Source organism: Parasphingorhabdus pacifica (assembly GCF_054779195.1).
In genome coordinates this window covers 287,340-345,010 of sequence record NZ_BAAGYS010000002.1, presented here as the reverse complement: position 1 = coordinate 345,010, position 57,671 = coordinate 287,340, and the positions used below count along the sequence as shown (strand labels likewise).

Here is a 57,671-nt window from a genome sequence, read left to right as displayed (position 1 = left end):
GGGGTCAACGTGCCGAACGCGACCGTGATGGCGATCATGGACGCGGATCGGTTCGGCGTCAGCCAGTTGCACCAGCTGCGCGGACGCGTGGGCCGCGGCAGCGCGCCCGGATTGTGCCTGCTCGTCAGCGAGGCGATGGGCGGCACGTCGACTCGGGAGCGGCTCGACGCGGTGGCTTCGACGACGGATGGTTTCGAGCTCGCCCGCCTCGACCTCGAACTGCGCCGGGAGGGCGACATCCTCGGCGCGAACCAGTCCGGGCGGAAGTCCGGCCTGAAGATGCTCTCGCTGCTGCGCGACGAGGATGTCATCTCGCTGGCCCGCGAGCGGGCGGAGGCGTTCGTCGCCGAGGACCCGAACCTGCGCGGCTATCCGGGACTGGCGCGGATGGTGGCCGAGGTCGTCGACGCCGAGAGCGCGGAGTTCCTGGAGAAGAGCTAGCTTTCTCGCCGTCCGGTGGTCCACACTGCGGGATCCGCGGATGGGGTCGAGCCTGTTGCACGGGAATGCGGAGCGCGTTGTAACTGAATCGAGAAGGATAAATTTCGCATAACCGGAAAATTTGCGAAGTTTCTTCGTGGTGTGATCTTGCGCTGCCTCTGGTTTGTCCAGGTCATGAATCTGAATGAGTTGGGTCACACTAGGGAGACTCTCGGTTCGTGGAATTTTCAAGGTAGTGTTCCCCGCATCGTCCGCCACCTGCCTGGAGGTAGTCGGCATGTTCCGCAAGGTCCTCGTCGCCAACCGTGGCGAGATCGCGATTCGCGCCTTCCGAGCCGGATACGAGCTCGGTGCGGGCACCGTCGCGGTGTTCCCGTACGAAGACCGAAACTCGCTGCATCGGCTGAAGGCCGATGAGTCCTACGAGATCGGCGAGGCCGGACACCCCGTCCGCGCGTACCTGTCCGTGGAGGAGGTCGTCCGCGCCGCCCAGCAGGCGGGTGCGGACGCGATCTACCCGGGCTACGGATTCCTTTCCGAGAACCCGGACCTGGCCGAGGCGTGCCACCGCGAGGGCATCACGTTCGTCGGCCCCGCGCACGAGATCCTGCAGATGACCGGCAACAAGGCCACCGCCGTCGCGGCCGCGCGCGAAGCGGGCGTGCCGGTGCTGGACTCGTCCGAACCATCAGCCGACATCGACGAGCTGATGGCCACGGCCGAGAACATCCAGTTCCCGGTGTTCGTCAAGGCCGTCGCGGGCGGCGGTGGGCGCGGGATGCGCCGGGTCGACGAGATCTCAGCCCTGCGCGAGGCCCTCGAAGCGGCCATGCGCGAAGCCGAGTCCGCGTTCGGCGATCCGACGATGATCATCGAGCAGGCGGTCGTCAACCCCCGGCACATCGAGGTCCAGATCCTCGCCGACAACGCGGGCAACGTGGTCCACCTCTTCGAGCGGGACTGCTCGGTGCAGCGGCGGCACCAGAAGGTCGTCGAGATGGCACCGGCGCCGAACCTGGATCCCGAACTGCGGCAGCGGATCTGCGACGACGCGGTGGCGTTCGCGCGCAAGATCGGCTACGTCAACGCGGGAACCGTCGAGTTCCTGGTCGACGAGCGGGGCAGGCACGTGTTCATCGAGATGAACCCCCGCATCCAGGTGGAGCACACCGTCACCGAAGAGGTCACCGACGCCGACCTGGTCCAGTCCCAGCTGCGGATCGCGGCAGGCGAGACCCTCGAAGATCTCGGCATGACCCAGGACGAGATCCGGCTGCGCGGTGCGGCTCTGCAGTGCCGCATCACCACGGAGGACCCCACCAACGGGTTCCGCCCGGACACCGGAATGATCAGCGCCTACCGCTCGCCGGGCGGCGCGGGTATCCGGCTGGACGGCGGCACCGCCTTCGCGGGAACCAGCATCAGCGCGCACTTCGATTCGATGCTGGTGAAGCTCTCCTGCCGCGGGAGGGACTTCAGCACGGCGGTGGCGAGGGCCCGGCGCGCGGTCGCCGAGTTCCGGATCCGCGGCGTCGCCACGAACATTCCGTTCCTGCAGGCGGTGCTCGACGATCCGGACTTCGCGGCGGGCAAGGTCACCACCTCGTTCATCGAGGAGCGCCCGCACCTGCTGACCGCGCGGCACTCGGCCGACCGCGGCACCAGGCTGCTCAACTACCTCGCGGACGTGACGGTCAACCACCCCAACGGGGAACGGCCGAGCGCTCCGGACCCGTCGAACAAGCTGCCGGAGACCGACCTTCGGGTCGAGCCGCCCGCCGGTTCGAAGCAGCGGCTGACCGAGCTGGGCCCGGAGGGCTTCGCCCAGTGGCTGCGCGGCTCCGACGCGGTCGGGCTCACCGACACGACCTTCCGGGACGCCCACCAGTCGCTGCTGGCGACTCGAGTGCGGTCCCGCGATCTGCTCGCGGTGGCGCCGCACGTGGCGCGGATGACCCCGGAGATGCTTTCCCTGGAGGGGTGGGGCGGGGCCACCTATGACGTGGCACTGCGTTTCCTGGCCGAAGACCCGTGGGAGCGGCTGGCGAAGCTGCGGGAGTCCGTGCCGAACATCTGCCTGCAGATGTTGCTGCGCGGTCGGAACACCGTCGGCTACACGCCCTATCCGACGAAGGTGACCGAGCATTTCGTGCAGGAGGCCACCGACACCGGAATCGACATCTTCCGCATCTTCGACGCCCTCAACGATGTCGAGCAGATGCGCCCGGCCATCCAGGCGGTACGCGACACCGGACGTTCGGTCGCCGAGGTGGCGCTGTGTTACACCGGCGACCTGTCCGATCCGACGGAGCAGGTCTACACCCTCGACTACTACCTGCGGTTGGCCGAGCAGATGGTGAACGCCGGCGCCCACGTGCTGGCGATCAAGGACATGGCGGGTCTGTTGCGCCCGCCGGCAGCCGCCCGGCTCGTCACCGCCCTGCGCAGCGAGTTCGACCTTCCGGTGCACCTGCACACGCACGACACTCCTGGCGGACAGCTGGCGACCTACCTCGCGGCGATCCAGTCGGGCGTGGACGCGGTCGACGGCGCATCGGCCCCGCTCGCGGGGACCACGTCGCAGCCCGCGCTGTCGTCGGTGGTGGCCGCGACCGACCACACCGAACGCGCGACCGGCATCGACCTGAACGCGGTGTGCGACCTGGAGCCCTACTGGGAAGCGGTCCGCAAGGTCTACCAGCCGTTCGAAGCGGGACTGGCCGCGCCGACCGGACGCGTCTACCGGCACGAGATTCCCGGCGGCCAGCTGTCGAACCTGCGCACCCAGGCCATCGCGCTCGGCCTCGGGAACAAGTTCGAGGAAATCGAGTCGATGTACGCGGCCGCCGACCGGATCCTCGGCAGGCTGGTGAAGGTGACGCCTTCCTCGAAGGTGGTCGGCGACCTCGCGCTGCACCTGGTCGGTGCGGGCGTGGACCCGGCGGAATTCGAAGCCGAGCCGCGCAAGTTCGACATCCCGGACTCGGTGATCGGCTTCCTGCAGGGTGAGCTGGGTGAGCCACCCGCCGGTTGGCCGGAGCCGTTCCGGACTCGCGCCCTGGAGGGACGCGCGCACGGTGTCGGAATCGCCGAACTGTCCGACGAAGACCACAAGGGACTCGCCGACGACCGCCGGACGACGCTGAACCGGTTGATGTTCGCCAAGCCCACCAAGGAGTTCCAGGAGCACCGCGAGGCGTACGGGAACACCTCGCTGCTGCGGAGCAAGGACTTCTTCTACGGGTTGCGGCCCGGGGAGGAGTACTCGGTCGACCTGGAACCCGGTGTCCGGCTGCTCATCGGCCTGGAGGCGATCAGCGAACCCGACGAGCGGGGACTCCGCACCGTGATGGCCACGCTGAACGGGCAGTTGCGCCCCATCCAGGTGCGGGACCGCTCGGTGGCCTCGGACCTGCCGGTGGCCGAGAAAGCGGACCGGAACAACACCGACCACGTACCGGCACCGTTCGCCGGTGTCGTGACGCTGGCGGTCTCCGAGGGCGACGAGGTGGAAGCCGGCCACACCGTTGCCACGATCGAGGCGATGAAGATGGAAGCCGCGGTCACCGCAACCCGCACGGGCACGGTCAAGCGCCTCGCGATCGGCAAGGTGCAGCAGGTCGAGGGTGGCGACCTGCTCCTCGAACTCGGCTGACCGGGTAGCCCCCGAACCGAACGGGCCGTTCGTCCTGACTCCTGCCGGGGCGGGCGGCCCGTTCTCCTCCCCGCCGCTCAACCCTTCGGTTCGCTGGGTCGTGTCGAGATAGGCAACCGTATGGTGTGCATCTGCGTATTCTCGGTTGCGGAGGTGATGGGCCTTCCGCGCGAGCGGAGTTGGGGGCGTGATGAGAAAGTCGATCTGGTGCCGAGCCGTTCTTGCCGCGGTTACGGTGTTGAGCGTGGTGGGTGCGGGAAGCGCTTCGGCCCAATCGGTCGGTGCTCCCGGGCAGGGCGTGCGCGACGTCGACTGGCACGGGGCGTCGTTCACCGTGCCCGCGATGAGCGGTTGTCCCAGGAATCACGTCGAATTCAGCGAGGGTGCGGGCACGGCGGGCGATTCCGTCTACCGCTTCACCCCGAATCGGGAGATCACCTACGCCGACGTCACCGGCGACGGTGTCGAAGACGCGCTGATCCTGATGGATTGCGGCCCGCGCAACTCCGAGTACTCGACCGCGTTGATCGCGATGACCACGGACCAGGACGGCGATTCGGTGCGGCCGTTGGGCACGGTCGCCAGCCCCGCCGTGTGGACGCAGGTGCCCAGCGACCACATGGTTTGGTACGGGGACATCGCGGTGGCCATCACCGATTGGGAGAGCGAGCGGACCTGGACCGAGTACTATCGCTGGGCGCCTTCAGCGCAGGCGTTCGTCCGGGTCGACGGTCCCTGAGCGGCGAAGCGCGTCGACGGCCCTGAGGCGGAGCGCACTGCTCCGTCCCTTGCGGGCTCAATCATCGGCCAGCGACAGCAACCTGGTGACGGTGTTCCAGTTGCGCGCGGTCCCGGCGACCCCCAGTTGCTTCTCCCAGAACGCGTTGCCCAACTTGGTGTTGCGCACGCCCCCGGCGCACCACAGGTAGATCTCGCGGCCGTCGACGCGGAACACGTCGGGGGCGTGCGCGCTCGGGTCGATCCGGTGCAGCAGGGCCGGGTCCGGCACTTCCGCGAAGAAGGTGACGAGGTACCGGGCCGGGTCCGTGACGATCTCGCCGAGTGGATCGAGTTCGACGATCGCCGCGATCTCGTCGCGGGTCCGCACCATGACCCGGATCTCGAGCCCCAGGTGTCGGGTGATCTGTTCTTCGATCTTGCGCGCGGTTCCTTCGGGTGAGTCGGCCCCGGTGAGAATCAGGTTGCCGCTCTGGAGGTGCGTGCGCACATCGGTGTAGCCGAGTTCGTCCACCATCCCGCGCAGTTCGGCCATTCCGATCCGGTTGTGCTTGCCCAGGTTGATGCCGCGCAACAGCGCTATTCGGCGGCTCATTTCGCGATGATGCCAGCCTGAACGGGAGTGTGGCGGGATCGCGGGCCGTCGCCGTCCCGTGTCGGTCGCCACACCGCGGCGTGCCTGACGGTCGGTCCGGGCACTGCGGAAGCGTTAGTGTCGTCGAATACACCGGAGATACGGGAGGGAAAGCAGCGACGTGGGTGAGGACGGCGGCAAGCAGGAGTACCGGCTCGGTCTGATCGCGGACCCGGACTTCCCGGAGCAGCTGGCCGAGCATTTGACCGAGGAGTTGCCCAAGCATCTCCACGAGGGCCAGGAATGGGACGTGGCGTTCGAGGTCGACCCGGTGACGGCGGGAAGGCACGGGACCCTGGACATCTTGCGGGCTGCTGCTGACCGCCTCGGGGAGCAGAGTTGGGACTACGCGATCTGCCTGACCGACCTCCCGGTGCGGCGGGGCGGCCGTCCGGTACTCGCCGAACTCGATCTCGACGCGTGTGTCGCGGTGGTGTCGCTGCCAGCACTGGGCGGAGCCCAGCCCTACCGGCGAGCGCGGCAGATCATCGTCCAGTTGCTCGACGAGTTCACCGCGTACAGAGGTGAATCGGCAAGCGGCGAGTCCGATGGTCAACGGCACGGGCTGCAGAGCGCGCTCACCGGTCTGCTCGCTCCGATCGAACGCGAGACCGCGAACGAGAACGGTGATGTGGACGTCCGCTACGTCGCGACGCGGCGGCGTGGACGACTGCGGCTGCTGACCGGGATGGTCCGCACGAACCGTCCGTGGCGGCTGGTCTTCGGGCTCTCCAGCGCGCTGGCCGCTGCGCTGGCCACCAGCGCTTTCGGTCTTTCCTCCAGCACCATTTGGCAGATCGGCGACCAACTCAACGCCGCACGCCAGGTGACCGCGGCCCTCATCTCGGTGGCTGCGCTGGTGTTCTGGCTGATCGTCGCGCACGACCTGTGGGAGCGGCGGGGGCGGCAGAGCACGCCGGACCGCGAACAGGTCGTGCTCTACAACCTCTCGACGGTGCTGAGCTTGGTCATCGGCGTGGGGTGCATGTACCTGCTGTTGTTCGCGATCAACTTCGGGATCGCCTGGCTCGTCGTGCCGAGTTCGTTGCTGGCGAGCAGTCTCGGCCACCCGGCCGCGTTGACCACCTACCTGACGATGGCGTGGGGATTCACCACGATGGGCATCGTCGCCGGCGCATTGGGGACCAGTTTCGAATCGGACCAGGCCGTCCGCCAGGCCGCCTACGGTTATCGCGAGGAGCAGCGCCGCCGCGAGATCCAGCGGGAGCGGGACAGGAGCGGTGGCCAGTAGCGGCCGGTCCCGGCGGCTACCCCGCCAGTGACGTCGAGCACAGTTGCCTCCCGTCGTCTTCGCTGGTCACCCCGGCTCTGCATGTTCGTGCGGCACCGTGCGCCCGATCGTCCACCCAGGTCGGCCGTCGAGCGATGATCGCCGCGCGGGCGGAGTCGGGACGTGCCCGTGGCATCGTGGAAGAAAGGCCCGCTCGAGTGAAGGAGAACTCCTTGCGGATCAAGAAATCCACGGCATTGACCACCGCTGTGCTGGTGTGCGGTGGCTTGTTCACCGGAGGCGCCGCGCAGGCGACCGGTGGCAGCCCCAGTCCGTGCGAACCGACCGCCAAGGCGTGCGTCAGCCTCTCCTCGAACCAGGCGTGGCTGCAGCAGGAGGGGAACACCAGCTACGGACCGGTGCCGATCACCTCCGGCAGGCCCGGATCCGAGACGCCCACGGGTGTCTTCCAGGTGCAGTGGAAGGACGCCGATCACCGCAGCGGTGAGTTCGGTGGTGCCCCGATGCCGAACGCGGTGTTTTTCACCAACACCGGAGTCGCGTTCCACGAGGGGAGCCTCGAAGAGCAGTCGAACGGCTGCGTGCACTTGTCGACCACGGCCGCGAAGAAGTTCTTCGACTCCCTCCAACCCAACGACGAGGTCCAGGTGGTGCCCTGACCCCCCGGATGTCGCTCGTGGTCGACTCAGCGGATCGGCGGCCGACTCAGCCGAACAGCCCGAGTTGCTCCGGCGGTGACGCCCGGGGTTCGTCCGCCGATTCCCGGTCCACGGTGCGAACGACTGTCAACCGCTGGGTTGCTCGGCTCAGCGCCACGTAGAGCGCACGGCGGCCGGTGGCCGATTCGGCGGCCAGTTCGTCCGGTCGCAGGACGAGGACGCCGTCGTACTCCATGCCCTTGGCCTCCAGGCTGCCCGCGACCCGCAGTCGCTCGGCGTCCACCTCGTCCAGCCATTCGCGCACCTCGTCCCGGCGGGCCGACGGCGTGATCACTCCGACGGTGCCCTCCGTCGCGTCCAGCAGCTCGCGGGCGGCTTCTCCGGCCACCTCGGGCAGGTCCGCGGCGAGCGCCTCCCGCGTCGACGGCTCGATGCCGGTGAATCGCACGGCCGAAGGCAGCTGGTCGGCGGGAACCAGATCGCGCACCGCGTCGGCGGCGACGTCGAAGATTTCGGCCGAGTTGCGGAAGTTGGTGCGCAGCGTGAAGCGGCGGTGCGTCCGTGCCGAACCCAGCGCCTCGTCGCGAGCCTCGGCCGCTTCGTCCGGGAACGGCCAGGACGACTGCACCGGATCTCCCACGATCGTCCAGCTCGCGTAACCACCGCGCCTGCCGACCATGCGCCACTGCATCGGGGACAGGTCCTGGGACTCGTCGACCACCACGTGCGAGTACTCGTCGTAGTGGTCCGGGCGGCGGTGCGGCTGCTCGGTGGGGCGATCGGCGAACGCGGCGAGGTCGGCGGTGCTCTGCTGCGCGTCCCTTCGCCGTTTCGGCGGGGGACCGGTGGCGACCCGGATTTCGTCGAGCAGCGCGATGTCGGCCGGGGTCCAGCCCGATCCGGTTTCCGCCCACGACTTCGCCAGCAGCTCGACCTCGTGTGGAGAGAGCCGGCGGCGGGCCGCGCGAGACAGCCGCTGCGAATCCGACAGGCCGCGCAACACCTGCGCCGGGTACAGCGGAGGCCACCAGGAAACCAGGAAACGGTGGAACTCGATGCGCTCACCGATTTCGGTGATCAGTCGCTCGCGGTCCGGCTGGAATTCCCCACCGGCCTGTTGGGAGGCATTCCGCCACAACGCCTCCAACAACGCGTCGGCCGCCCGCATCCGGCCCCGGTTGGGTGGCCCGCTCTTGGCGTGCAGGGAACGGCGAATCCGGTCGAGCTCGCGGGCCTCCAGTTTCAGGACCGCCCCCCGGTAGAAGATCCGGAGCTCGTCCGGTGCCTCCGGTGGCGCGAGGCGCAGTGCCCGCCGCAGTACCTTCAGCATCCGCGTCGACCCCTTGATCTCGGCGGTCGCCGGGTCGTCCACGGCAGTGGCCGCGATGCCGTCGAGCACCTCTCCGAGCGCTCGCAGGTCCACGTCGTGCTCACCCATCGAAGGAAGCACCCGCGAGATGTAGGACATGAAGACCGGAGACGGGCCGATGACGAGAACGCCTGCTCCGAGCCGCTTTCGGTCGCGGTAGAGGAGGTAGGCCGCCCGGTGCAGCGCGACGGCCGTCTTACCGGTGCCCGGGCCGCCGGTGATCTCGGTGACGCCGCCCGACGGGGCACGGATGGCGTCGTCCTGTTCCTTCTGGATCGTGGCCACGATGTTGCGCATCGCGTCGGAGCGAGCCCGGCTCAACGACGCCATGAGCGCGCCGTCGCCGACCACCGGCATGTCCTCCGGGGCGCGTGCCGGGTCGAGCAGATCGTCGGAGACGTCCACCACGGTCCGGCGGGACGATCGGATGACCCTTCGCCGCACGACGTCGAGCGGCTGCTCCGGGGTGGCCTGGTAAAACGCGGCGGCCACGGGTGCACGCCAGTCGACGAGCAGATTGTCGAACCGCTGGTCTCGAATACCCAGCCGGCCGACGTGCATCACGTCCCCGTCGGCCAGATCCAGGCGCCCGAAGACGAGTCCCTCGGATTCGGCGTCGAGGGCCTGCAACGTGCGATTCGCGTGGTGCACCATCACGTCGCGCTCGTAGAGCGCTTCGGGAGTCGCTTCCCGGCCGTGCTCGTAGCTCTTGTCCCGCATCTCCGCGGCTTCGCTGCGCAGTTCGCCGAGTCGGACGTACACCCGATCGACGTGGGTCTGTTCCGCCTCGATCTCGGCCTGCCTGGTGGACGCTTCGGACACTCACCGCTCCCGGTCTCGCTGTGATCGGCCACAGAGGGTACGACTTCCGGGCGAACGCAGTCGGGTGCTCCCAGCAACCGGACGCATCGGGGCGGCCGAGTAGAATGCCGGGTGTCGATGGGGTCCCGAGCGGGGTGCGCGACGATGTCCGGGTGACACGCATCGTGGCCGGTACGGCCGGGGGACGACGGATCGAGGTGCCTCCTCGCGGCACGAGACCCACTTCCGAACGCGTTCGCGAGGCGCTGTTCAGCGCGCTGGAGTCGGCGACCGAACTGGCCGGAGCGCGCGTGCTGGATCTCTACGGCGGTTCCGGCGCGCTGGGGCTCGAAGCGCTGTCGCGGGGCGCCGCGCACGCCACCTTCGTCGAATCCGACCGGCGTGCGGCCCGCATCCTGAAAGAGAACGCGAAGGGGCTCGGGTTCCGGGCCGTGCGGGTGGAACAGGCGAAGGTCGAAACCGCGCTCGCGGCCGAACCGGCCGAGCCCTACGAGGTCGTGCTGGCCGATCCACCCTATGACCTGGACTCGGCACGGCTGCGGGACGTGCTGCGCTCGCTGACCGAGTACGGCTGGACCGCACCGGGAAGCGTCGTCGTGGTCGAACGCGCGGTACGGGACGGGGACCCGGACTGGCCGGACCCGCTGGAGGCATCGCGCACCCGGCGCTACGGGGACACGGCGGTGCATTGGGCCGTGCACGCGGACTGATCCGCACGGCGCCCTTATTCACACCGCGCCCTGATCCGCACCGCGCCCCATCCGTCCATCGGGTTCCACCCGTGACTCCCGCCACGCGAACATGGGTGGCCCAACCGCGTGGTGCTACCGTCCCGGCCCATGAGGCGTGCCGTTTGTCCAGGTTCCTACGACCCGGTTACCAATGGTCATCTGGACATCATCGAACGAGCCTCGGGGCTGTTCGACGAGGTCGTCGTGGCTGTGCTGGTCAACAAGAGCAAGAAGAGCCTGTTCAGCGTCGACGAGCGAATGGAGATGCTGCGCGAGATCACCTCGAAGTGGCCGAACGTGCGGATCGACTTCTGGCACGGCCTGCTCGTGGACTACTGCCGGGAGCACGGCATCGGAGCGATTGTGAAGGGCCTGCGCGCGGTCAGCGACTTCGACTACGAGCTGCAGATGGCGCAGATGAACCAGCAGCTTTCCGGGGTGGAGACGCTGTTCATGTCGACGAATCCGCTCTACAGCTTTCTGGCCAGCTCGTTGGTGAAGGAAGTCGCGACCTACGGCGGTGACGTCTCGACGCTGGTGCCGCCGGTGATCGAGCAGCGCATTCTGGAGCGCCTGGCCGAGATCGACGCCGGGAGCTGATACCGGTGCTGCCCGCGGGCTGACGTGCCGGTCGGTTCCGGTGGTGCTTCCGGGCGGTCCTTCTCCCCCGTGAGCGGGAGATGTCACGGCGCGTTCACGACACATCCGGCGGTTGATCATGCCGGCGGGCTAGCTTCGCGGGCATGACGCAGATCTCGTCGAAGACACTGAAGACATTCCTGGCCGGTCTGTTCGCGGTCGTCGGCCTGCTCGGATTCCAAGCGGGTGCCGCCATCGCGGCCTCGCCCGTCGCACCGGTGGAGGCGCCCGCGCCGGTGCAGGTGCTCGCACAGCCGGAATGCGGCGATGTTTCCGGGTTCGAACGGGTCGATCTCTCGGCGCTGCCACCGGAGGCAACGGACACCGTCGAGTTGATCCGGCAGGGCGGCCCGTACCCGTATCCGCAGGACGGCACGACCTTCCAGAACCGCGAGGGCATCCTGCCGGACTGCGCGGACGGCTACTACAAGGAGTACACGGTCGATACACCCGGCAGCGACGATCGCGGCGCCCGCCGGTTCGTCGTCGGCGATGGCGGCGAGTACTTCTACACGGACGATCACTACGAGAGCTTCCGGCTGACCGATACCAACGCCTGAGACGTGGGAAACCCGTCAGGCGATCCTCGGCGGCATCCGTTCGGAGCGGGTGCCGCTGTTTCGTTTCCGGACACGCGGGAATTCGGTGAGATCCCGCCCAGTGGCGAGTGTGGGAGTCACACTGTCGTGGGGACAACCCGTGATCGCCGGCTCCGGGCAGGGGTGCGATGCTTGCTTGACCGGACGGCTACGACGGCAGGGAGATCGAGGTGTACCGGGTGTTCGAGGCGCTCGACGAGCTCGTCACGACAGTCGAGGAGGCGCGAAGCGTACCGATGACCTCGGGGTGCGTCGTACCCCGAGGCGACGTGCTGGAACTGCTCGACGACGTGCGCGACGCGATCCCATCGGAACTGGACGACGCGCAGGACGTGCTGGACCACCGCGACGATGTCGTGTCCAAAGCACAGGCCCAGGCCGACCAGACGCTCACGGAGGCGAAGTCCGAGGCCGAGAAGACGGTCTCCTCGGCCCGGTCCGAGGCCGACCGGCTCCTGTCCGAGGCGCGTGAGCAGGCCGATGCGCTGGTCGCCGAAGCGCAGGCGCAGTCCGAGCAGACCGTCAACAACGGTCGTCGCGAGTACGAGGACTACGTGAGCCGGGCCCAGTCCGAGGCCGATCGCATGGTGCAGGCCGGGCGGGCGGCTTACGAGCAGTCGATTCACGAGGGCAAGTCCGAGCAGGCGAGGCTCGTCTCGGACACCGAGGTCACCCAGGCCGCCAACCGGGAGGCCAAGCAGATCGTCGAAGAGGCGAACCAGGACGCCGAGCGGCTGCGCGGCGAATGCGACGCCTACGTCGACTCGCGCCTCGAGGAGTTCGAGGACTTGCTCGGGCGAACCCTGCGAACCATCGGGAAGGGGCGCCAGCAGTTGCGCAGTCCGATGGGTGCGCCGTTCGACTACGAGGAGTGGAAGCCCTCCGCGCAACAGGCGGTCGGTCGCGAACAGTGAACGCCACCGGGGGCTGCGGCGTCAGGCCGGATTCGCTTCGCTGACGTGCAGCGGCTCGCCCTGCATGCACGTGGTCACCAGGTCCGGGTCGGGCCGGCCCCGCACGAGCAGGTGCGCGCCGGGCCGGACCACGGCCGGATCGCCCCCCAACAGCAGGTGCGGCTTGTCGCCGCCGACGAGTACCAGACAGCCGGACTCGACGCCGGTCTCGACGGTGCCGACGATGGTGATCTCGCCCGGGCGCCCGTTCGGCTCCGGGGCAACGCTTTGCGACGGCTCTTGCGCACCGGTGCACGCGGCGACCGTCGCCACGACCGCGGCCAAGATCGGCAAGCGTGTTCCGAGCGGTTGTCGGCATCTCCGTCCCATGGCCGGTGACTACCCGCACGGCCACGGTCGTACGCGTGATCATGTGCGGTCAGTGGCGGCCCGACATCGTCACTCCGGTACGGCTTCGAGTACGCGCAGAGCCGCGCCGTGCGCACAGATCGACGCCTCAGGGGCGAGTCGCCCGTGAACGACGAGGTCGGCTCCGGGGCGTACGACCGAGGGGTCGCCGCCGAGAAGCACGTACGGCCTTCCCTCGTCGGCGAGCAGGAGGCAATCGCCGCTGTCGGCGCGTTCGACGGTGCCGGTGACGGTGATCGCGTGGTTGTCCGTGGAGCCGGCCGGCGGTTCGCCGGTGGGAGTCGGCGCGGTCGATGCGGGAGCGGGCGGTTGGCCGGTGCAGGGGGACGGTGGTGGCTGGTCGCCGTCTCGGGTCGCCTCGACCTTGGCGTCGAGGGTCACCTCGCCCGCCCGTTCGAAGGTGAACGTGATCGGGAAGGTCGTGCCCGGTCGCGTGAGCTGCGTGAGTTCCCGGACCTCCAGGTAATAGGGTGACGCCGAATCGGGCTCCTCCGGAGCGGCGGGAACGGTACCCGCCGCCGTCACGGGGATCCGGGGGACGGCTTCGGCGTGCCCGTCGCAGCCCCGGTCCCACCGCAGGACGATGTTCCGGGCCTGCGGACTTCGCACGTCGACGAGTGCGTCCTGCTCGTGGGCCTGGTTGAACAGGTGCAGCACGGCGTCGGCGTTCCCGCCGGGCCGGTAGGGCTCTTCGGTCGCGCGGAGGTGGACGTTGCGCAGCTTGACCTGGCCGACCTGTCCGTTGGTGCCCACCGTCGAGCTCTCGCGCACTTCCTGAGGGTGGCAGGCGGTGGCGACCAGCGGTGCGAGCGTCAAAGCGACGATCGCACCGCGAACGAATGAGCGTTGCCGGTTCGGTTCCACGGTCGGTGGCTACCCAGCTGGGCTGTGGGAGATGCGTTCCCGCCGTTCGCGAGCGGTCTCGCGCACGGTCTCCGATCGGGGCGATTTCCGTCGGTCAGCTCCGATCGCGTACCCTGAACCGGCTGGCCGTGGACGATCCTGTTCTTCGTTGGATCGTGGCACTGCCGCGCTCCTTTCCGGGGGTGCGGAGCACCGGTCGGCTGGAATTACGCCCGAGCGAGAACCGTTCCGAAACTTGTGATGTCTCAGAACAACGATGACGCGCGCGCCGTTCAAGCCGGCCCCTGGGTTTTTGACGCCAGGGAGGTCGGTCACCGAGCGGGATCCAGTCGCGCTTATACGCGCCGCGCACCGGCTCCGGCCGGCTTCGGGCTGGACATGATCAAGGTTCCGGAAGGCGAGCCCGTTGAGCTCGACCTCCTGGCGGAATCGGTGGTGGAAGGCGTTCTGGTGTCGGGCACCGCCGGTGCGAAGCTCGTGGGTGAGTGCGCGCGTTGCCTGGATCCGATCCACGACGAGGTTGAGATCGAGCTCCGCGAGTTGTTCGCCTACCCGGAGAGCGCCACGGATGCCAGCACCGACGAGGACGAGGTGAGTCGGGTTGTCGACGACCACATCGACCTCGAACCGGTGGTGCGGGACACGATGTTGCTGTCGTTGTCCACGGCGCCGGTGTGTTCGCCGGACTGCCAGGGGCTGTGCTCCGGGTGCGGCGCCAAGTGGGCCGAACTCGCCCCCGACCACACGCATGAGACGATTGATCCTCGCTGGGCCGCGCTGAAAGAGCGGTTCGGCGGGACCGAGGAGGAGAACTAGTCGTGGCAGTCCCGAAGCGCAAGATGTCCCGCTCCAACACCCGTCACCGGCGCTCGCAGTGGAAGGCGTCCGCGCCGACCCTCGTGCAGTGCTCCAACCGCGCTTGCCGGGAACAGAAGCTTCCGCACGTGGCTTGCCCCGCCTGCGGCCAGTACGACGGCCGCCAGGTCGTCTCACCTGCCTGATAGGCGGTAGAGCTGTGGGGGGAAAGCAATCACGCACCCGGGTCGTTGACCGGGCCCCGCTGATCGAAGCGCTCGGCGTCGAACTCGACGCCGAGCTGCTCACTCTTGCCCTGACGCATCGCTCGTACGCGTACGAGAACGGGGGACTCCCGCCGAACGAACGGCTGGAGTTCCTCGGCGATGCCGTGTTGGGTCTGGTCGTGACCGACCGCCTCTACCTGGAACACCCGGAGATGGCGGAAGGACAACTGGCGAAGCTGCGCGCCAGCGTGGTCAACATGCACGCGCTGGCCGGTGTCGCCCGTGAACTGGGCGACGGTGGCCTCGGGGAGTACCTGCTGCTCGGCCGTGGTGAGGAGCTCACCGGTGGCCGGGACAAGGCGAGCATCCTGGCGGACGGTTTGGAAGCCGTGCTGGGTGCGATCTATCTGCAGGACGGGATCGGCGTCGCCCGCGAGGTCATCAACCGGTTGTTCGAACCGCTTCTCACGGAAGCGCCGAACCGGGGTGCCGGTCTGGACTGGAAGACCAGTCTCCAGGAGCTGACCGCCGCCGCCGGATTGGGCGTGCCCGAATACCGGGTGGAGGAGCAGGGGCCCGATCACCGCAAGGAATTCAGCGCGTTCGTGTCCGTAGCCGGGGACACCCTCGGTCAGGGCGACGGGCGCACCAAGAAGGAAGCGGAGCAGAAGGCCGCCGAGACCGCGTGGCGCGAGCTGTCGCAACGGGTCGATCAGGGGTCCAACAACTCCTCCGCCGATCATGACGGTGCCCACGTTTCGGGGGAATCCGGCGAATAGAACCGGACACCGACCTGCCCGGCCGGTGAATACATACCGGGGTATCCCCGGTGCGTATTCACCGGCCGCGTCAGTTTGGTGCGGTGAGGATGGCTGCGTGCCCGAGTTACCAGAAGTCGAGGTCGTTCGCCGTGGTGTGGCCGAACACGCGGTCGGTCGAACGGTGTCGGCTGTCGAGGTGTTGCACCCGCGTGCGGTGCGCAAACACGTTCCCGGCCCCGGAGATTTCGCGGCCCGGCTGACCGGGCGTTCCCTGAGCGCGGCCCGGCGGCGCGGAAAGTACCTGTGGTTGGAGCTGGCCGACGGGCCCCGTGCGGTCACCAGCACCGAGTTCGCCGGCGCGGCAGGAGCCGGCGATGCGTTGCTGACACACCTCGGCATGAGCGGGCAACTGCTGGTTCAGCCGGAGGACACCGCGGACGAGAAGCACCTGCGGGTGCGATTCCGGTTCGACGACGGCGGTCCCGAACTGCGGTTCGTGGATCAGCGGACGTTCGGTGGCTTGAGCCTCTCGGACCTGGTCGAGGTCGACGCGGTGACGTTGCCCGCTTCGGTCGCGCACATCGCCCCCGATCCGCTCGAGCCGGTGTTCGATCCCGATGCCGTCGCCGACCGGATGCGCGCGCGGCGCACCGGCGTCAAGCGCGCGCTGCTCGACCAGTCCCTGGTGTCCGGGGTCGGAAACATCTATGCCGACGAGGCGTTGTGGCGGACCAAGCTGCACTTCGCGCGGCCGACGGCGACGTTGACCCGCCCGGTGATCCGCGAGCTGCTCGAGGCGGTCACCGACGTGATGACCGGCGCGTTGGACGCCGGGGGAACGTCGTTCGACGCGCTGTACGTCAACGTCAACGGTGAGTCGGGCTATTTCGATCGTTCGCTCGCCGTCTACGGGCAGTCCGGCGCCCCGTGTCCGCGGTGTGGCGCGTCGGTGCGGCGGGACCCGTTCATGAACCGGTCCTCCTACACCTGTCCGGTGTGTCAGCCGACTCCCCGCAACGCGCACTGGTGATCGCTCCGCTCCTGACCGGAGCTGGGAATTCGCTGGGAAGTTCCTGGACGGTCTCCGGCCGGTAGTTCGCCCACCCGCTGGTGACGGGGTCGTCGATGGGTCCACATCCCGTTTTTCCCAGCGTTTTCCCACCTCTTGTGCACCGGGTGCACAAATCGGTCCGGCTGGATGGTGTTCGGGCCGCCGTCCGGGGGTCCCGAGCCGGAAGAGGTGGTGTCGGAGATGAACGCGATGCCGGACGTGGAGGTCGGTCGGACGCGGCGGGGCGATTCGCGGACCGCGACCGTCGATCTGGTGATCCCGGTGCACAACGAGGAACGAGCGCTGCGGGGGTGTCTGGAGGTCCTGCGCGCGCACCTGGGGGAGGGGTTCCCGTTCAGGTGGTCGATCACCGTAGTGGACAACGCCAGCACCGACGGCACGGTGACGGTCGCTCACGAACTCGCCGAGTCGTTCGACGACGTGCGGGTGCTGCACCTCGACCGCAAGGGGCGCGGCCTGGCGTTGCGGACGGCTTGGGAGTACAGCGACGCCGACGTGGTGGTCTACATGGACGTCGACCTCTCGACCGGCCTCGACGCGTTGCTTCCGCTGGTGGCGCCGCTGGTCAACGGGCATTCGGACTTGGCGATCGGGTCTCGATTGGCGCGCGGTTCCCGGACGGTGCGGGGTGGTGGGCGAGAACTGGTCTCGCGCGGTTACAACCAGGTCGTCCGCTGGACGCACGGCGCGCGCTTCTCGGACGCGCAGTGCGGGTTCAAGGCCGCTCGGACCGCTGTGGTGCGGCCGTTGCTGAAACAGGTGCGGGACGACGCGTGGTTCTTCGACACCGAGCTGCTGCTGTTGGCCGAACACAATGGTCTTCGGGTGCACGAGGTGCCGGTCGACTGGGTCGAGGACGTCGATACTCGGGTAAACGTGGTGCGGACAGCCGTCGATGATGTGGCGGGCCTGATCCGCGTCGCACGCGCCAAGGTCACCGGAGCCGCACGCGTGCCGGGATTGCCGCAGCGACCGGATCCGAGCCCCGCACACCCGCAGGCGGTGCTGGCGAAGCGGGAGAACGGTCTGCTCTGGCAGCTCCTGTCCTTCGGCGTGATCGGTATCGCGTCCACTTTGGTCACCGCGGTCCTCTACGCGTTGTTGCGCACGTGGTGGCCGCCGCTGGTGGCCAATCTGATCGCGCTCGTGGCCACCACGCTCTGGAACACCGAAGCCAACCGCCGGTTCACGTTCGTGCGGAAGCCCGGTTCCGGACTCGTCCACCTGCAGGGCCTGCTGGTGTTCGCGCTGTACTACGCGGTCACATCCGGTGCTCTGCTCACCCTGCAGGAGCTGTGGCCCGATGCGTCGCGCCTGCTGGAGGTCATCGTGCTCGTGGTTTCCTCGGTGCTCGGCACGGCCCTCCGGTTCGTCCTGCTCCGCTCCTGGGTTTTCCGACCTGCCAACGAAAAGGAATCCGCATGATCTCGGCCGCACCGGATACCGGGCGCGATCCGGCACGATCCGCGGCCCGCGAGTCGGGATCGCGTGCCCCCGCATGGGCGTTGGCGGCGATCTGTCTGCTTTCCGCCGTGTTGTACCTGCGGGGCATCGGTGACTCGTGGGGCAACGGCTACTACTCGGCGGCGGTCAAATCGATGTCGCAGAGCTTCGAGAACTTCTTCTTCGGCGCGTTCGACCCGGCCGGGGTGGTGACCGTCGACAAGCCACCGATGGCCCTGTGGATCCAGGTGCTGTCGGTGCTCGGTTTCGGGTACAACGAGTTCGCCGTCCTCTTTCCGCAGGCGCTGGCGGGGGTTGCCGCCGTCTTCGTGCTGCACCGCACCGTTCGCCGGTGGGCGGGCGAGCCCGCCGCGTTGCTCGCCGCTTTGATCCTGGCGTTGACGCCGATCACGGTCGCGATCAACCAGGACAACAACCCGGACACCCTGCTGGTGCTGCTGGTGGTCGCTGCCGCGTACGCGATGACGAGGTCCGTCGAAGCGGGGACGGCGTCGGCGAGGGCGACAGGCTGGCTGGTGCTCGCCGCGTTCCTGGTGGGGTGCGGCTTCATGACCAAGATGCTGCAGGCTTGGATGGTCCTTCCGGCGTTCGTTGCGGCGTACCTCGTCGGGCGTGAAGCTGCCTGGGGACGCAAGCTGGCCGATCTCGGGGTCGCGGCCGTGGCGGTGTTCCTCAGTTCGTTCTGGTGGGTGGCGGCGACCGCGTTGTGGCCGTCTCCGAAGCCCTACATCGGTGGCAGCGAGGACGGTTCCGCCTGGGATCTCATCTTCGGCTACAACGGTTTCGGCCGGGTGTTCGGTGGAGACGGCAACATGGGCGGTGGTCGGCCGCCTGCCGCCCCGGGCCTGGGCGACCAGGCGGCGAACTCCGGCGGGGGGCCCGGCCCCGGCGGAGGGGGCGGATTCTCCGGTGAGCCGGGCATCCTGCGCTTCGCCAACGAGGAGCTCGCCGGACAGATCAGTTGGTTGCTGCCGCTGTGCACGCTGATCCTGGGTTCGATGCTCCTCGTGGTCCTGCGGCGCCGTAGCGGTGGGGTCGAGGTCGACCGTCGGCAGGTGTCCGGCTGGTTGTTGTGGGGCGGTTGGCTCGTGGTGGTCGGCCTGGTGTTCAGCTTCGCGCAGGGCACGATGCACCCGTATTACACGACGATGCTGGCACCGGCCATCGCCGCTGTGGTGGGTGCTGGGCTGGTTCGGTGGTGGGGCTGGTACCGCGAACCGCACGGCGGCACGTGGCTGCTGCTCCCGTTCGGCGTCCTCGTCACGGTGTCGTGGGCCGTGGTGGTCGTCCTGCGCGATCCGGATTGGAACGGATGGGTCGGGTACGTCGCAGCGGCGTTGGCGGTCCTCGCGGTGGCCGCGCTCGCGGCGGGACGGCGATGGGCGGTGTTGAGGCGGATCGGTCCGGTACTGGGAATCGCGGCCGTGCTCGCGGTTCCGGCGGTGTGGTCGGCTTCCACGTCCCTCGCCGGAGGAATGGGCGGGGCGAACCCGATGGCGGGGCCGAGCACCGGGATGGGGAGCCCCGGCGGTCCGAACGGCGGAGCCCCCGACGGCCGGCCTCCCGGGCCCGGCGGTGCTGGCGCCGCGGATCCGCCGAATTCTCCGGACGGTGCCCAAAGCATGGGCCCTCCTGGGGGAATGGGCGGTCCGGACGGGATGGACTCGCTGGGCGATGAACAGCGCGCTCTCCTGGACTTCGTCGTCGACAACGCGGGCGAAGCCGAGATCCCGCTGGCGGTGGAGGGCGGAGCGAACCGCGCGAGCGCGTACGTCATCGACTCCGACGTCACCGTGGTCGGCATGGGCGGGTTCACCGGTGGTGATGACGCCCCCTCGGTGGACCTGCTCACCGAGTGGCAGTGGTCCGGCCGCCTCGGGTACGTGCTGCTCGGTGGTTCCATGGGCAGCGGTGGACCATCCATCGGCAACGACCGGCCGGGGCCGGGTGGTACGGGAGAAGCGAGCGGTGATCGTTCCGAGTGGGTGCGCCGGTTCTGCGCGCCGGTGGCTCCGGAGACGTACGGTGGCTCTTCCGGGAGTGGTGCGGACGAGGGTGCAGAGCAGAGCGCAGATCAGGGCGGATCCTCCCAGCTCTACGACTGCCGCGAGGAATGAGTCCGGTGGCCCGGGATTCGGCGGGTGCTGAATCCCGGGCCGCTCCAATCGATCCGTCCGCGCGAGCCAACCAGGACCGCGCGGTGTGTGCTCCGCAGATTGCGAGATTGTGAACCGGTGGCCGAATCGAACCCCGCTCCCGCACGAATCCTCGTCGTCGACGATGAACCGAACATCCTCGAACTGCTCACGTCGGCCCTCCGGCTGAGCGGATTCGAGGTGTGCGGGGCTGCCAGCGGCAACGAGGCTCTGAGGATCGCTGGTGCGTTCCAACCGGACATCATCGTGCTGGACGTCATGCTCCCGGACCAGGACGGCTTCACCGTCGCCAGGCGACTGCGCGACAGGGGAAATTCGGTGCCCGTGCTGTTCCTGACCGCCCGCGACGCGGTGGAGGACCGCATCGCAGGTCTGACGGCGGGCGGAGACGACTACGTGACCAAACCGTTCAGCCTGGACGAGGTGGTGCTACGCCTGCGGGCGATCCTGCGGCGGGTGCGCCGGGCGACGGCGGACGAGCCGGACCCCCGTCTGCGGTATCACGATCTCGAACTGGACGAGGAGACCTACGAGGTGCGTCGAGGCGGCCGGATGACGAGCTTGTCCCCGACCGAGTTCAAACTGCTGCGCTACTTGCTGATCAACTCGGAGAAGGTGGTGAGCAAGGCGCAGATCCTCGACCGCGTGTGGAACTACGAGTTCGGCGGCGACAGCAGGATCGTCGAGTCCTACATCAGCTACCTGCGCCGGAAGATCGACTCGGCGCGGCCGCCGCTGATCCACACCGTCCGCGGTGTCGGATACGTGCTGCGTCTGCCGCCGGATGAGCAGGTGGACTGATGGGCTACCTCGTGCGCACGCTGCGCGGCCGATTGTTGCTGGTACTGCTCGGCGCTACCGTGATCGGCCTGTTCGCGATGGGGTTCACCAGCGCCGCGTTGCTGGATCGGTCGTTGACCGCGCGGGTCGACGAGAAGCTCGCGGACATGGCGCGACCGTGGGAGGAGGGGCGGCACCCCCCGCCGGGTCCTCCGATGTCGGGAGGGGACGGCGATGGTCGTGACCTGCCCACCGACTTTCGGGTGCTGTTCTTCGACCGGGCCGGTGATCCCACCGGCGCGGTGCTCGGCAGCTCGGAGACCGACCCGGGGCGACCGGTGATCCGGCAGGGCGACGTGTCCCGCGGGATGAGCACCGTGCCGGACAGTTCGGGCGGCTCGGATTGGCGGGTCCGCATGGTCACGTTGCCGGACGGGGGTGCGATCGCGCTGGCGGTGTCGCTGGGCAGCGTCGATTCGACGCTGCGCGAACTGATCGTGATCGAACTGGTGGTCGGCGCTTTCGTGGTCATCGTGCTGGCGGCGGTGGCGAATTCGACGGTGCGGCTGGGGTTGCGGCCGTTGACGCGCATAGAACACACCGCCAACGCCATCGCCTCGGGCGAATTGGACCGCCGGGTCACCGATCAGGACCCCGGTACCGAAACCGGCAGGCTCGGTGCGGCGCTGAACACGATGTTGGGCAGGCTCGTCGATGCTCTGCAGCAGAGCGAGCGGTCCGAGAACAGGCTCCGCAGGTTCGTGGCGGATGCCTCGCACGAACTTCGGACACCGTTGACCTCGATCCGGGGGTTCGCGGAGCTCTACCGGCGCAGCGAGAACGCCCGTCCGGACGACGTGCGGATGATGATGTCGCGGATCGAGAGCGAATCCGTGCGCATGGGCACGCTGGTGGAGGACTTGCTCCTGCTGGCTCGGCTGGACCGGGAACGGACGATCGATCTGGTGGAGCTGGATCTGATCCCTCCCGCGCGCGACGTCGTGCACGACGCGCGGATTCGCGATCCCGACCGCGAGATCTCTCTGGTGGTTCCGGGCGGTGCCGTTCGCGTGCTCGGGGATGCGGCGCGGTTGTGCCAGGTGCTGACGAACCTGGTGACGAACGCGCTGGTGCACACCGCACCGGGGGCTCCGGTGCAGGTCGTGGTCGACTTCGGGACGGCGAGTCCCGATTGCCTGGCCGCGACGGGTGCCGAGCCGAGTGCTGTCGGGCGGATGGGCGTCCTGGAGGTCGCCGACAGCGGCCCCGGCATCGACCCCGAACACGCGCCGAGGGTGTTCGACCGCTTCTACCGCGTCGCAGATGGCCGGGAGCGTTCGGCCGGGGGGACGGGGCTGGGGTTGGCGATCACCGCGGCCATCACCGAAGCGCACAACGGTCGGGCCGAACTCGTCCGGAACTTCGTGGGGGGAAGCACTTTCCGGGTGCTCGTCCCGCTGAGCTGACCGAGTTGCTCCAAGCGGGTGTCGTCAGCTGCCGCACGCATTGCGGAAACAGGTCCGATTGGTCTTTCCGTGGACGGTCCGATCCCATTCGGCCCATCTTTTAAAATCATGTTTACCCGACCCCGGGTTCGGGTGCTAATGTTCTGATCGTTCATGAACGGAACGATCGATCGGCGCTGATCCATCAGGAAAGCATCCGATTAGATGAACTGGGGAGTTCTGGGTGAATAACAAAATCAAACTGTCCTTGGTGGCCGCGCTCGGCATGATGCTGAGCATGGGGGTTCCGGCTGCTCAAGCCAGTGCGCCGGAAAGTGATTTCCTCGCGGACGCGCCGTCCGCGACGGTGTCGGTGGCATCTGATTCCGGCGATGTGAGCACCTCGGCGGAGTGCTATTATCCCATTGTTTCCGGTGACGGTGGATCCTTGGTCTGCTTCAACCCGTATGGTGAGCACCTCTACATCTGCGACAACGAGGCGGATGGCCACCACCCGGTCGGACGGTACTACCGCAGTGACAAGTCCGGGCTGAAGACAAAGCACGCCACTCCTCAGAACGGTGCGTGCTACGATCACAACCTGGCCATTCCGGAGTCCGGCTGGATCAATTACCAGGCCTGCAACTACGAAAAGAGCACGCTGTTGAGTTGCAGTTCCTTCAGGGGGCGTATCGGCGCCTGAGCCTTCGAGTGTTCGAGGGTTCGTGCCGTGCGCGCGGGCCCTCGTCTCGACACGTGGCTCATCCGCTCGAATTCAAGGATGCTTTGCTTCAAGTGTTTCCGTTTCTTCGGGTGTTCCGGCATCCGCTCGAAAGTGGCGCGCCGTGCGGTGGGCGAACGGCGCCGAAACGTCCGCTTTGCGTCGAATGGTTCGTCGAATCCTCCTCGTCGCTTTCCGGGAGTGCCGGGGCATGCGTGTCCGCGCATGTGGACGTGTGATCCGCGTGAACTTTCGTGAAGTGCCTGACCGCCGTGATCGCCGCTGCTACGGTAGCCGTGACAGGCAGGTGATCAGCCACCGCGAGCTGGGGGTTTCCGCGATGACAGCACCGATGCCCCCGCCGATTCCGGGCGGAGACCGGCAATCCTTCGTGGTCGACGAGGAAAACGTGCTGGCCGCCCGAAACGTCATCCTGCGCGCGACCGAGGACGCACGTCGCCGGATGAAGGAATTGCAGCCCGGACTGATGATCGACTCGCCGGCCGAGGACGAGATCAGCGTCGCCGCGGCGCGTGTCTGGAATGGAAACCTGCAAGCGAACGCCGATTCCCATTACGCGCGCCTGATGCAGTACATCCTCCGAGTCGAGGAATTGGGCGAGCAGCTCGAAGAAGCCGCGAAGCAGTACGGCTACACCGAAGAAGAGATCGCGGCCTCGTTCCGAGTGCACGCCGACCGGTTCTAGGGGAGAGCGTGTTCTGGCGCAGCAGTCGACACACGTTGGTCGCGGTGGCGATGGTGGCGTTGGTGAGCGGGTGCACGGTGAACGGACCGGACCGACCCGCGGCCGTTCCCGATACGCCGACATCGGAATCGACCGCGCAGCGACCGAGCGACCTGGCACTGGTCGGAAAATCGGAACGACAGCTCTGCTCGCTGCTCACGCCCGAGCAACAGACCGAATTGGACGTGTCGCGACCGCAGCCGGTCGGCGACGGCGGCGAATCGGACCACCCGGGCTGCACGTGGCTCGGCCCACCGGGCGTCGAGACCGGCCTGGATGTCTCGCTGTCGGCCGTCCCGAGTGGCCTCGACGAGTTCAAGGAAGATCAACTCGGTGAAGGGTTCCCGGAGACGGCCGCGTCGTACCCGTTGGCCGGGGGATTTCCCGCGGAACAGGCGCAGAACAACGCCGGGATGGAAACCTTCGGCTGCAGTGTGGCCGTCGACGTGGCGGACGAGCAGACGATGTTGCTGCACTCCGGTCCGCTGGTGCCCGGCGCGGTGTCGAACGCCCGGATGTGCGAACACGCCAAGCGGGCGGCGGGATTCGCCGTCGGCAACCTGCGCGCCCGGACTGACCGGTGAGCAGCAGGGGTGAACCGGTGAGCCGCAAGGGTGGCCCGGCCGACGGCAGGCCTGGAACGGTCGACGACGCCGAGGGGAAATCGTGAACGAGACCGAACCGATCCGGGACATCCGGTTCGAAGGAATGGACACCGCCCAGCTCCTCGACTGGATCGGCAAGATCAAGGAGGGCCACGGGCCGGAGTCGATGCACGATTCCGTCGACGCCCTCGAACGAGCGGTCCAGGTCGTCGTTGATCTGGACGAGACACTGCGGGTCGAGCTCGGCAAGTTGAGCATCGCGTGGGAGGGCAACGCGGGCACCATCGCGCAGGAGGCGACCAAGGAGCAGGTGGCGGCCATGCGCGAAGCCCAGCAACCGCTGGCGGCCTCGGTGAACAGCGTGCGCTCCCAGGGCGAGGGGTACTCCTCGGCGAGGCACTCGTTGCCGGACCCCGGCGAGATGCGCAACCAGGAGTCGGAGAACGTCGCGGAGTGGGCGGGCGGCGCCTTCGGCTACGAAAGCGACTACGACGCGGCGGCAAAGCAGGCCGATCAGCAGAAGCACGCGGCGAGGGCCGTACTGGGTTCCTACCGGGACACGACGGTGGATCAGGCCGACCGGTTTCGGCCCATGCCGGAGCTGGCACCCGCGCCGGTGACCGCGCAGGCGGCGAGTTCGAATGGTGCCGGGTACGAATCGGCAGGCGGTGCGGTCGGCGCTTCGGTCGGCGGCAGCGGTGGGTTCGCCACTGCCGGCTCCGGAGAACCGCGGTCCGACGCGCAGGGCGGTGCTCCCCACGGGCAACCCGCCACACCTCCGGATGACGACGATGGTGCTGCACCGCATGGAGGCGAGAACACCGGCGAGCGCGAAGCCGGGATCCACGACGGCGGGACGGATCCCGGTCGTGGCGCCGACGGGGACGGTGGCGGCCCCGCCCCCAATTCGCACGACGATCCCGAAGCGGCCGGAACGAGCGTGGGCACGGTGCTGGGAATCGGTGCGGGCGGAGCGGCCGTCGCCGGGATCGGTGCGGTCGCGGCGGGCAAGCTGCTCGGTGGTCCGGCCGCGGGGACCACACCGCCCGGTGGTGGCAACGCGGGCAACTCCGTCCGTGGCGGATCGTCCGGCATCGGCGGTGGACCCGGTGACACGACCGCCGGTCGCACCACGAGCGCCGCACCCACCGGCAAGCCGAGTGGCGGCGCACTGATGGGGCCTGCTGCCACGCGAGGTGCCAGGCAGAACACGGACGACGAGCACGAGAACCGGTACGGCGCCGACGAAACTCCGTTCGACGACAACCGGCACGCCGCGCCGCCGGTCCTCGGTTCCAGCGCCGACGAGGACAACCTCGCAGGCGAAGAACAGAAAGCCGCAGACGAGGTGCAGCAGCCAGGCGAGGAACGCCCTCCCGGCGGGGGATCCTGTGTGGGAGCCGGCGAAGCGGGTGTCGGGATCGATGACGGGCAGAAGCGGGCTGTGACCGAAGAGAACCGGGTCTGACATGCGTCCCGGATCCGAAGGTGAACCGACCGTTCTGTCCACACTCGAATTCGACGTGGTGTGCTCTGCGGAGAAACTGACCGCGCATCGCCACGTGGTGCTCGACGTGCCCAGTCCGGGCGCGACCCATTCCGAACGGGCCGAGCTGGAAGCCGATGTGTGGTCCCGGCTGCGGACCCGTCAACTGGCCGAAGCGCACCGGGACCGGGTCGACGTCGATCTCGGCGACCTGCTGGCGCTGCTCGACCGCCCGCAGCGCACCATCGACGCGCGGATCTGGGCCGACCGCCCCATCCGGGCACTGGCCTCGGCCAACGGTGGCGACGGCCTGCTGACGATCGTCGACGGCGACATTGTGGAACTGACGCCGATCCGGGCGAGTTCGCTGGCCGAAGCGGCGGTGTCGGTGGCCGGTCACGGTCCTGCCGGTGACGGCAGGCAGGTGAGTGTGCCCAACGATGTGCTGCGCGAGGCCGGTGACCGCGCGGGCCCGCACGATCGGCAACTGTTCGTCGACGAGCTGCGCGCACTGGGCGTCACCCTCGACGACGCGGCCGTGTTGGCGCGGATGGCGGACGGAATGGGCATGCGAGGCCAGTTCGGCGCGCAGAGTGCCCGTGCGCGCGGTGGCACACCGGAGCGGGCCGGACGCGTCGTCGCCTTCCACGACAACCCGTCCGGCCGCTACCTGCACGCGGTGCGCCCGAGCGGGGACGGACGCCGCTGGAGCACGATCGCCCCTGCCGACAACCCGCGGATCGCCGACTACGTTCGAGAACTCCTCACGGAGGTCACCGAGCAGTAGCCACGGGAAACTCGGCGATGGGTGGGGCGGGTCAGGTCCCGACGGGTTCGGCTCGTCGGATCGCTTCCCACACCTTCATCGGTGAGGCGGGCATGTCCACGTGCGTGACCCCGAGTGGTTCGAGCGCATCGATCACCGCGTTGATCACTGCCGGCGACGCCGCGATCGAACCGGACTCGCCGGTTCCCTTGGCGCCGAGCACGTTCGTCGGAGACGGGGTAACCGTCTTGTCCAGGGTGAAGTCGGGCAGCTCCGGTGCGCCAGGAGCCAGGTAGTCGGCCATCGTCGCGCTGGTCAGGTTGCCGGAGTCGTCGTAGGTAGCTTCTTCGAAGAGAGCCTGCCCGACTCCCTGCGCGATACCACCGTGGAGCTGGCCGTCCACGATTCGCGGGTTGATCACCGTCCCGCAGTCGTCGACCGCGTAGTACGACGGGATCGTGACCGCTCCCGTTTGGGTGTCGACCTCCACGACGCAAACGTGCGTTCCGAACGGATACGTGAAGTTGGGCGGATCGTAGAAGTGCTCCTCGGCGAGTCCGGGTTCGACGCCTTCCGGCAGGTCCGCGGCGAGGTAGGCGGCTCCGGCGACTTCCTTGATGGTGACCGCCCGGCTCGACGTCCCCGCGACCGCGAAGCTGCCGCCGGTGAACTCCAGGTCTTCTTCGGAGGCCTCCAGCATGTGCGCCGCGATCTTTTTCGCCTTTGCCTTGACCTTGTCGCAGGCGAGGTGCACGGCCACGCCACCGACCGACGCGCTACGCGACCCGTACGTGTCGAGTCCGTAGGGTGCGGCGTTGGTGTCGCTGTGGACGACCTCGACGTCGTCGAAGTCGATTCCGAGCGCGTCCGAGACGATCTGGGACCAAGCGGTTTCGTGGCCTTGACCGTGCGGCGAGGTTCCGGTGACGACCTGGACGGTTCCACTGGAGAGCATCCGCACCGAGGCCATCTCCCAGCCCGGTGCCCCGAGCCGGAGCGCGGCGGTCATCTTGGACGGTGACAGGCCGCCGTTCTCCGTGTAGCTGGCGAGACCGATGCCGAGCTGCACGGTGCCGTCCGTTTCGCGTCGCCGCCGTTGCTCCTCCCGAAGCTGCCGGTAACCGGCCAGTTCGAGGGCCTTGTCCAGAGCGAGTCGGTAGTTGCCCGAGTCGATCTCGAGTCCGGCCGGGCTCGTCGTCGGCTCGTCGAACGGCTCATGGTAGTTGCGGCGCCGAACTTCGGCCGGGTCGATACCGACCCGTCGCGCGAGAGCATCCATCGCACGTTCGACGCCGTAGATGCCTTCGGTGCGTCCGGCCCCGCGGTAGGAGTCCGTCGGGGTCTTGTTGGTGAACACGCCCTTGCACTCCACCGAATAGGCCCCGAAGCTGTACGCGCCGGGGAAGATGAAGGCGCTGAGCAGTGGGATTCCCGGTGTGAGCAACTGCAGGTACGCGCCCATGTCCGCGTGGATGCGGACCCGCATCCCGAGCAGTCGTCCCGCGGCCGTCGAGGCCAGCTCGACGTGCTGCACCTGGCCACGGCCGTGGGTGGTGGCGTGGCAGTCCTCGGTCCGGCTCGCGACCCACTTGACGGGTGCGCGTAGCCGACGCGCGACGGCCACGGAGATGCACTCCTCCGGGTAGACGTTGAGCTTGCCGCCGAAGCCGCCACCGACCTCCGGCGCGATGACCCGCATGCGTTGTTCCGGCACACCGCAGGTGGCGGCGAGCAAGCTGCGCAGGATGTGCGGAACCTGGGTGGACGAGTGGACCGTGAACCCGCCGCCCGCGGGCTCCGGGGTGACGACGACGGCACGCGGTTCCATCGCGGTCGGCTGCACGCGTTGCTCCACGTACCGCTCCGACACCGTGACCTCGGCCCGCGCGAAGACGTCGTCGACGTCGCCGGTCGCGAGGTTCCACGTGTAGCACTCGTTGGTGCCGAACGAGGAGTGCACGTGCGGCCCGCCGGAGAGCGCTTCGTCCACGTCGAGCACCGCGTCCAGCGGTTCGTAGTCCACGTCGACGAGCTGGGCGGCGTCCTGAGCCGCGGCGGGATCGCGGGCCACGACCACGGCGACGGCTTCACCGGCGAAGCGCACTTCGCGTCGGGCGACCGGCCAGTGGTCGGGAATCTTGATGTCCTCGGTGACCGGCCAGGCGCAGAAGCTCCGCGGCCCGCCCGGCGGGGACGCGTCGGGGTCCGCGCTGCCGCCCCATTCGGATGCGAGGTCCTCGCCGGTGAACACGGCGGCCACACCCGGGCGGGCGACCGCCTGGGACGTGTCGATGCGCGTGATCCTGGCGTGCGCGTGCGGACTGCGGACGAGGGTGACGTGGAGCGTTCCGGCGGGGGTGATGTCGCCCGTCCAGGTGGCTCTGCCCGTCAACAGCGCCGCGTCCTCCTTACGTGCGACGTCGCTACCCACGCTGTTTCCCATGCTGCCTCCGATCGCCTCGGGCCCACCGGCCCCGCTCGTCGCACCCCCGAGGAAACCGGAGGTGTGACGTGCACAACAGCGGATGGTCCACGGGGACGCTACTGAGGGCGGTGGGCATGGTCAAAACCCCGACCGGGCGATTCGTCCGGAACACCCCGACGGGTGCGGATGGCACGCGGTGAGCGAATGTCGAGCAGTTCTCGGTGCGCCGGTGCGTCCCCTGGCCACTCGGAGAAGATCGAGTAGCCTCGATCGCCGGGATCTCGCGGACGGGGAGGACGGGCATGCGGCTGGAAGACCTCGTCGACCGGGCTCGGGAGCTCGCGGACGGCGGCGAACGGCGCCTGCTGGGCATCACCGGCCCGCCCGCAGCGGGCAAGAGCAAGATCGCTCGGACGGTGCTCGGCTCGTTGGGTGCTTCGGCGGCAGCGGTGCCGATGGACGGTTTCCACCTGGCGGGCGCGGAACTCCGCAGGCTCGGCCGCGCCGACCGCAAGGGCGCACCGGACACCTTCGATGCGGCGGGCTACGTGGCGCTGCTGCGTCGACTGCGCGATCCGGGTGATGAAGTGGTGTACGCCCCCGCATTCCACCGCGAGGTCGAGGAGTCCTTCGCGGGATCCATCCCGGTCGCACCGGACGTCCCACTGGTGATCACCGAAGGCAACTACCTGCTGCTGGACGACCACCCCTGGTCGCAGGTGCGGGGCCTGCTGGACGAGGTGTGGTACTTGGGGCTCGACGGGGACCGCCGGATCGAACGGCTCATCGCCCGCCACGTCCGCTACGGCAAATCACCGGAGCAGGCGCGGGAATGGGTCCATCGCAGCGACGAGGCCAACACCGCGCTGATCGCCCCCACCCGGGTGCGGGCGGACCTCGTCGTGGAGGACCTCAACGGTTTCTGAGCTCTGCACGGACGTCGTCGGGAATCCGCCCGGTGTGGTCGATCGGTGTCCAGGGTTCGCTACGGACCCACTGCGACCCGCAGCCGCGGCAGGCCAGCACCGGTAGTCCATCGAGATCCGCCGGGGTGCGGTTCCAGGAGCACAGCGACCGGCAGGCATGGGCGGCGAGCGCGGTCACCGGCCCGCCTTGCTGGTTTCGGTTTCCTGGGAGCCGGAGCCCTCGGGGGATTGCGACTGGGTGGTTTCCGAAGAACTCGTGGTGGTTTCGGTCGGCTCGTCCGAACCATCCGGCGGTGGGACCTCCGACGAGTCGTCCGGCGGGACGGGGTCCGGCACGTCCGGTGGTTCCGGCGACGGAGGCACCGGGGGTAGCGGGCCGTCGGTGGGGGTGGGCCGGCCTTCCTTCGGCGGTGGCGGCGGCGCACCGTCCGACGACGGTGCCGCGGAACTCGCGCCCGTGCGGGACCGGGTGGTCAGGGAGCTCGTGGCGTTCGCACGGTCAGCGGTGTGCGACACCGTTCCGGGGCGCCCGTAGGCGTCGGTGGTCGTGTAGGTGTGGCTTGCCGACATCGTGGGTGTCACGGTCAGATCGGGCACAGCCTCGTCGTGTTGCTGCGGGGGCAGGACCATGGCGGCGATGGTCGCGAAGCCGGTGGCCACGACCACGCCCGCGCCGGCCAGTACGACCAGCCGCTTCGGCTTGGCGTCCGGGTCTTCGTGCTGATTCGGGTCCATCGCCTGTCCTACTCGTTCGGCCGCTGCCGCGACAGCTCCGGCAGCGGTCACCGCGTGCTCGCCGCGCCTGCTTCCGTGGTGCTCTCGAAAGGGCGTACTCGGGGCGCATTCGGTGTGGAATGGGTGTGGCTCGGGTTCTGACCACCGGACACCGTAGCCGCACGCGCCACCGTGCCGATCTCGGGGCGGCGAGATACCTACTGGTGGGTATTCGCGCCGAATCTGCCGAGCCGGGCAAAACACGCCCGGATGATCACCCACCGGTCGCACGGTCGGCACCTGGCCTGCGGCATCATGCGGACGTGACTGATGAGCAGCAGGTCAGACTGACCGCATGGGTGCACGGCAGGGTGCAGGGCGTGGGATTCCGGTGGTGGACCAGGTCCAGGGCCCTCGAACTCGGCTTGGTCGGCAGTGCCTCGAACCTGCCCGCGAACCGGGTCGAGGTCGTCGCCGAGGGGCCCCGGCAGGCTTGCGAACGGCTGCTCGCGGCCTTGCGGTCGGGTGATACACCGGGCGAAATCGACCACGTGGCCGAACAGTGGGCCGACCCCAAGGGTGGCCTGTCCGGTTTCGTGGAGCGGTGAGGCGACGCGTCCACGCCGCCATCATCGGTTCTCGCGAGGTGGAAGCCCATGTCACAGGTAGTCTCTGACGAACGCCGTCCAGCCGGACGCGGCGCCGACTCGCGGGAAGGTCCATCGAAGCCGTGCACCTGAAGAGCCTGACCCTCAAGGGTTTCAAGTCCTTCGCTTCGGCAACCACGCTGCGATTCGAACCCGGCATCACCTGCGTGGTCGGGCCCAACGGGTCGGGTAAGTCCAACGTGCTCGATGCGCTGACCTGGGTGATGGGTGAGCAAGGTGCCAAGGCGCTGCGCGGCGGCAAGATGGAAGACGTCATCTTCGCCGGGACCGCGGGCCGCGCGCCGCTCGGCCGTGCCGAGGTGACCCTGACCGTCGACAACGCCGATGGTGCGCTGCCGATCGAGTACACCGAGGTGTCGATCACCCGCCGGATGTTCCGGGACGGCGCCAGCGAATACGAGATCAACGGCAACACCTGCCGACTGATGGACGTGCAGGAACTCCTGTCGGACTCCGGCATCGGCCGCGAGATGCACGTGATCGTCGGGCAGGGCCAGCTCGCCACCATCCTGCAAGCCAAACCCGACGAACACCGCAGGCTCATCGAAGAGGCCGCCGGTGTGCTCAAGCACCGCAAGCGCAAAGAAAAGGCGCTGCGCAAACTCGATGCGATGCAGGCCAACCTGACCCGGTTGACCGACCTGACCAGCGAGCTGCGCCGACAACTGAAGCCGCTGGGCAAGCAGGCCGAGATCGCGCGCAAGGCGCAGACCGTGCAGGCCGACCTGCGAGACGCCCGCCTCCGGCTCATCGCCGACGAGCTCGTGACGGCTCGGTCCGAGCTGGCCCGCGATCAGGCGGATCAGGAAGAGGCCCGGGCCAAGCGCACCGAGGTGGAACGCTCGCTGCAGTTCGCGCAGTCGGAGGAGAAGGAACTCGAGGAAAAGGTCGCGGCCGACGCCCCGAAGCTGGCCCGCGCGCAGGACACCTGGTACCGCCTGTCGGCGTTGGAAGAACGGCTGCGCGGCACGTTGCGATTGGCTGCCGAGCGCTACAAGCACCTGACCGCTGAACCCGAAGAGCAGCGCACCGGCCGCGACCCCGAGCAGTTGGAGGAGGAGGCCGAAGAAGCAGCCGAGCGAGAGGTCGAACTCCGCGAGGAAGTGGAGGAAGCTCGGGACGCGCTCTCGGAAGTGGTTCAGCGCCGCTCCGACCTCGAAGCCGAGCTCCAGCGCGCAGAACAGGCGCACATGGCCGCGGTGCGGGCCATCGCCGACCGCAGGGAAGGCGTGGCTCGACTGTCCGGTGAGGTCGAGTCGATGCGCAGCAAGTCCGGTGCGACCGCCGACGAGATCGAGCGGTTGTCGGCCTCGCTGGAGGAGGCGAACCAGCGGGCCGCGGACGCCGCTGACGCACTCGCCGAAGCCGAATCCGAAACCGGCGGACACGAGTCCGACGACGCGGGGTTGGACGAACGCCATCGGAACGCCGCGGAGGCCAGGGACGCGGCGCGCGCACGAGTCGAGGAGTTGGTCAAGTCCGAACGCACCGCCGAACGGGAGATCGCGTCCTGGCAGGCGCGTGTCGAAGCACTGTCGATGGGCCTGCGGCGCAAGGACGGAGCCGGCGCGCTGCTCGCCTCCGGTGAGCGGATGCCCGGACTGCTCGGATCGGTCGCCGCGCTGCTGACCGTCGAGACCGGTTCGGAGGTCGCGTTGGCAGCCGCGCTGGGTGCGGTTGCCGATGCGGTCGCGGTGAGCGGAGTCGGCGACGCCGTCAGCGCCCTGGAACTGCTCAAGTCCGAGGACTCGGGCCGGTCCGGCCTGCTGGTCGGCGAATCCACGACCAATGTGGACCGTTCGCGTTGGCCGGAACTGACCGGCACGGCCCGCTGGGCGATCGATCTGGTGGAGGTGCCGGACGAGTTGCGCGGCGCGGTGACCGCGGCGCTGGATCGGATGGCCGTTGTCGATGATCTCGCCGCCGCCGAGGACTTGGTGCGGCGCTGCCCGGAGGTTCGCGCGGTCACCGCCGATGGTGATGTGCTCGGGGAGTACTGGGCCACCGGCGGCTCCGACGACCAGCAGAGCGTCATCGAGGTGCAGGCGGCCGTCGACGAAGCCGAACGCGAGCAGGCCGCGGCCCAGCGACGCCTTGAACAGCACTCGGCCGCGCTGGAGGGCGCACGGGCCGAAGAACAGGCGCGCCGGGACGAAGTTCAGGTCGTGCAGGAGCAGATCAACGAGGCCAAGGTCAACCGGGCGCGGGGAGCCGAACGGCTCTCCAGCCTGCAGAAGGCCGCGAACGCGGCGTCGGCCGAGGTGGAGCGGGTCCGCGAGCAGCGCGGCAAGGTTGAGCGTTCCCGCGAGGAAGCACTGGTCAAGCTCGCCGAACTCGAAGAGCGGCTGGCCGCCGTGAAGAGCGAGCAGCAGGAGCAGGACGAACCCGATACGGCTGAACGCGATCGGCTCGGCAGCGAACTCACCGAGGTTCGGCAGCGGGAGATGGATGCCCAGCTGGGTTTGCGCACCGCCGAGGAGCGGGCGCGGGCCGTGCAGGGACGGGCCGACCAACTGCGCCGGTCCGCCCGTCAGGAACGTGAAGCGCGGGCACGGGCGGAAGCCGCGCGGGAGGCCCGCGAGCGCGGCGCCCGAGTGACCAAGGCCGTGGTCGAGGGCTGCGAGACGGCGCTGGCGACCATCGCGGAATCGCTGCGCGCGGCAACCGGGGAACGCGACACGATCCAGGCGCAGCAGAGCGAGCACGAGCAGGCGCTGGGTTCCGTGCGGGCCCGGGTCCGGGAGATGAGCGGCGAGCTGGAGAAGCTCACCGACGCGGTGCACCGCGACGAGGTGGTGCGAGCGGAGAAGCGTCTGCGGATCGAGCAGCTCGAAGCCAAGATCATCGAAGATTTCGGGATCGGACTCGACGACCTGCTCGACGAGTACGGCCCCACCGTGCCGGTGCCGCCGAGCCCCGCCGAGATCGCCGAGTACGAGACGGCGAAGGAACGCGGCGAAGACGTCACCGAGCCGCCGCCCGTGCCGTTCGATCGCTCCGCGCAGGAGCGCCGGGCCAAACGCGCGGAGAAGGACCTTTCGCTGCTGGGCAAGGTGAACCCGCTCGCGTTGGAGGAGTACGCGGCGCTCGAGGAGCGCTACCGCTTCCTGTCCACCCAGCTCGAAGATCTCAAGGCGACCCGCCGTGACCTGATGGATGTGGTCAAGGAGGTCGACGAGAAGATCCTCGAGGTCTTCTCCTCGGCCTTCGATGACGTGGCGACCGAGTTCCAACAGGTGTTCTCGGTGCTGTTCCCCGGCGGCGAGGGCCGGTTGGTGCTCACCGACCCGGACGACATGCTCACCACCGGCATCGAGGTGGAAGCCCGCCCGCCGGGCAAGAAGGTCAAGCGTCTCTCGTTGCTCTCCGGCGGGGAGAAGTCGCTGACCGCGGTGGCGATGCTGGTGGCCATCTTCCGGGCTCGGCCGTCGCCGTTCTACGTGCTCGACGAGGTCGAAGCCGCGCTTGACGACACCAACCTGCGCAGGCTGATCACGCTGCTCGATCAGTTGCGCGGCACTTCGCAGTTGATCATCATCACCCACCAGAAGCCGACGATGGAGATCGCCGACGCGCTCTACGGAGTGTCGATGCAGGGCGACGGCATCACGACCGTCATCTCGCAGCGACTGGGCGGGGACAAGCGGGCGGAGGCGGCGAGGATGGCCGACGCGGTGGCGCTGCCGGGCGCGGCCGCAGGTGGCACCGCTGACGACTCGCCGACCGTCCCGGGCGCGGAAGCCGTGGATCCCGGGCCAGTGGACGAGGCGGCTACGGACGCGGGCCAGGAGGACGCGGCAGCAGCCGACGCGGGTGCGAGCTGACGCGGATCGCGGCTAGAGACCGGATTGCAGCGCGTATCCGACGCTGAACGCCACCAGTGCGGCGACGAACGAGGTGCCGACCACGACGGGCCAACCGGGTGGCCCGTCGTGGTGGCGAGCAGTGGGTGGAATGCGTCGGGGCAGGGCCTTGCCCACCGGCAGCCTGCCCAGCTCGTCCTGGCACGACTCACAGTCGGTGAGGTGGGTGCGCACCGTCAGCCAGTCCACGCCATCCAGCACGCCTGCCGCGTAGAGGTCGAGCTTGTCCTCGACGTGCGGACGTTCCCCCCGGTCCACTCCCACTCCGATCCTGGTGATCAAATCCGACGTTCTGTTCATCGGTCCGGATCGTCCCGTGCTGAAGTCCCGAGCCGCAGGTGTTCAGGAGTAGGTGACCGCCGTGTCGGTGGACTCGTCCGAGGGTTCGTTGCGGTGCCGCAGCGACAGCAGTCCGCCGACGAGCAGGGTCACCGCTACGCCGATCGGTGTGTACCAGGGGAAGGCCAGCGAGGACTCGCCACCCTCGCCATCGGGGAAGGTCAGCCCGAACGCGAGGTACAGCACCACGACGAGCGTGGCCACGAACGCGATCAACGCGTCGCTCTGCCGCGCGCGCCGCACCAGCAGGCCGAGCAGGAACGCACCCAGCAGCGCACCGTACGTGTAGCTCGCGATGCTCAACCCCACCTCGACGACCGGGTTGTCGGTGCTCGTGAACAGCGATCCGAAGCCCACGAACACCGCCGCCCACACCAGCGTCCAGAGCCTGCCGTGGCGCAGGATCGCGGCATCGTCCTGCCGGTGCTTGGTGAAGCGCTCGTAGAGGTCGCTGACCGTGGAGGTCGACAGCGAGTTCAGCGACGACGACAGGGTGCTCATCGCCGCCGCGAGAATGCCCGCGACGAGGATCCCGGCCAGTCCGGGAGGCAGCTCGGTGACGATGAAGCGCGCGAACAGCTCGTCGTCGCTGGCCATCCCCATCGACGACGGATCGGCGCCCTCGTAGAACGACCACAGCATCGAGCCGATGAACAGGAACAACGCGAACTGCAGCGCCACCACGACACCACTGCCGATCAGCGCCATCTGGCTGTCCCGCAGGCTGCGGCAGGACAGCAGGCGCTGCACCATCAGCTGGTCCGCGCCGTGCGAGGCCATCGCGAACACGGCACCACCCACGACGGCGGTGATGAACGCGTACTGGTTGGTGACGATCGACGAGCCGAAGTCGAACAGCTGGAACTTGCCTTCCGAAGCGGCGGTCGCGAACCAGCCTCCCGGAAGCTCACCGGAAAGAATGAAAGCGGCGACGATGGCGCCGCCGACGTAGATGCTCATCTGGACCACGTCGACCCAGACCACCGCGCGGATACCGCCGAAGTAGGTGTAGACGACCGTCAGCACGGCCAGTCCCAGCACGATCTGCCAGTAGGCGACGTCGACGTTGAAGACCTCCAGCATCACCTTCACCGGAATGGCGGTGGCGAACAGTCGCAGACCGTCGGCCAGCAGCCGGGTGATCAGGAAGGTCACCGACGCGGTGCCCTGCAGTCCGGAGCCGAAGCGCGAACCGAGGAACGCGTAGGCGCTGACCAGGTTGCCCGCGTAGTACTTCGGCAGCAGCACGAAGGCGACGATGATCCGGCCGATCATATAACCGATGGCCAGCTGCAGGTAGGTGAACGTGCCGAGGTAGGCGACCGTGGGCACGCTGATCACCGTCAGCGTGGAGGTTTCGGTGGCGACCACGGAGAAGCACACCGCCCACCACGGAAGATCGCGTCCTCCGATGAAGTAGTCCTGCGACGTGCGTTGGCGCCCGCTGAGCAGGATTCCGACCAGTGGCATCGCTACGAGGAAGACCCCGATCACTATCAGGTCGATGGATCGCATCAAGCCTCCAGGGAGTTGTCTTGCGGCACGCGCAGTCGTCGAGGTTGTCGGTCGGCGGGTTCGGGCAGTCGCAGAGGGCTTCGACCCGGGGTGATGCTGCCGAGCAGGCGGGGGCCGGCGCCGGTGGTGCCGGGCACGTTTCCGGGTAGTCCGCTGTAGGTCAGGAAACCCAGCAGAGCGGTCAGGTACGCCTCTTTGCCACCCGAAGGAAGCCCGAGTTCGTCGCTGGTGGTGAGGATGGCACCGAAGGATTCGAGCCGAGACCGGAGCGCGCCGATCAGCGCGGGATTGGCGACCCCGCCGCCGGATGCGACCAGCCGCCGCACCCCGTGGACCCGGCACGCGTCGGCGACGGTGGTGGCGGTGAGTTCGGTCAGCGTCGCCAGCAGGTCGCCGCCGTCGACGGGTCCGACATCGGTCAGCACCCGTTCGAGATAGGCGTGATTGAAGTGCTCCTTGCCGGTGGACTTCGGCGGCGGTTGCGCGTAGTACCCGTCCGCGAGCAGTGCTGCCAGCAGGTCGTGGCGAACCGAGCCGCTCGCGGCGATCCGCCCTCCGGTGTCCTGTTGGGAGCCGCCGCCGGTCACCTTCCTGGCAGCGGCGTCGATGAGGGCGTTGCCCGGACCGGTGTCGTAGGCGAGCGGTTCGGGGCCGCCGACGATGGTGAGGTTGGCGATCCCACCGATGTTCAGCGCCGCGTTCACCTCCGGTTGTCCCGCCAGCAGCAGGGCATCGAGCACGCCGGCCAGCGGGGCTCCGTGACCACCTGCGGCGACATCCCGCGCCCGTAGGTCCGCCACCACGGGAAATCCGGTGGACTCCGCGATCCACGCGGGCTGACCGAGCTGCAGCGTTCCGCGCGCCCGGCCGTCCTCCACCCAGTGGTAGAGCGTCTGGCCGAGTGAGGCGATGGCGTCGGCGTGGCCGCCGGCCAGTTCTTCGATGCCGTGCTGGGCGGCGTCCGCGAAGCAGCGGCCCACCTCGGTGTCCAGGGCGCACAGTTCGCGCGCGCTGCACTCCCCTGGTGGGAGGGCCGCGAGCAACCGGTCTCGCAGTGTTGCCGGGTAGGCGATCTCGGAGTAGCCGAGCGGGCGGAGTTCGATGGTGTCGTCTGCGATGTGGAGGTCGGCGGCAGCGACGTCGATGCCATCCATCGATGTCCCGGAAAGGAGTCCGATCATCCGAGCACGGGTCACCAGTGTGGTGTATTGCACGAGGATGGTGAATCGCAAGCGCTGAATCGAGTCCGTTGGTGAATTGCCACCGAATTTTGCTGTGGATCTGGTCGGTAACCCACGTGACTCCGACAGGGGCGCACGTTCTCCGCGCGCCGGGGTCCACCTCCGGGCTCGAGGCGCACCAGGTGCGAGGATGGGGCTGTGACCACCTCGAATCTGATTCTCATCGCTGTCGTCGTGCTGGTGGTGCTGGCGATCGCCGTGGTCGCCGGTGTGCTGCTGAGCCGCAGGCGGCGGATCAGCCTTGCCCAGCGGGAAGAGCAGCAATCGGACGCAGTCAAGGGCGGCGGCTACCGCACCGACAGCGGGATCAGCCTGTCCAGCGGTGGGGCCACGGCGACCGCGCCCCCGGAGCATCCGGTGGAGGAGCGCACCGAGACCGAGGGCCAACCGGCGGTCGGTGACGACGCATCGGTGCCCCGGGATTCCGAGCGACGTGGCATCGTCGACGTTCCGCTCCCCGAAGCCGGGACCGCCGAACTCGAAGCTGAGACCGGCGTGCCTCGAGAAGAGCCCGCGGAAGAGCCCGCCGACCGCGCCGGACCCGTCGGCACGGCCGAACCGGCCGATCGAGTGGAAGCACCCGAGCAAGCCGGGACCACTGAGCAGGCCGGGACCACTGAGCAGGCCGGGACCACTGAGCAGGCGGAAAGCATTCCGGAGCAGGTCGACTCGGCGCCGACGACCGCCGACCGGGCCGGTGCGGTGGACCAGGTCGCGCCCGGTGAAACCACGGCGGAGCCCGTCGAGCGGGTTCCGGAACAGGAACGCGCCGAGCCGGTTCCCGAACCGGAGCCTGCACCGGAGACCGAAGAGGTCGTCGAGGAGATCGAGCCGCCGTCGGGTCGACTCGAACGGCTGCGGGGCCGGTTGTCGAAGTCCCGCACGACGCTGGGTCAGGGCCTACTCGGCTTGCTCGGCGCGGGCGACCTGGACGAGGACTCCTGGGAGGAGATCGAAGACACCCTCCTGATGGCCGATCTGGGTGCGGCGACCACGACCGAGATCGTCGAACGGCTGCGCAGTGAGTTGGTCTCGCGTGGCGTGCGAACCTCCGACCAGGCGAGGGACCTGCTGCGCGAGGTGCTCGTCGACACCCTCGGTCCCGGCATGGAGCGCTCGGTTCGGGCGCTGCCGCACGGCGACCCGGCCGACGGCGGCAAACCCGCCGTGGTCCTGCTGGTCGGAGTCAACGGGACCGGCAAGACCACCACCACCGGCAAGCTGGCGCGGGTGCTCGTCGCGGACGGCCGCAAGGTGCTGTTGGGTGCGGCCGACACGTTCCGCGCGGCTGCGGTGGAGCAGCTGAGTACGTGGGGCGAGCGCGTCGGTGCGGAGGTCGTGCGCGGCAACGAAGGCGCCGACCCGGCCAGCGTGGCGTTCGAGTCCGTGGACCGCGGTGGGGACACCGGCGTGGACGCGGTGCTCGTCGACACCGCGGGCCGGTTGCACACCAAGACGGGCTTGATGGACGAACTCGGCAAGGTCAAGCGGGTCGTGGAGAAGCGCGCGCAGGTCGACGAGGTGCTGCTGGTCCTCGACGCGACCACCGGCCAGAACGGTCTGGTCCAGGCGCGGGTCTTCGCCGACGTCGTCGACGTGACCGGGATCGTGCTGACCAAGCTCGACGGCACCGCCAAGGGCGGCATCGTCTTCCAGGTGCAGCGGGAGTTGGGCGTGCCGGTCAAGCTCGTCGGCCTCGGTGAGGGCGCCGACGACCTGGCGCCGTTCGACCCGGGCGCTTTCGTCGATGCACTGCTGGGCGACCGCTGACCGCCTGGCTCAAGCCCTCGCGGCCCCCGCATCCCACGCGGTGCGGGGGCCGCGTCGCGTCGCGGGGTCGTCGGCGTCCCAACCGGTGAGCAATTTACGACATTACGGACGTAGTTCGTCGGTTTCCGGCAATGATCCTTCCGCTGAGGTTGAGCACAGCTGTGCCCAGCCACCCCCGCGGAAGGAGAGAACATGCCCAAAACGCTGGCGAAGCTCTGCGCGGTGCTCGCGATGGCCTTGCTCGCGTTCACCGGTACCGCGACCCTGCGTGCCCCCGAAGCGGCCGCCTACGAGTGGACCCGCGAGCTCGCACGGGGCGACAGCGGCAGCGATGTCCGAGAACTGCAGATCCGCATCGCGGGTTGGGCGGCCGACAGCGCCTCCAAGACCAACGTCGCGGTGGATGGCCAGTTCGGCCCGGCGACGGAAGCCGCACTCGTCCGTTTCCAGCGGTCCTACGGCTTGAGCGCCAGCGGCGTGGTCGACTCGGCCACGCAAGGCACGCTCAACGCGTTGGAGGAATCCGACGGGTCGACCGCGCACTTCGACTTCGCCGAGTTCCACTCCAAGGACGGTGCGGGATTCAGCGGCGGCAACGTCGGTTCGAACACCGTGCGGGAAAACGTCCGACGGCTGATGTACAAGCTCGAAGCCGTCCGCAAGAAGGCAGGCGACTCGCCCATCACCATCAATTCGGGATTCCGCAGCATCGCGCACAACGAGAACGTCGGTGGTGCGTCCAACAGCCAGCACACCTACGGGATCGCCGCCGACATCGTGATCAGCGGCAGGAGCGTCAGCGACACCATCGGTTACGCGCAGACCTCAGGTTTCTCCGGGATCATCCGCTACAACACCTTCACCCACGTCGACAGTCGCGTCGAATACGGCTACGGCGCGCAGTTCTGGTACTGGGCTGTCTGAAGCCGCGCATTGCGAAGCCCGCGATGGCCCGGGGACGTCCCCGGGCCATCGCCCGGCCGCTTCGGGAGGTTCGAGACATCACACCGGCGTAGCGCTCGTCCGCACCGACCTGATCTGATTCGTTAGTCGCATGAACGATCGGGTAGGAGGATTTCGGGTTGAACACCGCGCGGACGGGACCGGCCTTCGCGACGCTGGCTCTCGTGCTTCTGGTCGCGCTCGCGCTGCGCGCGCCCGTGACCGCGATCGCGCCCTTGCTGGAACGGATGCTGGCCGACCTTCGGTTGTCGCCGAGTTTCGGCGGAGTGCTCACGACGCTGCCCGTCGTCTGCCTCGGCGTGTTCGCCTTCATCGCACCCCGGCTCCGCAGGCGTTGGGGTGACGAACGGGTCCTGCTGGGCTGCCTGGTCGTGCTCCTCGTAGGGAACTCGCTGCGGGCCGTCGGATCGGCGGGTCCTCTGATCGCCGGCACCGTCGTGGTCGGGGCGGGGATCGCCGTGGCGAACGTCGCGCTGCCCGGACTGATCAAACGCGACTTCCCGCACCGGGTCCCTACCGTCACAGCCTTCTACACGGTGTGCCTGACCCTCGGTGGAGCGGCCGCTGCCGCATCGGTGATCCCGATTTCGGACGCGCTGCGTTCGGCGTGGCGGGCGCCACTGGGCCTGCTCGCCGTCCCGGTCCTGATCGCGCTGATCATCAGCCTGTTCGTGCTGCGGCGAACTCCCGGACCAGCGCCTGCGGTGCCGCAACGCTCGGGTGGACTGTGGCGACAGCCGCTGGCCTGGCAGGTGACAGCCTTCATGGGGCTGCAGTCGCTGATGGCCTACGTGGTCTTCGGGTGGCTGCCCTCGATGGTGCAGGCCCGCGGGATGAGCCCGGAAATCGCCGGACTGCTGCTCGGTGTTCAGGCCGCGATCCAGGCGGTCGGTTCCCTGGCCGTGCCCCTCCTGTGCAGGCGCCTCCGGGACCAGCGGTGGATCGCGATGGCGGTTGCCGCGTTCACCGCGACCGGCTTCGCGGGCATCGTGCTGGCACCGGCGCCCGCCGGGGTGTGGGCGGCGACGGTGCTGCTCGGGCTCGCGCAGGGTGCCGGGTTCGGCTTGGCTCTGACGCTCTTCGGCCTCCGCTCGCCGGACAGCGACACGACAACGGTGATGTCCGGGATGGCGCAGGGAGCCGGATACCTCATCGCAGCGACCGGCCCGCTTACGATCGGATTGCTGCACGACCTCACCGACGGCTGGACCGTGCCGCTCGGTCTGCTGCTCGTCTGCTGCCTTGCGGAGTTGGTGGTCGGCGCGTTCGCCGGGCGACCGCGCCAGGTGCCGTCGGTCAAGCGCGGTTAGAGCCGGCACACGACGGCCCGGAGTTCCAGAGCCGGAGTTCCAGAGCAGCACGATCAGGAACTCTCCAGCTGGTTCATGAGGTCGTAACGCCCGGCCCGATCCGGGCACACATTCGTAACGCGTCGCACAGCTCATTTCATGAGCCCGAAACGGTCGAGCGGATCGCCTGAAACAGCCTTTTTCCAGACTTCCCCCAACTTGGCACGCACGGGGAGGCAACGTGAATTCTGGCGATACCGCATGGGTGCTCGTGAGCGCGGCGCTCGTGATGCTCATGACCCCAGGACTGGCATTCTTCTACGGCGGCATGGTCCGCTCCCGCGGAGTGCTGAACATGCTCATGATGAGCCTCGGCGCGATGGGCGTCGTCGGCGTCCTGTGGGTTCTGTTCGGCTATTCCGCGGCTTTCGGCACCGACATCGGCAGCGCCGGGCTGCTCGGGTCACCGGTCGAGTTCTTGGGCCTGGGGCAACTGCTCAGTGAGGACGAGTTGTCCGGCACGATCCCGACGATGGCGTTCGTCGGTTTCCAGGCCATGTTCGCGATCCTGACCGTGGCCCTGATCTCGGGTGCGATCGCCGACCGGGCCCGCTTCGGGCCGTGGCTGTTGTTCTCGGCGTTGTGGGCGAGCGTGGTTTACTTCCCGGTCGCGCACTGGGTCTTCGCGTTCGACGAGACCGACGACGCGGGCAACGTGACGGCGGTCGGTGGCTGGATCGCCAACCGACTCGCGGCGATCGACTTCGCGGGCGGAACCGCCGTCCACATCAACGCGGGTGCGGCGGCACTGGCACTGGTGCTCGTCCTGGGCAGGAGGCAGGGCTGGCCGAAGGAGATCGGCAAGCCGCACAACCTGCCGATGGTCGTGTTGGGCGCCGGGCTGCTCTGGTTCGGCTGGTTCGGTTTCAACGCCGGGTCGGCGCTGGCCGCCGACGGGACCGCCGCGGTGGTGGTGGTCAACACGCTCGTGGCCACCAGCGCGGCGATGCTCACCTGGCTGCTCGTGGAGCGGCTGCGCGACGGACACGCCACCACCCTCGGCGCGGCGTCGGGAATCATCGCCGGACTGGTCGCGATCACTCCGGCCTGTTCTTCGGTGACGCCGATCGGTTCCATCGCGATCGGCGCGGTCGCCGGTGCGATCTGCGCGCTGGCGGTGAGCCTCAAGTTCCGCTTCGGTTACGACGATTCACTCGATGTGGTCGGTGTGCACCTCGTCGGTGGCCTCGTCGGCACCATCCTGGTCGGTTTCTTCGCCGCGGACAGCGCCCCGGAGGGCGTGAGCGGTCTGTTCTACGGCGGCGGTGCCGATCAGCTGTGGCGGCAGGTCGTCGGCGCGCTGGCAGTACTCGCGTACTCGTTCCTCGTGAGCCTGGTACTGGCGTGGCTCGTGCGGATCACCATCGGCTTCCGGCTCGAGGCGGAGGACGAAGTCGAAGGCATCGACGAAACCGAACACGCGGAAACCGGGTACGACTTCGGTGACGGCGGTGCATCCCGCCGCGCACCGGTTCCGACCGGTGGTCCCGGGCGCAAACTGGAAGGCAGCAACGCATGAAGCTGGTAACCGCGATCATCCAGCCCGCGAAGGTCGAATCGCTCAAGGACGTGCTGGGCAATCTCGGTGTGCTGGGCATGACGGTCAGCGAGGCCCAGGGTTACGGCAGGCAGAAGGGCCACAAGGAGGTCTACCGGGGTGCCGAGTACGCGGTCGACTTCGTGCGGAAGCTTCGGGTCGAGGTGCTCGTCGACGAGTCCACGGTGGACGCGGTGGTAGACGGCATCGTCGAAGCCAGCCGCAGCGGCCGGGTCGGTGACGGCAAGGTGTGGGTGACCTCTGTGGACACCGTCGTGCGGGTCCGTACGGGGGAGACGGACGTCGACGCGATCTGATTGAGCAAGGGAACCTTTCTTCCACATGTGACAGAAAGGTTCCCTTGCTCCAATCCCCAACCGGCCGGGCCGTCGAATGACGGCCCGGCCTTTCGCGTCGACGGCCGGGACGGCGGATCCACTCAGAGCGATCTGGGTAGCACTACGCAGTCGAATCCGAGGGGCATCACGCTCCCCGGGGCGAAGGCCGGGCGGCAGACTGGTCATCAACGCGGTCAGGGGGAACCGGCGAGGGGAACGCCCGTTGCACTGGGGGTCGGGCGGGCCGGGCCGCGTGCCGGGGGTGTCCCGGGATGGCTTGCACGAGGGGGCGGGCCATCCCGGTTCCGGCGGTACCTGGCACCGAAAGCGTGGATCACTCCAGCGTAATCTGATCGTGTTGTGGAAATCTCGAACGAGCACCTCAGCTGTGCTGAACCGCCGCCGGTCCTCGTGGTCGGCAGACGGTCATTCGTCGTCCTCGCAGGCCTGCCCGGCGCGGGAAAGAGCACGGTACTGGGCAAACTCCGGGCCGAACCGGGGGCGGTGACCCTCGATTCCGCGCAGGTACGGAAAAGGCTTCGCTCGCTGCTGCCCGCGAGCTTGCCGTACCGCTGTTACCGCCCACTCGTGCACGCGATCCACCGGACCCGCATCGCTTGGTACTGCGCGGTTGCGCGCGGTCCGGTGGTGGCGCACGAACCTTCGACACGGGCGAGCACCAGAGCCATGCTCGTCGTATTCGGTCTGCTCACCGGCCGCCGTCGCCTGCTGATGTGGTTGCATGCGAACCCGCGGGCAGCACTCGCCGGGCAGTACGCCAGGGGGCGTCTGATCCGCGAGCGCTCCTTCCGCAGACATGTGCGGCGCGCGGTACGCATCAACCGGTCGCTGCGCGCCGGCAAGGTTCCGGTGGGCTGGAACGTGGTTCGGGTGTTCAGCAGGCAGGACCTCGAACGAGGGCTTCGACTGCGCACGGAACGGTGACTTACATCGCCTTGAACCCGGGTGGGTTCGCTGTAGCGGTGACTCGATCGCTAGTGTGGGGCATCGGTGCATAGGGAACGCCCCTGGATGCACCTTGGCTGAGATATCGAGCTGCGAGTGACTGGCAACAGTGTGTGCGTTCCAGGTGTGCGCGGCCCGACATGTGTAGGCAGCGACACCAATGCGGCGACCGATCGCCCAGCGGAGCTGCCCTCGGACCTGGCTGTTGCCGATCACCGCGAGTGATGGATGGGGCAGGACCGTATCGCATCATTCAGCCTCTCTCGACCCACGAGGAGACTCACGCACGCTCATGCCCAGCTTTGAAGAACTTGAACTCGATTCCCGCGTCCTGCAGGTCATCACCGACATCGGCTACGAGACTCCCTCGCCGATCCAGGCGGAGACCATTCCGCCGCTCCTCGAAGGCCGCGACGTCATGGGACTCGCGCAGACCGGTACCGGCAAGACCGCCGCGTTCGCCCTGCCGATCCTGTCCAAGCTCAATCTCGAATCGAAGCGCCCGCAGGCGCTCGTGATCGCGCCGACCCGCGAGCTCGCGATCCAGGTCGCCGAAGCCTTCCAGCGCTACGCCGCGAATCTGCCGAACTTCCACGTGCTGCCGGTCTACGGCGGTCAGAGCTATGGGCCGCAGCTGGCTGGGCTCAAGCGCGGTGCGCAGGTCGTCGTGGGCACGCCGGGACGTCTGATCGATCACCTCAACAAGGGATCGCTGGACCTGTCCGATCTCAAGCACCTCGTCCTCGACGAAGCCGACGAGATGCTCCGGATGGGCTTCATCGACGACGTGGAGACCATCCTGCAGTCGGTGCCTGCTCAGCGGCAGGTGGCCCTCTTCTCGGCCACCATGCCCCGCGCCATCCGGACGATCAGCCAGTCCTACCTGAACGACCCCGCGGAAATCTCGGTCAAGACGAAGACGAGCACCGCGACCAACATCAACCAGCGCTACATCCCGGTTCGCGGCGCGAACAAGCTCGACGCGTTGACCAGGATCCTCGAGGTCGAACCGTTCGACGCGATGATCGCGTTCGTCCGCACCAAGCAGCTCACCGAGGAACTCGCCGAAAAGCTGCAGGCCCGCGGTTACAGCGCGTCGGCGATCAACGGGGACATCCCGCAGGCACAGCGGGAGCGGACGATCGGCCACCTCCGGGAAGGCCGGGTCGACATCCTCGTGGCCACCGACGTGGCGGCCCGCGGACTGGATGTCGAGCGCATCTCGCACGTGCTCAACTACGACATCCCGCACGACAGCGAGTCGTACGTGCACCGCATCGGCCGGACCGGTCGTGCGGGTCGAAGTGGTGAGGCGATCCTGTTCGTCTCGCCGCGCGAGCGGCACATGCTGCGTTCGATCGAGAAGGCGACCAGGCAGTCGATCAGCCAGATGGAGCTGCCCAGCGTCGAGGCGGTCAACGACGAGCGGCTCGCGAAGTTCGCCAAGAGCATCACCGACACCATCGCCAAGGGTGATCTGGAACTGTTCCAGAACCTCGTGCAGGAGTACGAGCGCACCCACGACGTGCCGGCCGTGGAGATCGCGGCCGCACTGGCGAGCATGGCTCAGGGTGATCGGCCGCTGTTGCTCGATCCGGAGCCCGTCGAGGAGCCGCGTCGCAAGAGCGAAGGTGGTGGCCCGGCGTTCGTGCCTTCGAGTTCCGACGTCGAGACCTACCGGGTCGAGGTCGGTCGCCGCAACCGGGTCACGCCGAGCGCGCTCGTCGGCGCACTGGCCAATGAAGGTGGTCTGGCCAGCAAGAACATCGGGCACATCGACATCCGTGCCGAGCACACCCTCATCGAGCTGCCCGCGGACCTGCCCGAGGAGCTGCTGCGCCGCCTGGGTAAGACGCAGGTGGCCGGGCGAGGCCTGCGCATCGCCCGCGCCGAGGGCGAGATCGTCAACCGCCGCCCGCAGCGGCCGCCCAGGGACAAGGCACGGCCGCAGCGCAAGGGCGGGCAGCGCTCGCCGAGCAACGGCGCACGCGGCCCGGCCAACAAGCGGCCGGTGCGCGAGCACAGCTGATCCGACGCGGGTGCGTCGATCTCGTGGGAGGTCGACGCACCCGTATCGTCGTCGGAGGAGCACGGCGCGGGTCGGCGCGGTTCTGCCGTCCGAGTCGTAGGGCACGAGGCCCTCCCGGACTGCGTGGCCATGCCGGGTGACCGGGTGAACTACGATGAACGACCGCGTCCTCCCGGGACGTCGTGCCAGCCGGTTACCCTCGCACTGGTACCGAGGTGCCCGGATACCGAGGTAGCCAGACATCCATCGACCCTGGAGCCCGAGAACCCGTGTTCGACACTCTTTCCGATCGGCTGACATCGGTTCTGAAGAACCTGCGCGGCAAGGGGCGCCTGTCCGATGCCGACATCGACGCGACCGCGCGAGAAATCCGCATCGCGCTGCTGGAAGCGGACGTGGCCCTGCCCGTGGTGCGCGGGTTCATCGCGGGTGTCAAGGAACGCGCCAAGGGTGCGGAGGTCTCACAGGCCCTGAATCCCGCCCAGCAGGTCATCAAGATCGTCAACGAGGAGCTCGTCGGCATCCTCGGCGGCGAGACCCGCAGGCTCGAATACGCCAAGAACCCGCCGACGGTGATCTTGCTCGCGGGCCTGCAGGGTTCGGGCAAGACGACGCTGGCGGGCAAGCTCGCGAACTGGTTCTCCGGTCAAGGACACACGCCGATGCTCGCGGCCTGCGACTTGCAGCGCCCGAACGCGGTGACCCAGCTGCAGGTCGTCGGTGAACGTGCCGAGGTGCCGGTCTTCGCGCCGGAGCCCGGCAACGGCCAGGGTGACCCGGTGGACGTCGCGCGCAGGAGCATCGACGAGGCCACCCGTGCCCAGCACGACATCGTCATCGTCGACACCGCTGGCCGTCTCGGCGTCGACGAAGAGATGATGCAGCAGGCCGCCGATATCCGGGATGCGGTCAACCCCGACGAGATCCTGTTCGTCGTCGACGCGATGATCGGGCAGGATGCGGTCGGCACCGCGGAGGCTTTCCGGGACGGCGTCGGTTTCTCCGGCGTGGTCCTCACCAAGCTCGACGGTGACGCTCGTGGTGGTGCCGCGCTGTCGGTCCGCCAGGTCACCGGCCAGCCGATCATGTTCGCCTCCAACGGCGAGAAGCTCGACGACTTCGACGTCTTCCACCCCGACCGGATGGCCAGCCGGATTCTGGGCATGGGCGACATGCTCACCCTGATCGAGCAGGCCGAGCAGGCGTTCGACGCGGACCAGGCGGAGCAGGCGGCGCAGAAGCTCGGTACGGGAGAGCTCACGCTGGAGGACTTCCTGGAGCAGATGCAGGCGGTCCGGCGGATGGGTCCGTTGCAGAACCTGATCGGCATGCTGCCAGGCGCCGGTCAGATGAAGGACCAGATGGCGAACTTCGACGAAAGCCACCTGGACCGGGTACAGGCGATCATCCGGGGCATGACCCCAGCGGAACGGGACGACCCGAAGATCATCAACGCTTCGCGGCGGCAGCGCATCGCGCGTGGTTCCGGGGTGGCGATCAGCGATATCAACGACCTCGTCAACCGCTTCTTCGAGGCGCGCAAGATGATGCAGCAGATGGCCGGCCAGTTCGGCGGCGGCTTCGGCGGTGGCGGCGGTGGCGGCAAGAAGGGCAAGAAGGGGAAGAAGGGCAAGAAGGGCAAGAACAAGGGGCCGACACCGCCGAAGGGCGTGCGCGGCGGAATGCCCGGACTGCCACCCGGCATGCCCGGCATGCCTCCCGGCGGGATGCCGGGTGGCGCCGGTGGGCCGGACCCGTCGAAGATCGAAGGCGGACTGAACGAACTGCCCGCCGGGTTCGACCCCTCCAAGCTCAACTTCGGCAACGGCAAGAAGAAGAAATGAGCCCGCTGCATCTTCGCGGGACGGTGCTGCCCGACGGTGAGCGACGGGACGTGTGGGTCCGGGACGGGCTGGTCAGCTTCGAGCCGGTGTCGGACGCCGATACCGTCTTCGACGGCGGATTCCTCTTGCCCGGGCTGGTCGACGCGCACTGCCACGTCGGGATCGGCCCGAAGGGCCCGGTCGAGCTGGACGAGGCGGCCGTGCAGGCCAAGACCGATCGGGACGCGGGCACGCTCCTGGTCCGGGACTGCGGTGCCCCGATCGACACCCGTTCGCTGCAGGAACGCGATGACCTGCCCCGGATCATCCGGGCAGGGAGGCACCTGGCCAAACCGAAGCGCTACATCCCGTACCTGGGGGAGCAGCTCGAAGACGAGTCGGAACTGCCCGCGGCGGTCGCCGCGCAGGTGGATTACGGCGACGGCTGGGTGAAGCTCGTCGGCGATTGGATCGACCGTTCCGTCGGCGACCTGTCCCCGCTGTGGAGCGACGGCGTGCTGACCGAGGCGATAGCGGCCGCGCACGCCAAGGGTGCGCGAGTGACCGCTCACGTCTTCGGTGAGGACGCGCTGCCGGGACTGATCAACGCGGGCATCGACTGCATCGAGCACGGCACCGGTCTGACCGACGACACCATCGAGGCGATGGCGAAGCGGGGCACCACTCTGGTTCCGACGCTGATCAACATCGAGAACTTTCCCTCGTTCGCGTCGTCCGCCACGAAGTACCCGGATTACGCCGCGCACATGAACGATCTGTATCGCCGTGGTGACGAGACCGTCGCCAAGGCGATCGAGGCGGGAGTCGCGGTGTACGCGGGTACCGACGCCGGTGGTGGCATCGAGCACGGCACCATCGTCGAGGAGATCCTCGCCCTGCACCGGGTCGGCCTGACCACCGAGCAGGCGCTGGCCGCCGCTTCCTGGTCGGCTCGGGAGTGGCTCGGCTGGTCGGGCCTGCGCGAGGGGGCCGTGGCGGACCTGGTTTGCTACGACGAGGACCCGCGCAAGGACCTCAGGAGTCTGCGGCATCCGCGGCGGATCGTGCTGCGCGGTCGAGTGGTGGCCTGAGCAGCGCTCCCCAACGCGTCCACGAGGGTGGTCGTCGGGCTCGATGCTGCCGGCCCGAGCCGGTGCACTCCACTGCGTCGTGTTGCGACGTTGGCGCGGTGGTTCCTCCGACGCCTGATCTCACCCGCCCGGCGCTCCCAGCCCGTTGTCCGCGCGACCGTCGTTGAACACGTGCACCGGCACATCCGATCTCGCCGAGAACGCCGAATTCCGCTGCCCGCGACGAGATCCCGGGGGCAGAACGGGAGGTCGCGGTTCCCTCGTCGCGGCCCTTTCCGTCGCTTCGTCGCGGGGCCGAGGCCTGCAGCCTCGATGCGGTTCCGGCTCAACGGCACCGGATGTGTGTTGTTCGGCCTTCCCGAAGGTGGTCCCCCGGTGGGGTATCGCGCTCAACGTGTCCGGAGTGCTACCGATCGGCTCCCGATCTAACCTGGATCCGCTGAGAGGGGGCAGCATTGGTCCATCCGCGGGGCGAGCAAGACGGAACGGAGCCGCGGCGGCGACGCCGCATCCGCTGGTCGGCGCTCTTGGAGGCCTCCCCTGCAGCCGGTGTGGCATGGGGTTTCGCCGCGTTCTTCCTCGGCTACGGTGCGTACTACCTCGCCGGTTTCGTGCTGGGGGCGTTCGTTCCCGCGCACTCGACGTTCGACGCGGCATCGCCGCCGAACGTCGGTCCGCTGCTGCTGTTGGCGTTCGCGCCGAATCTCCTGCTCGGGGTCGTTCCCGCGCTGTTCTCCTGGCTGCGGGGCAGTGGCCCGCGGGTCGACTTCGGAGTGCTTCCCACGTGGCGCGACGTGAAGGTCGGGCTGGCCTGCGGCGGTAGCGCCCTGGCTGCCTCGGGAATCGTGGCGGTCGTGGTCGTCAGCGTGTCCGGGCCACCACCCCAGACCGGGTTGTCGGCGTTGATGGGGCAGGAACGCAGCATCTGGCTGGTCCTGTTCGTGCTGTTCGCGTTCCTGGGTGCTCCGTTGACCGAGGAACTGCTGGTTCGCGGAGCACTCTGGGGTGCGCTCGAACACCATCGGGTGCCGCGCTACGCGATCCTGCTGCTGACCGCGTTGATCTTCGCTTTTCTGCACGCCGAGGCGTGGCGGATGCCCATCTTGTTCGTCGGCGGCGTGGCGTTGGGCGTCGCGAGGATGATCACCGGCAGGATCGGTGCCAGTATGGTCGCGCACGCGACCAACAACTTCCTTCCGGCGCTGGTGCTGCTGTTGGCTGCGGGGTGACCCGCATCGGCCTCGCGCCGGACGACTCGACGGTCTGCAGCCGGGGGTCGCCGCGCTGTCGATGGTCGTTCGCTCAACACGGAGGCGCCCTTGCCCGCACAACAGCCACCCGAGTCGACCGGCAGAGCGTGGCCGGAACCTGTGCGGACGGCCGGATCCGTGGTTCAGACGCCGGTGCGAACCCATCGGTGGGGCTTCGGGGCTTTCTTCCTCGCGCAGGCGGTTTTCGTGCTCGCGTCGGTCACCATCTCCGCGTACTTCGGCGACTCCCTCGGGCCAGGACGGACGACCGCCGTCGCGATCGCCCTGATGCTGATCGTGCCCACCGTCCTCGCGGGAGTGGTCGCGGTGCTGATCACGCTCGTGCGCGGTAACGGTCCCCGATTGGACTTCGGCCTGCAGTGGCGGTGGTCGGATGTGACCACCGGACTGGCCATCGGTGTAGTCGGCATGATCAGTACGACGATCGCCTCGATGTTGTGGACCAGGTGGGTCGGTCCGGAAAACGCGAGCTCGACGGTCAGCAGTCTGCTGGACGGGTTGCAGTTGCCTCCCGCGCTGGCCGTGTTGATCTTCCTGCACATGTGGTTGATCGCGCCGATCTGCGAGGAGCTGCTCTACCGCGGGCTCCTGTGGGGTGCGATGGAGCGGCTCAGGTGGAGCCAGGTGACGGTGTTCGTACTGAGTACGGCCACCTTCGCGATCGGACACCTGGAGCCGGACCGCACCCTGCTGCTGTTGGTGATCGCCGTTCCGATCGGGGTGGCACGCATGTTGACCGGACGGTTGACTGCGAGCGTGGTCGCTCATCAGGTGAACAACTTCTTGCCCGCGCTGGGCCTGCTGCTGCTCTCCCTCGGCATGCTGCCGACCTGACCGGGAGTCCTGCCGCGAGCGACGTGCGGGCGTCTGGCAGAATGGGGAGCTGTTCGTCATGAGCGGTCCCTCTCACCGCCCGTGGCCATTCGACGTAAGAGCGCTCCTTTTCGTAACCCCACGCGGACGGGTGCGTTCACCAGAGCAGGAACGAGAGTCTGAGGAGCACCAGCACCCGTGGCTGTGAAGATCAAGTTGGCTCGGATCGGTAAGGTCCGCGAGCCGCACTACCGCATTGTCGTCGCCGACGCCCAAACCCGCCGCAACGGTCGGGCGATCGAGACGATCGGCCAGTACCACCCGTTGGAGAGCCCGAGCCGCATCGTTGTCGACTCGGAGCGGGCGCAGTACTGGCTGGGTGTCGGCGCGCAGCCGACCGAGCCGGTCAAGGGCATCCTCGAGGTCACCGGTGACTGGCAGAAGCACAAGGGCCTGCCCGGTGCCGAGGGCAAGCTCAAGGCCCCCGAGCCGAAGCCGTCCAAGCAGGAGCTGTTCGAGGCGGCGCTGGCTGCCGCCGGAGACGAGTCGGTCACCGAGGCCACCACGCCCAAGAAGAAGGGCGGCAAGAAGGCTGAGGAGAAGGCCGACGCCGGTGCGGACAAGGCCGAGGAGCCGAAGTCCGAGGACGGCAAGGCGTGACAGTCCTCGCGGACGCGCTGGAGCACCTGGTTCGCGGCATCGTCGACAATCCCGACGATGTCCGCGTCCAGCTCTTGACTACCCGACGTGGTCGCACCCTGGAGGTGCGCGTCAACCCGGATGACCTCGGCAAGGTCATCGGTCGCAGTGGGCGTACCGCGACCGCGCTGCGGACGGTCATCTCCGGGATCGGTGGACGTGGTCTCCGGGTCGACGTGGTCGACACCGACCGCTGAGCACGAACATGGCAGACCCCCGATCCTTGACCCTGGCCGTGGGCCGGGTCGTCAAGCCGCATGGCGTTCAGGGCGAGCTGGTGGTCGAGGTGCGTACCGACACCCCGGAGAACCGCTTCGCCGATGGAGCCGTGCTGGGTGTGCGGAAGCGCGGTGCCGACACGCGGGATAGCCTCACGGTGACAGCCGCCCGGCCACACGCCGGGCGGCTTCTCGTGCGCGCCGAGGGCGTGGACAGCCGGGAAGCGGCCGAGGCGTTGCGCGGTGCCGTGCTGACGGTGCGCGGTGACGAACTCGAGCAACCGGACGATCCCGACGAGTTCCACGACCATCAGCTCGAAGGCCTGCGTGTCGTGCGCGTCGGCGGCGAGCAGGTCGGCGCGGTCCGGGAAGTGCTGCACACGCCTGCCGGCGAGGTGTTGACCGTGGACACCGACGACGGCCGCGAGGTGCTCGTGCCGTTCGTCACGCAGATGGTGCCCGAGGTCGACCTCGTCAACGGTCGGCTGACCGTCGACCCGCCGGAGGGCCTCATCGACGACGAGGAGTGATCCCGTCGTGGAGGAACCGGTGTTTTCCTACCAGAGCCTCTGCCGTGACGCGGTGGAGGTGAGCAATGAGGGGCACCAAGCAGCCCATGCGCATCGACGTCATCACGATCTTTCCCGATTACCTCAACCCGCTGCGGGAAGCGCTGCTGGGCAAGGCGATCGAGCGGGAGCGGATCTCGGTTGCCGTGCACGACCTCCGGGACTGGACCCACGACGTGCATCGCGCGGTCGACGACAGTCCTTACGGCGGTGGCCCCGGCATGGTGATGAAGCCGGACGTCTGGGGGGAGGCACTCGACGCTGTGTGCGATCCCACTGCGGGCCCCCCGCCCCGACTCGTGGTTCCCACCCCGGCCGGGAGGCCGTTCACGCAGCGCACCGCCGTCCGGTGGTCCCAGGAATCCCGCCTGGTGTTCGCATGTGGGAGGTACGAGGGCATAGACCAGCGGGTGATCGACGACGCGGCCACGCGCATGCCGGTCGAAGAGGTCTCGATCGGCGATTACGTACTGGTCGGCGGTGAGGTCGCCGCCCTGACCATGATCGAGTCCGTCGTCCGGTTGCTGCCGGGAGTGCTGGGAAACCCGGCTTCGGCGGAGCAGGATTCGTTCTCCGACGGTCTGCTGGAGGGGCCCTGCTACACGCGGCCCGAGGAGTGGCGCGGCCGTGCGGTGCCGGATGTGCTCCGTTCCGGCAATCACGCCGCCATCGACCGCTGGCGGCGTGATCGGGCGCTGGAGCGGACCTTCGAACGCAGGCCCGAACTGCTGGATTCGCTTCCGGAAGGGGCCCTGACCGCCGCGGACCGGATGCGGATCGATAAACTGCGTGAGTCGGAAGCCTCCGACGATTCCCGGGATGCTCCGGGACCGTAGCGTCACCAGCCCTGAATACGGGGCCGGTTTCGGCGTGGAAAGGCACGTCTGGCACACTGGACCGGTTGCTGCAGCCGGGTTGTTGCCGGCGCGCGCACATTGCAAGTTCACCCCGTGTCAGGCGGTGCCCACCGAATCGGTCGGGTCATCGATATGCGAGAACACGGGTGCCAACGACACGGATGAGGACGGACCACCGATGAACACCCTGGACGCGCTGGACGCCCAGTCGCTGCGTTCCGACATCCCCGCTTTCCGGCCTGGCGACACGCTGAAGGTCCACGTCCGCGTCATCGAGGGTTCGCGTGAGCGGAACCAGGTTTTCCAAGGCGCTGTGATCCGCCGTCAGGGCGACGGCGTCCGGGAGACCTTCACCGTTCGCAAGGTTTCCTTCGGTGTCGGCGTGGAGCGCACCTTCCCGGTGCACAGCCCCAACATCGCCAAGATCGAGGTCGCGGCTCGGGGTATCGTTCGCCGGGCGAAGCTGTACTACCTGCGTGATCTCCGTGGCAAGGCCGCCAAGATCAAGGAGCGTCGCGAGTCCGCGATCTCGCGCGCATGAGTCGTGCGCGCTTTCGCGCGACGACTGGATTTTCCGGAACGGCTCGGGTGGATTCACCCGGGCCGTTTCTCGTGTTCGGACGGGTCCTCTGTCCGCCGACCGGAGTCCGGGCTGGGGGCTCATCCCCTTCGGAGATCACCTTCGGGTGAAGAGTGATCGCAGCGAGTTGGGATTCGAAAGCGGTAAGGCCGGCGCGAGCCGGCAAGCGCTGGGTTGAAAAGGGAGAAATCCCTGTTCATGGCAACTTCGGCGGGAAACGGGCCCGATTACCTGCTGTGCAGGGGAGTCCGTGGGAGTGCGATGGCGTTCCAGTAGCCTGGCCGGGTGGCCGATGTCATGCGCTCCGGACCGGAAGAAGAGCCCCAGGACGGGGCCGACGAGGGCCGCGGCCCCGGCGCCGAAGAGGCGTCCGGGCGGCGCTCGCGGCGGCGTTCCCGCAAGAACAAGAAGGGTTCCTTCTGGCGCGAACTCCCCATCCTCATCGTCACCGCGCTGGTGCTGACGGTGCTCATTCAGGCATTCCTCGCCCGGGTGTACGTGATCCCGTCCCAGTCGATGGAGACGACCCTGCACGGGTGCTCCGGGTGCAACAACGACCGCGTGCTGGTCGACAAGGTCACCTACCGGTTCACCGATCCGGCCCCGGGAGACGTGGTCGTGTTCCGGGGGCCCCACTCGTGGGGGGAGAACGAGTTCACGGTTCCCGAACCGACGAACCCCGTGGTGAAGGTGGTTCAGGGCGCGACCTCGCTGCTTGGTTTCGGCGCGCCGGGCGAGAAGGACTTCGTCAAGCGGGTGATCGCAACGGGCGGGCAGACCGTCGAGTGCTGCGACCCGGAGAACCGCGTGCTGGTCGACGGTGAGCCGCTGACGGAGCCCTACATCCATTGGGATTCGGACAGTCCTGCCGGCCAGCAGCAGGCCGAGTTCGAGCCGGTTACGGTCCCGCAGGGGCACCTGTGGGTGATGGGGGACAACCGGAACAACTCCGCGGACTCCCGCGTGCAGGGCGGCGGTGGCATCAACGGTGCCGTCCCGGTCGACAACGTCATCGGTAAGACGCAGGTGATCGTGTTGCCGCCGACTCGCTGGGGTGCCGTTTCGGAGGACAATCCGCAGAACGTGGCCCTGAGCGCCCCGAGCTGGCAGGCTGGGGTCCCGATGGGTGTGGGAGTGGCCGGTGCATTCCCCGTCGTGTGGATCGGCCGTAGGCTCGCGGGTGCGACGCAGGATCGAAATTCGCGGGAGCAACGCTGACGGCAGGAGCTAGACTGGCGGAGTTCCGTCCGCCGAGGACGGTGATCCGTCGGAGCACGGGAAACTGGGCTTTGCAGAGCGCCCTCGACCGCCGCGGGCTCGGCCCGGTGGCGGGAGTGGATGAGGCCGGGCGCGGGGCATGTGCGGGCCCGTTGGTGGTGGCCGCGTGCATCCTCAAACCGGGTGATGCGCGGCGGTTCGACGGGTTGACCGATTCGAAGGCCCTCAGCCCGTCGGAACGTGAACGGTTGTTCGATGTGATCACGGCCAGAGCCCAGGCCTGGTCGGTCGTGGCCATCCAAGCCGAGGAAGTGGATGCTCTGGGCATCCACGTGGCGAATCTGGAAGGCATGCGCCGTGCGGTCGCTCGGTTGAGCCTGCATCCAGGTTACGTGTTGACCGACGGATTCCGGGTGCAGGGCTTGGCGACTCCCAGTGTGGCCGTGGTCAAGGGTGATCTGGTGGCAGCCTGCGTGGCCGCGGCGTCGGTGCTGGCCAAGGTCACGAGGGACCGGATGATGGTCGACCTGCACGCGGAGCTGCCCATGTACGGCTTCGACGAGCACAAGGGCTATTGCACGGGTGTGCACTCGGTGCAGCTTCGGGAGCACGGCCCCAGCGAGCAACACCGCTGGTGCTATTCGAACGTGGCGGCTGCCGCGCAGCTCCACGGACGGAGATCGCCGCGCGCAGTCACCAGCAAACCTGGTTTGTTCGATGCTGCGGAGGGGGACGTGGTGGACAATGAGCAGGCATAGTCCGGTCGGCAATGGGGAAGGGCTCGCACAGCGATGAGCACCGAGGATCTCGAAAAGTACGAGACCGAGATGGAGCTGCAGCTCTACAAGGAGTACCGCGACATCGTCGGGCAGTTCACCTACGTCGTGGAGACGGAGCGCCGTTTCTACCTGGCCAATGCCGTGGACGTTCAGGTGCGCAATTCCGACTCGGAGGTCTACTTCGAGGTGGCGATGTCGGATGCGTGGGTGTGGGACATGTATCGTCCCGCGCGGTTCGTCAAGAACGTGCGTGTGATCACGTTCAAGGATGTGAACGTCGAGGAACTGGACAAGCCTGACCTGAGATTGCCGGAGAACGGTCCCTTCGGCAGCTAGATCTACGAGAGTAGCTCGGCCGGTCA

At 68.3% G+C, this 57,671-nt stretch carries 53 protein-coding genes (1 of these 53 only partly in view); 44 read left to right on the top strand and 9 right to left on the bottom strand.

What is annotated here, in order from left to right:
- The 3 genes from recG to ACYVAN_RS01575 all read left to right on the top strand — a co-directional run.
- Positions 1–441, top strand: the end of a protein-coding gene (recG, locus tag ACYVAN_RS01585; RefSeq protein WP_460954785.1) for an ATP-dependent DNA helicase RecG. The gene continues 1,788 nt to the left of window position 1, outside the view; the window shows 441 of its 2,229 coding nt (coding positions 1,789–2,229); its start codon lies off the left edge, out of view; its stop codon occupies positions 439–441.
- A 277-nt stretch (positions 442–718) separates the two neighbouring features.
- Positions 719–4,096, top strand: coding sequence for a pyruvate carboxylase (locus ACYVAN_RS01580; RefSeq protein ID WP_460954783.1), 3,378 nt, complete (start codon positions 719–721; stop codon positions 4,094–4,096).
- Positions 4,097–4,286: 190 nt separating this feature from the next.
- Complete coding sequence (locus ACYVAN_RS01575; protein WP_460954781.1) at positions 4,287–4,835, top strand: hypothetical protein; 549 nt, start codon at positions 4,287–4,289, stop codon at positions 4,833–4,835.
- A 57-nt stretch (positions 4,836–4,892) separates the two neighbouring features.
- Here the strand turns inward: ACYVAN_RS01575 and ACYVAN_RS01570 are convergent, their stop codons facing one another.
- Positions 4,893–5,429, bottom strand: coding sequence for a DUF1697 domain-containing protein (locus ACYVAN_RS01570; RefSeq protein ID WP_460954779.1), 537 nt, complete (start codon positions 5,427–5,429; stop codon positions 4,893–4,895).
- 160 nt (positions 5,430–5,589) lie between these two features.
- On the opposite strand from ACYVAN_RS01570, the gene ACYVAN_RS01565 reads away from it, so the two are divergent.
- A complete protein-coding gene (locus tag ACYVAN_RS01565) occupies positions 5,590–6,720 on the top strand; it encodes a hypothetical protein (protein ID WP_460954777.1) in 1,131 nt (376 codons plus the stop codon).
- 212 nt (positions 6,721–6,932) lie between these two features.
- Positions 6,933–7,379: a L,D-transpeptidase gene (locus tag ACYVAN_RS01560; protein WP_460954775.1), complete on the top strand. Its 447-nt coding sequence runs from the start codon at positions 6,933–6,935 to the stop codon at positions 7,377–7,379.
- 46 nt (positions 7,380–7,425) lie between these two features.
- On the opposite strand, the gene ACYVAN_RS01555 is transcribed toward ACYVAN_RS01560, so the two are convergent.
- Positions 7,426–9,570, bottom strand: a complete 2,145-nt coding sequence (locus ACYVAN_RS01555; protein ID WP_460954773.1) for a HelD family protein — start codon at positions 9,568–9,570, stop codon at positions 7,426–7,428.
- Positions 9,571–9,722: 152 nt separating this feature from the next.
- Between ACYVAN_RS01555 and rsmD the strand changes: the two genes are divergently transcribed.
- The 4 genes from rsmD to ACYVAN_RS01535 all read left to right on the top strand — a co-directional run bounded on the left by rsmD (position 9,723) and on the right by ACYVAN_RS01535 (position 12,453).
- Positions 9,723–10,280, top strand: coding sequence for a 16S rRNA (guanine(966)-N(2))-methyltransferase RsmD (gene rsmD / locus ACYVAN_RS01550; protein ID WP_460954771.1), 558 nt, complete (start codon positions 9,723–9,725; stop codon positions 10,278–10,280).
- Between the two features lie 129 nt (positions 10,281–10,409).
- On the top strand, positions 10,410–10,901 hold the full coding sequence (gene coaD / locus ACYVAN_RS01545) for a pantetheine-phosphate adenylyltransferase (protein WP_460954769.1): 492 nt from the start codon (positions 10,410–10,412) through the stop codon (positions 10,899–10,901).
- 143 nt (positions 10,902–11,044) lie between these two features.
- Positions 11,045–11,500, top strand: a complete 456-nt coding sequence (locus ACYVAN_RS01540) for a guanyl-specific ribonuclease (RefSeq protein ID WP_460954767.1) — start codon at positions 11,045–11,047, stop codon at positions 11,498–11,500.
- 209 nt (positions 11,501–11,709) lie between these two features.
- Positions 11,710–12,453 carry a hypothetical protein gene (locus tag ACYVAN_RS01535; RefSeq protein WP_460954765.1) on the top strand — a complete coding sequence of 248 codons (744 nt, stop codon included), beginning with the start codon at positions 11,710–11,712 and terminating at the stop codon, positions 12,451–12,453.
- A gap of 21 nt (positions 12,454–12,474) precedes the next feature.
- Here the strand turns inward: ACYVAN_RS01535 and ACYVAN_RS01530 are convergent, their stop codons facing one another.
- Complete coding sequence (locus tag ACYVAN_RS01530; protein ID WP_460954763.1) at positions 12,475–12,777, bottom strand: hypothetical protein; 303 nt, start codon at positions 12,775–12,777, stop codon at positions 12,475–12,477.
- 114 nt (positions 12,778–12,891) lie between these two features.
- A complete protein-coding gene (locus tag ACYVAN_RS01525; protein ID WP_460954762.1) occupies positions 12,892–13,677 on the bottom strand; it encodes a copper chaperone PCu(A)C in 786 nt (261 codons plus the stop codon).
- Positions 13,678–13,965: 288 nt separating this feature from the next.
- Here ACYVAN_RS01525 and ACYVAN_RS01520 point away from each other — a divergent pair, with 288 nt between their 5' ends.
- The 13 genes from ACYVAN_RS01520 (at position 13,966) to ACYVAN_RS01460 (ending at position 26,769) form a co-directional block, all read left to right on the top strand.
- Complete coding sequence (locus ACYVAN_RS01520; RefSeq protein ID WP_460954760.1) at positions 13,966–14,541, top strand: YceD family protein; 576 nt, start codon at positions 13,966–13,968, stop codon at positions 14,539–14,541.
- A gap of 2 nt (positions 14,542–14,543) precedes the next feature.
- On the top strand, positions 14,544–14,726 hold the full coding sequence (gene rpmF, locus ACYVAN_RS01515) for a 50S ribosomal protein L32 (protein ID WP_460954758.1): 183 nt from the start codon (positions 14,544–14,546) through the stop codon (positions 14,724–14,726).
- A gap of 14 nt (positions 14,727–14,740) precedes the next feature.
- Entirely contained in the window at positions 14,741–15,526 is a 786-nt protein-coding gene (rnc, locus tag ACYVAN_RS01510) for a ribonuclease III (protein WP_460954756.1), read from the top strand.
- A gap of 97 nt (positions 15,527–15,623) precedes the next feature.
- Positions 15,624–16,538, top strand: coding sequence for a bifunctional DNA-formamidopyrimidine glycosylase/DNA-(apurinic or apyrimidinic site) lyase (gene mutM / locus ACYVAN_RS01505; RefSeq protein WP_460954754.1), 915 nt, complete (start codon positions 15,624–15,626; stop codon positions 16,536–16,538).
- Between the two features lie 222 nt (positions 16,539–16,760).
- Complete coding sequence (locus ACYVAN_RS01500) at positions 16,761–18,005, top strand: bifunctional glycosyltransferase family 2/GtrA family protein (protein WP_460954752.1); 1,245 nt, start codon at positions 16,761–16,763, stop codon at positions 18,003–18,005.
- Entirely contained in the window at positions 18,002–20,161 is a 2,160-nt protein-coding gene (locus ACYVAN_RS01495) for an ArnT family glycosyltransferase (RefSeq protein ID WP_460954750.1), read from the top strand. Before ACYVAN_RS01500 ends, ACYVAN_RS01495 begins: the two co-directional genes overlap by 4 nt.
- A 117-nt stretch (positions 20,162–20,278) precedes the next feature.
- Positions 20,279–21,001, top strand: a complete 723-nt coding sequence (locus ACYVAN_RS01490; RefSeq protein WP_460954748.1) for a response regulator transcription factor — start codon at positions 20,279–20,281, stop codon at positions 20,999–21,001.
- Positions 21,001–22,446: a sensor histidine kinase gene (locus tag ACYVAN_RS01485; RefSeq protein WP_460954746.1), complete on the top strand. Its 1,446-nt coding sequence runs from the start codon at positions 21,001–21,003 to the stop codon at positions 22,444–22,446. Before ACYVAN_RS01490 ends, ACYVAN_RS01485 begins: the two co-directional genes overlap by 1 nt.
- 223 nt (positions 22,447–22,669) lie before the next feature.
- The gene (locus ACYVAN_RS01480; RefSeq protein ID WP_460954744.1) at positions 22,670–23,128 is read left to right on the top strand and encodes a hypothetical protein; all 459 of its coding nucleotides are present in this window, start codon (positions 22,670–22,672) and stop codon (positions 23,126–23,128) included.
- Positions 23,129–23,486: 358 nt separating this feature from the next.
- Positions 23,487–23,852, top strand: a complete 366-nt coding sequence (locus ACYVAN_RS01475; RefSeq protein ID WP_460954742.1) for a hypothetical protein — start codon at positions 23,487–23,489, stop codon at positions 23,850–23,852.
- Between the two features lie 8 nt (positions 23,853–23,860).
- On the top strand, positions 23,861–24,475 hold the full coding sequence (locus ACYVAN_RS01470; RefSeq protein ID WP_460954740.1) for a DUF3558 domain-containing protein: 615 nt from the start codon (positions 23,861–23,863) through the stop codon (positions 24,473–24,475).
- A gap of 82 nt (positions 24,476–24,557) precedes the next feature.
- Complete coding sequence (locus ACYVAN_RS01465; protein ID WP_460954738.1) at positions 24,558–25,964, top strand: hypothetical protein; 1,407 nt, start codon at positions 24,558–24,560, stop codon at positions 25,962–25,964.
- Position 25,965: 1 nt separating this feature from the next.
- Entirely contained in the window at positions 25,966–26,769 is an 804-nt protein-coding gene (locus ACYVAN_RS01460; RefSeq protein ID WP_460954736.1) for an ESX secretion-associated protein EspG, read from the top strand.
- A gap of 31 nt (positions 26,770–26,800) precedes the next feature.
- Here ACYVAN_RS01460 and ACYVAN_RS01455 read toward each other — a convergent pair whose 3' ends face one another.
- Positions 26,801–29,191: a xanthine dehydrogenase family protein molybdopterin-binding subunit gene (locus ACYVAN_RS01455; protein ID WP_460954734.1), complete on the bottom strand. Its 2,391-nt coding sequence runs from the start codon at positions 29,189–29,191 to the stop codon at positions 26,801–26,803.
- A 284-nt stretch (positions 29,192–29,475) separates the two neighbouring features.
- On the opposite strand from ACYVAN_RS01455, the gene ACYVAN_RS01450 reads away from it, so the two are divergent.
- Entirely contained in the window at positions 29,476–30,099 is a 624-nt protein-coding gene (locus tag ACYVAN_RS01450; RefSeq protein ID WP_460954732.1) for a nucleoside/nucleotide kinase family protein, read from the top strand.
- Positions 30,100–30,273: 174 nt separating this feature from the next.
- Here ACYVAN_RS01450 and ACYVAN_RS01445 read toward each other — a convergent pair whose 3' ends face one another.
- The gene (locus tag ACYVAN_RS01445) at positions 30,274–30,885 is read right to left on the bottom strand and encodes a hypothetical protein (RefSeq protein ID WP_460954730.1); all 612 of its coding nucleotides are present in this window, start codon (positions 30,883–30,885) and stop codon (positions 30,274–30,276) included.
- Between the two features lie 251 nt (positions 30,886–31,136).
- On the opposite strand from ACYVAN_RS01445, the gene ACYVAN_RS01440 reads away from it, so the two are divergent.
- A complete protein-coding gene (locus ACYVAN_RS01440; protein WP_460954728.1) occupies positions 31,137–31,421 on the top strand; it encodes an acylphosphatase in 285 nt (94 codons plus the stop codon).
- Between the two features lie 122 nt (positions 31,422–31,543).
- Positions 31,544–35,305, top strand: coding sequence for a chromosome segregation protein SMC (gene smc / locus ACYVAN_RS01435; protein WP_460954726.1), 3,762 nt, complete (start codon positions 31,544–31,546; stop codon positions 35,303–35,305).
- 12 nt (positions 35,306–35,317) lie between these two features.
- Here smc and ACYVAN_RS01430 read toward each other — a convergent pair whose 3' ends face one another.
- Genes ACYVAN_RS01430 through ACYVAN_RS01420 form a run of 3 tightly spaced genes read right to left on the bottom strand, consistent with a single transcriptional unit; the run spans position 35,318 to position 38,430 of the window.
- Positions 35,318–35,644, bottom strand: a complete 327-nt coding sequence (locus ACYVAN_RS01430; protein ID WP_460954724.1) for a zf-HC2 domain-containing protein — start codon at positions 35,642–35,644, stop codon at positions 35,318–35,320.
- A 42-nt stretch (positions 35,645–35,686) separates the two neighbouring features.
- Entirely contained in the window at positions 35,687–37,198 is a 1,512-nt protein-coding gene (locus ACYVAN_RS01425) for a sodium:solute symporter (RefSeq protein WP_460954722.1), read from the bottom strand.
- Positions 37,198–38,430, bottom strand: a complete 1,233-nt coding sequence (locus ACYVAN_RS01420; protein ID WP_460954720.1) for an anhydro-N-acetylmuramic acid kinase — start codon at positions 38,428–38,430, stop codon at positions 37,198–37,200. The genes ACYVAN_RS01425 and ACYVAN_RS01420 overlap by 1 nt, the downstream gene beginning before the upstream one ends.
- Before the next feature lie 147 nt (positions 38,431–38,577).
- Here ACYVAN_RS01420 and ftsY point away from each other — a divergent pair, with 147 nt between their 5' ends.
- The 19 genes from ftsY (at position 38,578) to ACYVAN_RS01325 (ending at position 57,645) form a co-directional block, all read left to right on the top strand.
- Positions 38,578–40,209, top strand: coding sequence for a signal recognition particle-docking protein FtsY (ftsY, locus tag ACYVAN_RS01415; protein WP_460954718.1), 1,632 nt, complete (start codon positions 38,578–38,580; stop codon positions 40,207–40,209).
- 192 nt (positions 40,210–40,401) lie between these two features.
- Positions 40,402–41,133: a D-Ala-D-Ala carboxypeptidase family metallohydrolase gene (locus ACYVAN_RS01410; RefSeq protein WP_460954716.1), complete on the top strand. Its 732-nt coding sequence runs from the start codon at positions 40,402–40,404 to the stop codon at positions 41,131–41,133.
- Positions 41,134–41,291: 158 nt separating this feature from the next.
- Entirely contained in the window at positions 41,292–42,482 is a 1,191-nt protein-coding gene (locus ACYVAN_RS01405) for a CynX/NimT family MFS transporter (RefSeq protein ID WP_460954714.1), read from the top strand.
- 220 nt (positions 42,483–42,702) lie between these two features.
- Complete coding sequence (locus ACYVAN_RS01400; protein WP_460954712.1) at positions 42,703–44,040, top strand: ammonium transporter; 1,338 nt, start codon at positions 42,703–42,705, stop codon at positions 44,038–44,040.
- Positions 44,037–44,375 carry a P-II family nitrogen regulator gene (locus ACYVAN_RS01395; RefSeq protein WP_460954710.1) on the top strand — a complete coding sequence of 113 codons (339 nt, stop codon included), beginning with the start codon at positions 44,037–44,039 and terminating at the stop codon, positions 44,373–44,375. The genes ACYVAN_RS01400 and ACYVAN_RS01395 overlap by 4 nt, the downstream gene beginning before the upstream one ends.
- A 381-nt stretch (positions 44,376–44,756) precedes the next feature.
- Positions 44,757–45,341: an AAA family ATPase gene (locus tag ACYVAN_RS01390; RefSeq protein ID WP_460954708.1), complete on the top strand. Its 585-nt coding sequence runs from the start codon at positions 44,757–44,759 to the stop codon at positions 45,339–45,341.
- Positions 45,342–45,654: 313 nt separating this feature from the next.
- Entirely contained in the window at positions 45,655–47,391 is a 1,737-nt protein-coding gene (locus ACYVAN_RS01385) for a DEAD/DEAH box helicase (protein ID WP_460954706.1), read from the top strand.
- Positions 47,392–47,660: 269 nt separating this feature from the next.
- Entirely contained in the window at positions 47,661–49,235 is a 1,575-nt protein-coding gene (gene ffh, locus ACYVAN_RS01380; RefSeq protein WP_460954704.1) for a signal recognition particle protein, read from the top strand.
- Positions 49,232–50,305 (top strand): amidohydrolase family protein, encoded by a 1,074-nt coding sequence (locus tag ACYVAN_RS01375; RefSeq protein WP_460954702.1) that lies wholly within the window; start codon positions 49,232–49,234, stop codon positions 50,303–50,305. Before ffh ends, ACYVAN_RS01375 begins: the two co-directional genes overlap by 4 nt.
- A gap of 551 nt (positions 50,306–50,856) precedes the next feature.
- A complete protein-coding gene (locus tag ACYVAN_RS01370; protein ID WP_460954700.1) occupies positions 50,857–51,534 on the top strand; it encodes a lysostaphin resistance A-like protein in 678 nt (225 codons plus the stop codon).
- Positions 51,535–51,708: 174 nt separating this feature from the next.
- Entirely contained in the window at positions 51,709–52,410 is a 702-nt protein-coding gene (locus tag ACYVAN_RS01365; protein ID WP_460954698.1) for a lysostaphin resistance A-like protein, read from the top strand.
- A gap of 177 nt (positions 52,411–52,587) precedes the next feature.
- Positions 52,588–53,049 carry a 30S ribosomal protein S16 gene (rpsP, locus tag ACYVAN_RS01360; protein ID WP_460954696.1) on the top strand — a complete coding sequence of 154 codons (462 nt, stop codon included), beginning with the start codon at positions 52,588–52,590 and terminating at the stop codon, positions 53,047–53,049.
- Entirely contained in the window at positions 53,046–53,285 is a 240-nt protein-coding gene (locus ACYVAN_RS01355) for an RNA-binding protein (protein WP_460954694.1), read from the top strand. Before rpsP ends, ACYVAN_RS01355 begins: the two co-directional genes overlap by 4 nt.
- Before the next feature lie 8 nt (positions 53,286–53,293).
- The gene (gene rimM, locus ACYVAN_RS01350; RefSeq protein ID WP_460954692.1) at positions 53,294–53,836 is read left to right on the top strand and encodes a ribosome maturation factor RimM; all 543 of its coding nucleotides are present in this window, start codon (positions 53,294–53,296) and stop codon (positions 53,834–53,836) included.
- A gap of 65 nt (positions 53,837–53,901) precedes the next feature.
- Positions 53,902–54,711 carry a tRNA (guanosine(37)-N1)-methyltransferase TrmD gene (gene trmD, locus ACYVAN_RS01345; RefSeq protein WP_460954690.1) on the top strand — a complete coding sequence of 270 codons (810 nt, stop codon included), beginning with the start codon at positions 53,902–53,904 and terminating at the stop codon, positions 54,709–54,711.
- A 199-nt stretch (positions 54,712–54,910) separates the two neighbouring features.
- The gene (gene rplS / locus ACYVAN_RS01340) at positions 54,911–55,273 is read left to right on the top strand and encodes a 50S ribosomal protein L19 (RefSeq protein ID WP_460954688.1); all 363 of its coding nucleotides are present in this window, start codon (positions 54,911–54,913) and stop codon (positions 55,271–55,273) included.
- Positions 55,274–55,597: 324 nt separating this feature from the next.
- Positions 55,598–56,530 carry a signal peptidase I gene (gene lepB / locus ACYVAN_RS01335; RefSeq protein WP_460954686.1) on the top strand — a complete coding sequence of 311 codons (933 nt, stop codon included), beginning with the start codon at positions 55,598–55,600 and terminating at the stop codon, positions 56,528–56,530.
- A 41-nt stretch (positions 56,531–56,571) separates the two neighbouring features.
- Entirely contained in the window at positions 56,572–57,288 is a 717-nt protein-coding gene (locus ACYVAN_RS01330; RefSeq protein WP_460954684.1) for a ribonuclease HII, read from the top strand.
- A gap of 33 nt (positions 57,289–57,321) precedes the next feature.
- Positions 57,322–57,645, top strand: a complete 324-nt coding sequence (locus tag ACYVAN_RS01325; protein WP_460954682.1) for a DUF2469 domain-containing protein — start codon at positions 57,322–57,324, stop codon at positions 57,643–57,645.
- Positions 57,646–57,671 lie beyond the last annotated feature (26 nt).

Coding starts and splice junctions, on each gene's coding strand:
- ACYVAN_RS01580 (WP_460954783.1), top strand. CDS start 719: ATGTTCCGCAAGGTCCTCGTCGCCAACCGTGGCGAGATCGCGATTCGC.
- ACYVAN_RS01385 (WP_460954706.1), top strand. CDS start 45,655: ATGCCCAGCTTTGAAGAACTTGAACTCGATTCCCGCGTCCTGCAGGTC.
- ACYVAN_RS01520 (WP_460954760.1), top strand. CDS start 13,966: ATGTCTCAGAACAACGATGACGCGCGCGCCGTTCAAGCCGGCCCCTGG.
- ACYVAN_RS01500 (WP_460954752.1), top strand. CDS start 16,761: ATGAACGCGATGCCGGACGTGGAGGTCGGTCGGACGCGGCGGGGCGAT.
- ACYVAN_RS01575 (WP_460954781.1), top strand. CDS start 4,287: ATGAGAAAGTCGATCTGGTGCCGAGCCGTTCTTGCCGCGGTTACGGTG.
- ACYVAN_RS01375 (WP_460954702.1), top strand. CDS start 49,232: ATGAGCCCGCTGCATCTTCGCGGGACGGTGCTGCCCGACGGTGAGCGA.
- coaD (WP_460954769.1), top strand. CDS start 10,410: ATGAGGCGTGCCGTTTGTCCAGGTTCCTACGACCCGGTTACCAATGGT.
- ACYVAN_RS01485 (WP_460954746.1), top strand. CDS start 21,001: ATGGGCTACCTCGTGCGCACGCTGCGCGGCCGATTGTTGCTGGTACTG.
- ACYVAN_RS01430 (WP_460954724.1), bottom strand. CDS start 35,644: ATGAACAGAACGTCGGATTTGATCACCAGGATCGGAGTGGGAGTGGAC.
- trmD (WP_460954690.1), top strand. CDS start 53,902: ATGAGGGGCACCAAGCAGCCCATGCGCATCGACGTCATCACGATCTTT.
- ACYVAN_RS01450 (WP_460954732.1), top strand. CDS start 29,476: ATGCGGCTGGAAGACCTCGTCGACCGGGCTCGGGAGCTCGCGGACGGC.
- ACYVAN_RS01475 (WP_460954742.1), top strand. CDS start 23,487: ATGACAGCACCGATGCCCCCGCCGATTCCGGGCGGAGACCGGCAATCC.
- ACYVAN_RS01395 (WP_460954710.1), top strand. CDS start 44,037: ATGAAGCTGGTAACCGCGATCATCCAGCCCGCGAAGGTCGAATCGCTC.
- ACYVAN_RS01460 (WP_460954736.1), top strand. CDS start 25,966: ATGCGTCCCGGATCCGAAGGTGAACCGACCGTTCTGTCCACACTCGAA.
- ACYVAN_RS01570 (WP_460954779.1), bottom strand. CDS start 5,429: ATGAGCCGCCGAATAGCGCTGTTGCGCGGCATCAACCTGGGCAAGCAC.
- ACYVAN_RS01540 (WP_460954767.1), top strand. CDS start 11,045: ATGACGCAGATCTCGTCGAAGACACTGAAGACATTCCTGGCCGGTCTG.
- ACYVAN_RS01455 (WP_460954734.1), bottom strand. CDS start 29,191: ATGGGAAACAGCGTGGGTAGCGACGTCGCACGTAAGGAGGACGCGGCG.
- rplS (WP_460954688.1), top strand. CDS start 54,911: ATGAACACCCTGGACGCGCTGGACGCCCAGTCGCTGCGTTCCGACATC.
- ACYVAN_RS01325 (WP_460954682.1), top strand. CDS start 57,322: ATGAGCACCGAGGATCTCGAAAAGTACGAGACCGAGATGGAGCTGCAG.
- rimM (WP_460954692.1), top strand. CDS start 53,294: ATGGCAGACCCCCGATCCTTGACCCTGGCCGTGGGCCGGGTCGTCAAG.
- ACYVAN_RS01495 (WP_460954750.1), top strand. CDS start 18,002: ATGATCTCGGCCGCACCGGATACCGGGCGCGATCCGGCACGATCCGCG.
- ACYVAN_RS01425 (WP_460954722.1), bottom strand. CDS start 37,198: ATGCGATCCATCGACCTGATAGTGATCGGGGTCTTCCTCGTAGCGATG.
- ACYVAN_RS01410 (WP_460954716.1), top strand. CDS start 40,402: ATGCCCAAAACGCTGGCGAAGCTCTGCGCGGTGCTCGCGATGGCCTTG.